This window comes from Arthrobacter luteolus NBRC 107841 (genome assembly GCF_001552075.1).
In the GTDB taxonomy this organism is placed as follows: domain Bacteria; phylum Actinomycetota; class Actinomycetes; order Actinomycetales; family Micrococcaceae; genus Arthrobacter_B; species Arthrobacter_B luteolus.
In genome coordinates, this window is record NZ_BCQM01000013.1 from 1 (window position 1) to 56,425 (window position 56,425).

The window sequence follows — 56,425 nt, forward strand, 5'->3', positions numbered from 1 at the left end:
CCCAGATGAGGCTGGCTTCCAGCTTCGAAAGGCCGCCTCGGATATGTCCGGGGCGGCCTTTCTACGTATTCATACTTCTGCCCGCAGCGCCGGGCAGTCCCCCGGTACCGGATGGCACCCGCCCCGGACGGGATTACCTGAGGAGGCACCGTCGTGGAACGCAGGCTTTTTGACGAGGACCACGAGCTGTTCCGTGACCTGGCCCGCGAGTTCAACGTCCGCGAGATCGCTCCGGACTACGCCGTCTGGGATGCCAGCCACATGATGCCGCGCAGGATGTGGAAGGCAGCGGGCGAGCAGGGCCTGCTGGGCCTTGCGGTGCCGGAAGAGTTCGGCGGCGCGGGAACGCCCGATTACCGGTACCGGGTGGTCCTGGACGAGGAGTTTGCCCGGGCGAACCATCTGGCCGTCGCGCTGGCCTTCCACCTCCATGACGACCTTGTGCTCCCGCACCTGCTGGCCTACGGCTCCGAGGACCTCAAGGAACGCTGGCTGCCGCAGATGGTCAGCGGGGACAAGGTCACTTCCGTGGCGTGGACTGAGCCGGGGGCGGGCAGCGACCTGCGCGGCATCCGCACCAAGGCGGTCCGGACGTCCGACGGCGACTGGCTGCTCAGCGGCCAGAAGACCTTCATCGGCAACGGCATCAGCGGCGACGCTGCCCTGGTGCTGGCCCGCACCGACGGCAGCACCGGCCGGGGCGGGCGCCGGTCTTTCAGCATGTTTATGGTCGAGAAGACCGAGGGTTACACCACCGGCCGCCAGCTGGACAAGATGGGCGTGAAGGCCTCCGATACCGCGGAGCTTTACTTCGACAGCGTCCGCGTCCCTGCCGGGAACCTCGTTGGTGAAGAAGGCAAGGGACTGGAGTACGCCGCCGGCCAGCTCCCCCAGGGCCGCCTGGCCATCGCCGTCGCGTCCTCCGCAGTGGCCCGGACCGTTTATGAAGCAACGTTGCAGTACACGGCAGAGCGCAGCGCCTTTGGGGAACGGATTGCCGACTTCCAGAACAGCCGGTTTGTCCTGGCCGACATCCTGACCGAGGTGGAGGTGACCGAAGCCTATGTGGACTCAGCGGTCCGGGCGTTCAACGAGGGCACGCTGGACGCGGTTTCGGCCGCCAAGGCCAAACTTTGGGCCAGCGAACGGGCCAAGTCCATCACCGACCGCTGCCTGCAGCTGCACGGCGGCTACGGTTACATCATGGAGTACCCGGTGGCCCAGGCTTTCCTCGCTGCCCGCCTGCTGACCATTTTTGGCGGTACCTCAGAAATCATGCGCGAAGTCATCGGCCGCAGCGTCACTGCCTGACGCACCCGCCCGCCCTCGTAGATCCCTCGCAGAAAGAGCCCGAAAACCAATGACCGTCCGTCCGATCGTTATTCACGGAGAACCGGTGCTGCACCGCAGGGCCGCCGAAGTCCAGGACTTCAACGAGGAGCTGCGCACCCTGGTGGCAGACATGTACGAAACCATGGATGCGTCCAACGGTGTCGGCCTCGCGGCCCCGCAGGTGGGTGTTGGCCTGCGCCTTTTTACCTATGACTACCCGAACGACGACGACGCCCCGGACCGAGGGGTCATCATCAATCCGGTGCTGGTCACGTCCAAGGTTCCGGGATCCGCTCCGGACCCGGAGGAGGATGTCGAGGGCTGCCTGTCCGTTCCGGGCGAGAATTTCCCCCTGCAGCGCGCTGACTGGGTGCGGATAAGCGGCATGGACGAAAACGGAAGCCCGCTGCAGTTTGAGGCAACCGAGTGGTTTGCCCGGGTCCTGCAGCACGAGTACGACCATCTGGACGGAAAGCTCTACGTGGACCGGCTTAACGAGCGGTGGGGGCGTAAAGCCCGCAAGGTGCTCAAAGCGAACGGCTGGGGTGTTCCGGGTCTGTCCTGGATGCCAGGGGTAGATCCGGACCCGTTCGGCCACTGATCCATCCCGCTTCAGCTGCTTTCCGCTGAAACCGGATTAAACCGCACTGCCCGCCCCGGTTTCGGGGCGGGCAGTGCGGTTTATGCGTGAAGTTCCTAGACCGTGGCGACCAGTTCCTCGGCGCGGGGGAAAGCCGGCGGGTTCACATGCGCCATTTCTTCCAGCACACGGATGACCTGGCAGCTGTAGCCGTATTCGTTGTCGTACCAGACATACAGGATGGCGTTTTTACCGTTGGAGATGGTGGCAAGCCCGTCGACGATACCGGCACGCTTGGAACCGACGAAGTCGCTGGAAACGACCTCGGGAGAGTCGATGTAGTCGATCTGCTTGTGCAGCTCCGAATTCAGCGACGTCTCGCGCAGGAAGGTGTTCAGCTCGTCCTTGGTGGTCTCGGTGTCCATATTGACGTTCAGGATCGCCATGGAAACATTCGGGGTGGGCACCCGGATGGCGTTGCCGCTGAGCTTGCCGGCGAGCTCGGGCAGGGCCTTGGCAACTGCCTTGGCTGCGCCGGTTTCGGTGATGACCATATTCAGGGCGGCGGAACGTCCGCGCCGGTCACCCTTGTGGAAGTTGTCGATCAGGTTCTGGTCATTGGTGAACGAGTGCACCGTTTCCACGTGCCCGTTCACAATCCCGTACTTGTCGTTGAGCACCTTCAGCACCGGGGTGATGGCGTTGGTGGTGCAGGACGCTGCGGAGAGAATCGTGTCCTCATCGGTGATGCCCTGGTGGTTGATGCCATGAACGATGTTCTTCAGGTCGCCCTTGCCCGGGGCAGTCAGCAGGACCCGTGCAGCGCCCGTGGCGGCCAGGTGCTGGGCCAGGCCTTCTTCGTCGCGCCAGCGGCCGGTGTTGTCGACCACAATGGCGTTGTTGATCCCGTAGGCCGTGTAATCCACGGTGGCTGGATCGTTGGAGTAGATGACCTGGATCAGGGTGCCGTTGGCGAGGATGGTGTTGTTTTCCTCGTCAACCGTGATGGTGCCGGGGAAGGCCCCGTGCACGGAGTCACGGCGCAGCAGGCTCGCCCGCTTGACCAGGTCGTTTTCGGCACCCTTGCGGACCACGATGGCCCGCAGCCGCAGGCCCTGTCCCCCGCCTTCGTGGTCGATCAGGATACGGGCCAGGAGGCGTCCGATGCGTCCGAAGCCATAGAGGACGACGTCGGTGCTGGTCCGCTCGTCGGCGCCGCGCTTGCCGGCAACATCCGCAAGCTCCGAGCGCAGGAAGTCCAGCAGGGAGCCACCGTTTACTTCGCGCTGATATTTTGCGTTCATCCTGGCCAGGTCCACGGAGGCTGCACCCAGTTCCAGTTCCGTCAGTGCCTGCAGGATCGGCAGGGTCTCGGCAATGGGCAGCTCAGCGTCGTCGATCTGCCGGGCGAAGCGGTGCGCCTTCAGAATGTCGATAACGGAGCGGTTGACCAGCGGGCGGCCGTGGACCGAGGTAACAACGCTGTTCTCCCGGTAGAGCCGGCCAATGAGAGGGATCATGGCTTCTGCCATCGCCTCCCTGTCCATCCACGCATCCAGGCAGGTATCGGACTTCTGGCTCACAGATCTTCACATCCTTTGTCTCAGCCGGCACTGCTTTGTACCGGTTGGTAAGGCCGGCAGCGCACGCGCCGCCGGCAAGCCCCTTGCAGGGCCGGGTCTACGTAGTTCGCCGCGGTGAAACAGGCGGCAGACAATAACTAAGTGTATTAGGCCACAGCGGGGCTTCCTGAACGCGGCAGGAGATGTTTATCACAAGCGGACAGCTGGGGAGGCATCACGTTCCGGCAGGACTGCTGCCGGTGCCGGAGGCTGCCCGGGCTATTGTTCCAGCAGCGCTTCGGTGCCCTTGGTTCGGTCCGTGTCATGTCCCACCGGCTGCGGACCGGCGGGAAGTGCTTCCGGACGGGCAGTTTGACCCGCCCCCTCCGGTGCGGCTGGGGTTGGTTCCGGTCCGGGATCCAGGTCCTCCAGATGCCGGACTCCCCGCAGGGGGCCGGCCGCAGCGACGAGCGGCGCCACGAGTGCGATGGCAATTCCTGTCATGATGCCGCCCCGTACTCCCACCGTGCTGGCCAGCACTCCGGCTACCAGCGATGCCACGGCAAGCATCCCCCAGCTCACCATGCGGGTGGCCGATCCGAGCCGTCCCATCATGTCCGGCGGGCAGACACGCTGCCGGAAGCTTGTGGAGACCACGATGTTCATGGAGATGGCCAGTCCCGTCAGGAACAGCCCAAAGAAGCCAGGCAGCATCCCCCACCCCGGCGTCATCAGCAGCAGCGAGGCATACCCGGCCACAGCGGGAAACATGGAATAGCGCCAGACGACGCCTGAGCCGAAGCGGTCCGTCAGCCACTTCACGGTTAGCCCGCCCAGCGTTCCGCCGAGAGCGGTGGCAGCCATGAGGAACCCCAGCCAAGTCCCGTTCTGGCCCAGTGTGCGGACGACCAAAAGGACCAGAAGCGAGACAACGATATTGCCGCCGAGATTCCACAGGGCAGCCACCAGCAGGAGGACACGCAGGGGCGTGGTGCTCAACGTGTAGCGCAGGCCTGAGCCCATCTCCCGCCAGATGCGCCGTTTCCCGAAGGCAGCCGGGGGTTTCTGCTCGTCCACCTTCAGGCGCAGGATCGCCGCGAACGAAGCGACCGAGGCGGCAACCTGCACCAGGAGCGAATTGGACGCGCCGACGGCGGTGGTCAGCCAGCCACCAAGCCCGCGTCCTACGGCGTCGGCTGAGGCCCCGGAACCCGTCATCAGGCCGTTTCCCTCAATCAGTTCATCCCGGTCCACCGCCCGCGGGATAAGCGCAGCCTCAGCAAGCGTGAAGTACACCGCTGCCAGCCCGGTCAGGAAGGAGACCACAAACAGCTGGGGCGTAGACAGCACTCCCAGCCAGTAGGTCACCGGAAGGGTAGCCAGCAGCAGGACGCGGAGCACCAGCGAGATGAGGATAACGGGGCGCCGGCGGTGCCTGTCCACGATCACGCCAACGGGCAGCCCGAACAACAGCCAGGGCAGGAACACCATGCCGGAGAGGGCCGCTACGGCAAAGTCACTGGCCCCCAGTTCGACAGCGGCAATGATAGGAAGGGCGATCGCCGTGACGGATCCCCCGAGGATTCCCACGGTGGAGGAAAGCCACAGGGCCCGGAAATTAGCGTTGCGGAGCACCAGATGCTTTCTCGGTGCCGGGTTCGAGACCATTGCCACAGAATAGCCGAGGCCCATGCCAATGCATGACGCGGCATGCCCGTGTGGAAAAGTCAGCCAAAATACCGGCGAAACAGGCAACCTGGGTTGTGCGCGGAGCCCGCCGGGCTAAATAATTATCGGCCGGCGATTCACGCGGTACAGATTGTGCAGTCCTGCTGGCCGGTGGGGACGGGCTGGCCGATAAGCCGGGTTTTGTGCCTGCCAGCTGTTTCCAGCCGGAAGGTGGCAATCATCCATCTGGGGGCACCGTTGCCGGTACCCTCTAGCGGCCTACCCGGATACTCAGGCGGGCAGCCCTCAAACGCATCCTGTATGGCCTTGCTCCGGGTGGGGTTTACCTAGCTGTCCCGGTCACCCGGGACACTGGTGGTCTCTTACACCACCGTTTCACCCTTACCCGCGGATCAACGCGGGCGGTCTCTTCTCTGTGGCACTTGCCTGCGGGTTTCCCCGAGTGGGCGTTACCCACCACCCTGCCGTGCGGAGCCCGGACTTTCCTCGCCAGGTCCGGCAGCACCGTCCTGACGCGATTGCCTGGCCAACCCGTCCTTCGGTCAATGGTACCCGGCGGCGGAACGTACGATTAATCAGTGCTGATTCTGCTGCCGCCCTCTGAAGGCAAAACACGCCCCGCCGACGGCCCCGTCCTGGACCCCGGGCTGCTCCGCTTTCCGGAGCTCACCGATGCCAGGAAGCTCACACTCTCCGCCCTGATGGAGACCAGTGCCTCCCCCCAGGCGCTGCAGGTGCTGGGGGTCGGCGCTACCCTGGGCGCGGAAGTGGAGCGGAACGCCGCCCTCGACAGCGAGCCCTGCGCTCCGGCCCACCAGGTCTATTCCGGTGTCCTCTACGACGCGCTCGGGTACGGTTCGTTGAAGGACAGCCAGCGCGGACGCGCGGATGACGCCGTTTTGGTGATGTCAGCGCTGTGGGGCGCCATCGGTTTCTCCGATCCGATTCCGGCCTACCGGCTGTCCATGGGAACAAATCTGCCAGGCGTCGGACGGCTGGCTGCCTTCTGGAAAGCAGTGCAGACGGAACCGCTGGATGAGTACGCAGCCGGACGCCTGATCGTGGACTGCCGCTCCAGCACCTACGCCGCGGCGTGGCGGCCGGACCCGGCCATCACAGCGGCTGTCAACGTCTTCCAGATCCGCGGCGGTGAACGGAAAGTAGTGTCCCATTTTGCCAAGCACACGCGCGGGGAAATTGCCCGGCACCTGCTGACGCGCGGCGAAGCAGCGCCGGCCACCGTTGGGGAACTGCGTGAGGCGGCCGCCGAGAAGTGGGAAACCGAGCTGGTCCCGGCCTCCGGCCGCAAACCGCATCAGCTGAACCTGATCCTCCCCGAAGGCCACTGAGGTCTAGGGGCGGTCCGCCACCAGCTCCACTTCGAAGCCGGCGGCGTTTTCGAGGTACGCCGCATAGTGGTCCGGTCCCCCGGCGTGTGGATGCGTGTCGCTGAACAGCAGCTTCCAGCCGTGGCTTGCCGCCCGCCGGGCCAGCAGATCGACGTCGGCCGGTGAGCCCGCGCCGAAAGCCAGGTGATTCAGCCCAGGCCGGCGCCGTTCATGGTCTGCCGGGAGGACGTCAGGGCCCGCCTCGATCACGATGTAGCCGCTGATACCCTGCCAGCTGGCCCCGGTGGCCCACGAATCGCGCCGGACGAACCCCAGCCGCTCCAGCAGCCAGCCCAGGCTCGTTTCAGCCTGGGGGAAGTCCCTGACCCAGATCTCCGTGTGGTGCAGCCGGCCGGTTGCCTTGGCCGGAGCAGCCGGCTCCTGGCCGGCAGCCGTCTCTTCTGCGGCAGCAGCACCGGTCACTGCAGCAGCGGAAGCCCCCTTGGATGGAGCCTTCCCTTTGAGCTCCCGCTGTTTCCAGGGAACCCCCGCCATGCCGGCATCCATTGCTTCATTGGAAAGCCTGTCGGCGTCCTTGTTAATCTCGCGCGGGATCCACTGGTACTTGACCCTTCGGGGGTCAACGGTCGACCGGGCCTGCGCCGCGAGCCGCTGCATGTCCTCGTGCTTGATCTTCCAGCGGCCGCTCATCTGCTCGACGACGAGCTTTGAGTCCATTTTCGCCAGAATCCAGGCGTCCGGATCAATTTCGTGCGCCAGTTCCAGGGCAGCGATCAGCCCTGAATACTCTGCGACGTTGTTCGAGACGATGCCCAGATACTGGGCCTTTTCCGCGAGGATCTCGCCGGTCTCGGGATCCCGGACCAGCGCCCCGTAGCCCGCGTGGCCCGGATTGCCGCGGGAACCGCCGTCTGCCTCCACAATCAGGGTTCGCCGCGCGGCCGCCGGCGTGTCGTGGACAGGGGTGTCCGAAGGATCAAACAGGGTCACGGATCAGCTGCCCCACTCGGCCGAACGGACCAGGATGCACCCCGAGTCCGGGCAGAACACCACATCGTCCTCAGCAGCCTTGCGGATGTCCGCGAGGTCACCCGGGCTCAGCTGCATGCCGGAACCTTCGGAGGTTCCGTGGAACAGCCTGGCCGCGCCGATGCCGTGGCGGGAAAGGGTTCGTTCGTAAACAGCCAGAAGGTCAGGAGCAAACCGTCCTGCGAGCTCCGTGCGCTGGCGCTGCGTCTCGGCGCGTTCGGCGCTGATTTCGGCCAGCTCGGTGTCCCGTTTCGCTTCGAGGGCAGCCAGTTCTGCTTCGGCGGCACCCGCTTCGGCGCGGCGCTCCGCCTCGACACCCTTGACCGCTTCCAGGCGCTCCATGATTTCCAGCTCGGTGTCTTCAAGGTCAGACCGGCGGCGGGACAGCGACTCGATCTCGCTCTGCAGCGCGGTCAGTTCCTTGGAGCCGCCCGAGCCGCTGTCGAGATGCTTCTGGTCGCGTTCCAGCCGGGCCGTCACCGAAGCCACATCAGCCTCTGCGCGGGTGAGCTCACGCTCGATGTCCGCACTTTCCGTGGCTGCGGCACCCAGGGCTGTCCGGGCAGCAGCTGCCTTCGCAGCGAGGGCCGCGAGGTCCGGGTTCTCACGTACTGAGCGGGCGCGGGTGTCCAGCTGCTTCATCCTGCTGTCCAATGCCTGCAGGTCCAGCAGCCTCAACTGCTCCGCCGGTGATGCTTTTGCCACCAAATACCTCCACTTAATCCGCTTGCCTGACTGGTGCGGCTCTCCTAGCCTATGCCACCGGCGGCCCGGTTCCTCAGCCGGGGGTCAGCACAAAGTCCCACGGGTCGGTGTTCCGGGAGCTCACCCGGATCTCTACCTCGAATCCCTGGTCCGTGAGGACGTTTTCCAGCGCGGACGCGGCCGGAGTGAGCCACAGCCACTCGCTGCCGAAATGGGACACATCAATGAGGTAGGGCCGGCCGTTGACGGCGGCTTCCCGGGCCTCGGAAGCGGGATGATGACGCAGGTCAGCCGTTACATACACATCCGCGTGCTGGGCCCGGACAGCGTCGAAGAGGCTGTCGCCGGCACCGCCGCAGACCGCTACCCGGTGGACAAGCCCCTGGGGATCGCCGGCAACCCGGACGCCGCCGGCGACAGCGGGCATAATGCTGAAGACCAGCTCGGCGAAATCAGCGAGCTTCATCACCTCCGGCAGGTTGCCAACCCGTCCGATGCCTTCTTCGGGAAGCCCGTTGGCAGCCGGCGCCAGGGGAACCGTGTCCTGGAGGCCAAAGGCATCGGCCAGCACATCCGACACTCCCCCGACGGCGCTGTCTCCGTTGGTATGGGCTGTCACCAGGGCGCAGCCGCTTTCGATCAGGCGGTGCACGGCCTCGCCCTTAAAGCTGGTGCCTGCCACCGAATTGACCGGTTTCAGCAGCAGGGGGTGGTGGGTCACCAGGAGGTCCGCACCCCATTCCAGGGCCTCGTCGATCACCTCATGGGTCGGGTCGACGGCGAAGAGTATCCGCTGCACCGTCCGGGAAGGACGGCCCAGGACCATACCGACGGCGTCCCAGTCCTCGGCGAGGGATTCCGGCCACAGTTCCTCCACAGCCACCAGCACGTCACCGACTGTGGGCTGCGCGAGGCCGCCGCTCTCCAGACTGCCCTGGCCCTCTGAACTGTCGTGTCCGTCCTGGTCCGCCGGGATTTCCGGGTTGTCCGTCTGCGGATCGCTGTTGCCGTCGTGCTCGCCGTCGCGTGGGATTTCCATAGGTATAAGTTCTACCCCACCAGCGGTGCATCCACGCAGAGGAAACCGGCCCCGGGAAGTGCCGGGTTCTAAGAAGAACGCCCCCGGTTTACTCAGACGGGAATCTTTGGCATCCCCGTCGTCTTATATAAAGGCATGAAGACGTATGTTCTAGGCGGAGGCTGCTTTTGGTGCCTCGACGCCATTTATCAGAAGACCCGCGGCGTGGAGAGCGTCGTTTCGGGCTACACCGGCGGTTTTACCGCCCACCCCGATTATGAGAGCGTCTGTTCCGGCATGACGGGGCACGCCGAAGTCGTGGCCGTGACCTTCGACGAGGAAATTGTTCCCGCTGAAGTGATCCTCGACATGTTCTTCATTTCCCACGATCCGACCACCCTGAACCGCCAGGGATACGACGTCGGCACCCAGTACCGCTCGTCGATGTTCTACCGGACAGAGGAAGAGCGGGAGGAGATGGAGAAGGCCCTGCAGCGGGCACAGGCGAACTGGAGCGATCCGATTGTCACGGAAATCACGCGGCTTCCCACCTTCCACCGGGCTGAGGAAACCCACCAGAACTTCTACGCCAAGCATCCTGAGCAGGGGTACTGCCAGGTGATCATCAATCCGAAGCTGGCAAAGGCCCGGAAATATTACGCCGAATGGCTTGACAACTAATCATGATGATGCGTGGCGATACGCTGGAAGAAACACAGTTCCGCAACCGGTTCACAGGCCTTACGAACAGAGGAAAAGTCACATGGCACGAATCTACGATGATGTAACCCAGCTGGTCGGCGGGACTCCCCTGGTCCGCCTGAACCGCCTCGCCGAGGGCCTCCCCGGTGACGTTGCGGTCAAGCTTGAGTTCTACAACCCCGCCAATTCCGTCAAGGACCGGATTGGCGTGGCGATTGTCGACGCCGCCGAAAAGGCCGGCGCGCTGCGTCCGGGCGGCACCATCGTGGAGGGCACCTCCGGCAACACCGGAATCGCCCTGGCCATGGTCGGCGCCGCACGCGGCTACAAGGTCATCCTGACCATGCCTGAGACCATGTCGACGGAACGCCGGGTCATGCTGCGTGCCTATGGTGCGGAGATCGTCCTCACACCGGGTGCAGACGGCATGCGCGGCGCCGTGGATAAAGCCAAGGAAATCGTGGCCACCACAGACAACGCGATCTGGGCGCAGCAGTTCGCCAACCCGGCCAACGTGGAGATCCACCGGGCCACCACCGCCGAGGAGATCTGGGAAGACACCGATGGCAAGGTGGACATTTTCGTGGCGGGAGTCGGCACCGGCGGTACTGTCACCGGCGTTGGCCAGGTCTTGAAGAAGCGGAAGCCGGAAGTGCAGATCGTCGCGGTTGAGCCGAAGGACTCCGCCATCCTCAACGGCGGTTCGCCCGGTCCGCACAAGATCCAGGGCATCGGCGCCAACTTCGTGCCTGAAATCCTGGACACCGAGATTTATGACGAGGTCTTCGATGCCTCCATCGAGGACTCCGTGGCGACCGCCCGGGCGCTGGGAACCCAGGAGGGTATTCTGGGCGGCATCTCCTCCGGCGCGATCGTCTGGGCAGCACTTGAGCTGGCCAAGCGGCCGGAGAACGCCGGTAAGCTGATCGTGGCTGTTGTCTGTGACTTCGGCGAACGCTACATCTCCACGGTTCTCTACGACGATATCCGCGGCTAGCCAGCCCGCCCCCCGGGCGGAAAATCCAAGCAGAAAGTCCCACGTGAGCCTCCTGTCACGACTGCGTGAAGACCTCGACGCCGCCGCGTCCCACGACCCGGCGGCGCGGGGTCCGCTCGAGAACATCGTTGTCTATTCCGGACTGCATGCCATCTGGATGCACCGGCTGACCCACAAGATGTGGGCAAACCCCGCTCTCCGCTTCCCTGCGCGGGCACTCTCCCAGATCACCCGCTTTGCCACCGGCATCGAAATCCATCCGGGGGCGACCATCGGCAGGCGTTTCTTCATCGATCACGGCATGGGCGTCGTTATTGGCGAGACCGCTGAGATCGGTGACGACGTGATGCTCTATCACGGGGTAACCCTGGGCGGGCGTTCACTGGCAAAGGTCAAGCGGCATCCCACGCTGTGCAACGGGGTGGTGGTGGGCGCCGGGGCAAAGGTCCTGGGCCCGGTCACCATCGGCGCCAACAGTGCTGTGGGGGCCAACGCCGTCGTCGTCAAGGACGCCCCGGCGGATTCGATCATCACGGGCATCCCGGCCACCTGGCGCCACCGCGATGCCAAGATGACCCAGCCGGCCGTGGATCCCGCCGAGTACGTCGACCCGGCTATCTATATCTAGCCGGATCCAGCAGCAGCCCAGTCAGACAAAAGGCCGGCCGCCCCTTTCGGGGCGGCCGGCCTTTTGTCTGCATGAATTATCTAGTGAGTGTCCACCGCTTCGATTTCTGAGTGGTCACCGCTCCACAGCGTGTGGAACGTGCCCTCGGCGTCGACCCGGTTGTAGGTGTGCGCGCCGAAGAGGTCGCGCAGGCCCTGGGTCAGGGCAGCGGGCAGGCGCTTGCGGCGCAGGCCGTCATAGTAGGCCAGCGACGAGGAGAAGACCGGAACCGGAATCCCCAGCTGCACTGCAACCGAGACCACCCGGCGCCAGGCCGGAAGGGCTGCTGCGATGGACTCGGCGAAGGCCGGGGCCAGCAGCAGGTTGGCAGGTGCCTGGTTACCCGCGTACGCCTTCATAATGTCGTCCAGCAGCTCCGCACGGATGATGCAGCCCGCGCGCCACAGGGAGGCGATCTCGTCCAGCTTCAGATCCCAGCCGTACGTCTTGGCAGCACCGGTGAGCATGTCCAGACCCTGGGCGTAGCTGACCAGCTTGGATGCGTACAGCGCCTGGCGCACGTCTTCGACAAAGGTTTCCGGCAGCTCGACGGCCTGTTCCTCGCCGGCGAGGATGCCCTGAGCCTCTTCGCGCTGGCTGCGCTGGGACGAAAGGGCGCGGGCGAACACGGATTCGGCGATCGCCGACACCGGGGAGCCGAGATCCAGACCGGAGACGACGGTCCAGCGGCCGGTGCCCTTCTGTCCCGCGGAGTCCACCACAACGTCAACGAACGGCTTGCCGGTCTTGGCATCCGTATGGGCCAGGACTTCGGCGGTGATCTCGATGAGGAAGGAGCTCAGCTGGCCCTTGTTCCATTCGGTGAAGATCTCTGCCTGCTCGGCCGGTTCGATGCCCGCAGCGGAGCGCAGCAGGTCATAGGCTTCGCCAATAACCTGCATGTCGGCGTATTCGATGCCGTTGTGGACCATCTTCACGAAGTGGCCCGCCCCATCGGTACCGACCCAGGTGCAGCACGGTTCACCGTTGTACTTGGCGGAGATTTTCTCCAGCATGGGACCGAGGGAATCGTAGGATTCACGCGAGCCGCCGGGCATGATCGAGGGGCCGAGCAGCGCCCCTTCCTCGCCGCCGGAAACGCCGACGCCCACGAAGTGAAGGTCCTTTTCCGCCAGGGCGGCTTCGCGGCGGCGCGTGTCCTCGTAGTGCGAGTTGCCGGCGTCAATGACGATGTCGCCTGCTTCCAGGAGCGGGACCAGCTGGTCGATGACCGAGTCAACAGGCGCTCCGGCCTTCACCATGATCAGCACGCGGCGCGGCTTCTCCAGCGAATCGACGAGTTCCTGCAGCGTCTCCGTGCGGATAAAGTCGCCTTCATCGCCGTGCGCGGAGAGCAGGGCATCCGTCTTTTCCACTGACCGGTTGTGCAGGGCCACCGTGTAGCCGTTGCGGGCCAGGTTGCGGGCGAGGTTGGCCCCCATAACGGCCAGGCCGGTCACACCTATCTGTGCGCTCAAAGTTCACTCCAAGGATTCTTTAGGTGCCGCTTGCCGCAGCACGGTGTCGGCGCACCGATCGCGCCGTCTTCAGGCTCCAGCCTATTCTCCCGGAGGCTGCCCCCGCCACACGGGGGTGTGCGACGCGCGACACGTCCGCCGTCAGCCGCAGCTTTCCGGTCCCGGCCGCCAGTGGCTAGACCCCTTCGACCACCGGCAGGCGACCGGAACGCACCGCCTTCGCGAAGGCCTGGTAGTCGGCTTCATTTTGATCGGCGTACCGTTCACAGAAGTCCGTGACGGCGTTGTCGAACTTCTCGCTCTTGCCAAGGTAGGCAGCGATTGCGATCGGATCCCCCGCCCTGGCATGGGCCCTGGCCAAAGTCCAGCCACAGATGCGGGCGTAAAACTCCATCCCGAGGGGTTTCATCGCCTCCACGACGACGGCGCCCTTCATATCCCTGAGCTGACGCCAGTACAGGTACCGGTTGTCCTGCACTCCTTTTGTCCAGCCCAGGAAAATATCGCTGGCGGCCTGCATCCGCCGCTGGCCCTGCACCACCCGCTCACCCGGCTGGCGGTATTTGCTTTTCGGCAGGTGGTCCTCGAGGACGGAGCGCGTCGCTTCCTTCACTTGGAGGAACAACGGGTCCTCCGAATCGCGGCCCTGAAGCAAGACGATGAAGGCCCGGGTGCCGACGCTGCCGACACCCACCACCTTGCGGGCGACGTCTACCGTTTCGAAGCGCTCGAGGAGCAGCCGCCTGTCGTCCGGCAGGCTGGCCCGGTAGGACCGGAGCTGCTCCCGGGCCGCCTCCTGCATCTCCTCCGGGGACAAGCCCAGGGAATCGCCAAGCTCGCGGACGGGGATCAGGATCGGCGGCTGGCTGGCGATCCTGTATTTACCGTCCACCCGCTCGGCCAGCTTGGACAGCGCCTGCAGGCTGTCCCGGGAACGTGCCTTCCGGGCGGCCTTCTCTGCGTTCTTTTCCGCTCGTTTCGCAGCTTTTTTCTCTGCCTTGCCCTTGCTGGTCTCCCCCGCCAGCTGGATAGCCGACAGAACATCCGCCTCCGCCAGACGCGCGTACCAGACGTCCATAACGCCCATCTGGGCGAAGCCGTGCATCGCTTCGCGGTAAGCCTGCGCCGCCGCAAGGGTGACCGTGTGTGCTGCCTCGCTCGTGAAGGCGTTGTTCCTGGCCGCGATGGTGAAACTCGCTGACATCCGCAGCAGGTCGTACTCGAAGGGTCCAGGGAGTGTCTCGTCAAAGTCGTTGAGGTCGAAAACCAGGATCCGCTCCGGCGAACCGAACACTCCGAAGTTGGACAGGTGGGCGTCGCCGCACAGCTGGGTGGTCAGGCCGGCCCTCGGCACGTCTTTGAGGTCAGCGGCCATGATCTTGGCCGCTCCGCGGTAGAAAGTAAACGGAGAGGCAAGCATCCTGCCGTGGCGCACCGGCACGAGGTCCGGCTCGCGGGTGCGGTTCTGCTCCTCGATGAGCGAGACGGGGTCCGGGCGCCCGGGCGCGGGGGCCCATCCCCTGAGGGCGGAGAGCGGTGCCGCGTTCCGGCAGTCCTTGCCGGCTGCCACCCGTTCCGTGACGCTTGGGTGCTTGACCTTGGTTCTGACCATGATCGGCGACCTCTCCATGTCAGCTTGCTGCACCACCGGGCCCGTGCGTTCCAGGGGGGGCAGTGCCCGGCCCTCGAGGTCTAAAGAATATCGGATCGACTTCCCCGGACGGGATGGTCTGTGCCGCTTTGGCCTTCCCTGAACCCGTTCCCGCCCCTCATCTTCCTGGCCGCACCGCCTGCCCGGAGCCGCACTATCGACGGCTCCTGCACGGTCTCGTAGGTTGAAACCGGACGGGGAGGAACAGATGATCGCGTTACTGCTCGCAGCCATAGTACTGATAACGGTCAGTGCTTTCTCGGGGCCGCTTGCCCGGCGCGGCGTGACCTCTGCCATGGCTTTCCTGCTGGCTGGACTGATCCTCGGTGCGGCATTGGACGGCTCGCTCGGGTTAGGCCTGGAAAACGCCGCAGTTCTGGGGGTAGCTGAGCTGGCCCTGGTCTTCCTCCTCTTTACCGACGCTGCCCGTGTTGACCTTGGATTACTCCGCCGGAGCATCGGATGGCCGGGACGGTTGCTGACGATTGGGCTCCCGTTGACCCTCCTCCTCGGATTCGGTGCCGGGCTGCTGATTTTTCCCGGCCTCCCCCTGGCCAGTGCCTTCCTGCTCTCCGCCATGCTCTGCGCAACTGACGCTGCGCTCGGTCACCGGGTTGTCGAAGACCCCGCGGTACCAGGAAAGGTGCGCCAGGCGCTGAATGTGGAAAGCGGGCTGAACGATGGAATCGCGGTCCCGTTCTTCCTGGTATCCCTCGACATCTCGATGTCCGCATTGGAGGGGGGCGTGCGGTCGGCTGTGGTGGTTGCCATCACGGAGCAGATCGGCTGGGGAATGCTGGCCGGCGTCGTGATGGGGGGAGCAGGCGGATATATATTGCGGGTAGCCTCCAGTCGAGCGTGGTTCCAGCAGGAGTGGCGCCAGCCGGGAACACTGGCGGTTGCTGTGGGCGCCTATGCGGCGGCGGTTTCGCTGGGAGGCAGCGCATTCCTCGCCGCCTTCGTGGCAGGCCTGGCCTATCGCCTGGTCAAGGGCTCCGCGAACGTTGACACGAGTTACTTCACGGGCGAGGTAGGCAGCACATTGGCCGCGGCGACCTGGATGATTTTCGGCGCGGTGGCGGTCCTGACCGCACTCCCGCACATCACCTGGCAAGTCCTTGCCTACGCCCTGCTAAGCCTGACGGTCGTGCGGATGCTGCCGGTCGCCGTCGCTATGATCGGCAGCGGCGCACAGTGGCAGACCAAGGCGTTCATGGGGTGGTTCGGGCCCCGCGGACTGGCCTCCGTGGTGTTTGCCCTGCTGGCCTTCGAGCGGGGACCTCCAGCGGCCACCACGCTGCTCACGACGGTGGTCGTGACTGTCGGGCTGAGTGTGTTCGCACATGGACTGTCGGCAAAACCGCTGATTGCTGCCTACCAGCGCTGGGCTGCGGCGAGCCCCGGAAAATAGTGCCCGCTCCGGAGAATAGGCCCGCACCCGGTGCACCTTTCCCGCCGCCACTTGGGTTAGCCGGAGCTTTCCAGTTCCCACCGGTTGACGATCGCGGCGGCGCCTTCAAGGACCGAGATGCCTTCGTCGAGGGTTTCCGTGCCGGCGGTCAGCACGACGATGCTGTACTCCGTGGTGCCACCGACCACGAAACCTGAGCTGCCCACGTTCCAGTCAAGGAAGTCATCCTGCAGCCAGCCGTTCTTCAACCCCACTTCGGCCGTGGGATTGAGGATGCCTGCGGTAATTCCCCAAGCCTGTTCCGGCGAGACGTTTTCCAGGAGGCTGGCTGCGTAATCCTGCAGGTCGGGGCGGATCCAGTCGACGCCGAGAGCCACCGCCGTGGCTATGCGCAGCTGGTCTTCGGCGGTCGTTTCGTTCGCACCCCAGATGTCTGTCGCTTCCGTCCCGGTGACCCCCAGCAGCCCGTACGTCCGCTGGAGTTCCTCCGCCCCGCCGATACCGGAGTAGAGCTCGTCGGTGGCAGCGTTATCACTCTGGCCGATCATCAGTTCTGCCAGCAACTGCTCCGTCTCGGTCAGGCCGCGTTCCTCTTCCGTGGCCTGCCGCAGGAGGGTCAGCAGGATCGGCACTTTAACCAGGCTGGCCTCGAGGTACCGGCCCTCGGCGTTGTAGGACCAGGCGTGGCCGGAATCGTACTCGTAGATGGCAACGGAGATGGCGATACCGGTCTCCGCGGCATAGCTGTCGAGCTCGGCCCGCAGCGCCAGCTCCGGTTCCTCGGTGGCCGACGGCGTTTCAGTGCTGCCGGGCAGCGTCACCGTCTGCGCTTCGGGTTCGCCGGTGCATCCGGAGACGGCCGTGACCAGCATTCCTGCTGCCAGCAGGAATGCCAGAAAAGGCTTCAGGAAGGCAGTGCGCAAAATGATTGTTTCTTTCAGGTTCCAGTGGGACGGCGATGCACAAAGTGCACCTGTTCCTTGGTAGCAGTGGAGTCTTTGAGTTGGATGTGCGCCCTCTGTCCGGCTGCTCAGAATCGTTGGTGCCCCCGGGGCCGGGCACGAAAAAACCCGCCTGCAGTTGTTACCGCAGGCGGGTTTAGCCGGTGGGTCCTACCGGGATCGAACCGATGACATCCACGGTGTAAACGTGGCGCTCTACCAGCTGAGCTAAAGACCCGACGTGACCCGTTATGCCAGCTGGGAAAACCCGGCCAGCGCCGCATCACGAGGAATTACATTACCGGAAAGCTGCACCAAACGCCTAATCCGAGTGGCGCCCGGGGTGGTGCGGCGCGTCGGAGCCTGCATCCGGCAGGGTGCGGGCAAGGTACTGGAGTGCGGTACCGACCCCCATGTCGATTTTCAGGTCCGCCAGTGCATCTCCGCGGGTCTGTCCGCGGTTGATGATTACCACCGGTTTGCCTTCCTTGGCTGCGTGCCGGACAAACCGAAGCCCGCTCATCACTGTCAGGGAGGACCCGGCAACCAGCAGCGCGCCGGCGTCGTCCACTGCAGCGTAGGCGAGCCGGACACGCTCCTTGGGCACGTTTTCGCCGAAGTACACGAAATCGGGTTTGAGCATGCCGTCGCAGACCGGGCAGTCCGCGACCGTGAAGTCTCCGGTGTCGGAGATTTCCGCGTCGGCGTCCGGAGCGATTTCACCTTCCCCGGCAACCCGGTCCAGGTACCCGGGGTTCAGCCGTTCCAGCAGCCTGGCTATCCCCTCCCGCGTGTAAACGGATCCGCAGGACAGGCACAGCACCCGGTCGTACCGGCCGTGCAGGTCAATGACGCGGACACTTCCAGCGTCGCTGTGGAGCCGGTCCACGTTCTGAGTGATCACCCCGGTCAGCAGGCCGCGCTCTTCCAGATGCACCACCGCTTCGTGGCCGGCGTTGGGCACGGCATGCCGCAGGTGGTGCCAGCCGATGTGGTTGCGGGCCCAGTAACGCTGGCGCAGCACGGGGTCACCAACGAACTGCTGGTACGTCATGGGGTTGCGCGGCGGCGCGTCTGGACCGCGGTAGTCCGGGATACCCGAGTCAGTGCTCAGGCCGGCTCCGGTTAGCAGCGCCATCCGGCGTCCGGCCAGGAGTTCGACGGCGGCGTCCAGCTCCCGGCGCTCGGCTTCCGTTGGTTCCGCCGAGGCTTCAGCTGCCTCCCGGGCCGCGAATCCGGTCAGGCCGGTACCGGGGTCCGTCGGCGGTGTCGGGGGTTCAGTCATTCCGGGATCCACCGGCCACTGACATGCCTTCGAGTGCCAGAAGGTAGTCATCCGGGTCACGGGGAGTATTGATCGAGGAGCGCAGAATGTGCTGGACCGCCCCCTCCGGGCCGATAAAGAAACTGGACCTCGTTGCCAGCCCGCGGCGTTCGTCAAATACCCCGTACCGGCGGGCCACCGCCCCGTGCGGCCAGAAGTCCGAAAGCAGGTCGAAGGACCAGCCCTGTTCCATGGCCCAGGCGCGCAGGGAGTACTTGGCATCGCAGGAGACTGCCAGCAGAGCAGCTCCAGCATCCGCAAAAGCGGGTTGAAGCTTCGCGAGGCTGGACAGCTCGCCGGAGCAGACCCGGGAAAACGCGAACGGGTAGAAAACGAGGACGACGGAACGTTCCGCTAACCCGTCGAGGCTGATCTGCTCCCCATATTGGTTGGGAAGGTCAAAGCCCGGGGCAGGGTCCCCGATGCCGGGGCCCCCAACCGTTTCGGGTGCCAATGCGGGTCTATTTCTTCCTGCGGCTCACCAGGCGGGTGGCCGCCCAGTCCTGGCAGACCCCCGGAGAGGTTGTCACGTGCAGCCCGGCGGTGGGTGCTGCCTCTTCGATATCCGCCGGGGGAACGTACCCGTTCCGGCCCGACTTCGGTGTCAGGACCCAGACGACACCGCCGTCATCGAGCGTGGTCAGCGAATCGACCAGCGCATCGACCAGATCCCCGTCATCGGCACGCCACCACAGAATCACGCCGTCGACCACGTCGTGGTCCTCTTCTGTGAGGAGTTCTCCGCCGACTAAGTCCTCGAGGTCCTCCCGCAGATCAAAGTCGACGTCGTCGTCGTAGCCGAATTCCTGAATCAGGTCACCGTCTTTAAAACCCATTCTCTCCGCCACGTTGCTCTCCGTGACGGCATCGGCCTCGCTCACTTCACTCCTCCTGGTTGACTGCATAAATACAAGGGAATCACATCTTCGCTCGAACTGCCCTTTCCCTGACATAAGGGAACACCTTTTAACCGGAAGCTTCAAGGGCCGCCGGCGATGCGCGGAGCGGAATCCAGCGGGCCGAAAGCGGCCCCCGCAGATGCGTTTGCGCCGCGGACGGCCGGCTGGACCGCACCGGAGACGAGGATCACCCGGAAGGCTACGCAAGGGTTCCGCGCCGGTCTACAGTGAAGAAGAGGACCAAGGACGGGCCCCGGAGCCGTCCACCGCAGCACAGCACCAATGTCCAGACGTAATCTGTGCATAGGAGAGTTTCGTGGCCGCAGACGATAAATCGGACATCCTCAGCGGGCTCACCGGCCAGCTGCCGGACAGTGATCCCGAAGAAACCGCGGAATGGATCGAGTCCCTCGACGACCTGGTCCGCAGCGAAGGCACCGAGCGGGCGCAGTTCATCATGCGTTCCCTGCTCCAGCGGGCCGGTGCGCACTCCATCGGTGTTCCCATGGTGACCACCACCGACTACGTCAACACGATCCCGGTGGACCAGGAACCCGAGTTCCCAGGCGACGAGGACATCGAGCGGCGGTTTCGGGCGTGGATGCGCTGGAACGCGGCAGTCATGGTGCACCGGGCGCAGCGCCCCGGAGTCGGCGTCGGCGGCCACATCTCCACGTTCGCCGGTGCCGCGACCCTGTATGAGGTGGGCATGAACCACTTCTTCCGCGGCAAGGACCATCCGGGCCGGGGAGACCAGGTCTACTTCCAGGGCCACGCTGCCCCTGGCATGTATGCCCGGGCGTTCCTCGAGGGCCGGCTGTCCGAAGAGGATTTGGACGGGTTCCGGCAGGAGAAGTCCCGCGAGGGACACGCCCTGTCCTCCTACCCGCACCCGCGGTCCATGCCGGACTTCTGGGAGTTCCCCACCGTGTCCATGGGCATCGGCCCGATGAACGCCATCTATCAGGCCCAGCTGAACCGGTATCTGGACAACCGCGGCATGAAGGACACCTCGGACCAGCATGTCTGGGCGTTCCTGGGCGACGGCGAAATGGACGAGCCCGAATCCCGGGGGCTGCTGCACGTGGCCGCGAACGACAAGCTGGACAACCTCACGTTCGTGGTGAACTGCAACCTGCAGCGCCTCGATGGCCCGGTGCGCGGCAACGGCAAAATCATGCAGGAACTTGAAGCGTTCTTCCGCGGCGCGGGCTGGAACGTGGTGAAGGTTGTCTGGGGCCGCGAGTGGGATCCGCTGCTCGAGCAGGACACCGACGGCGCCCTGGTGGACATCATGAACTCCACCCTCGACGGCGACTACCAGACCTACAAGGCAGAGTCCGGCGGATTTATCCGTGACCACTTTTTTGGCAAGTCCCCCCAGACCAAGGCGATGGTTTCAGGACTGTCCGACGACGAGATCTGGAACCTCAAGCGCGGCGGGCACGACTACCGGAAGGTCTACGCCGCCTATCAGGCGGCCATGGACTTCAAGGGGAAGCCCACGGTGATCCTGGCCCACACGGTGAAGGGTTACGGCCTCGGCCCGCACTTCGAAGCCCGCAACGCGACCCACCAGATGAAGAAGCTGACCCTGGATGACCTCAAGCTGTTCCGCGACTATCTGCGGATTCCCATCACGGATGATCAGCTGGAGGCCGACCCCTACCGGCCGCCGTATTACAACCCGGGCCCGCAGTCTCCGGAGATCCGGTACATGCTGGACCGCAGGCGGGAACTGGGCGGATTCCTGCCCGAGCGGCGAACGGACTATAAGCCCATCCACCTGCCCGGCGAAAAGTCCTACGAAGTGGCCAACCGCGGCTCGGGCAAACAGCTGGCGGCCACCACCATGGCCTTCGTCCGGCTGCTCAAGGACCTGATGCGGGACAAGGAATTCGGGATGCGTATTGTGCCGATCATCCCTGATGAGGCCCGGACCTTCGGTATGGACTCCTTCTTCCCGACCGCCAAAATCTACAATCCCCAGGGACAGAACTACCTCTCCGTGGACCGCGACCTGATGCTGGCCTACAAAGAGTCCCCGCAGGGCCAGATTGTGCACGTGGGCATCAACGAAGCCGGTTCCATTGCCGCGTTCACCGCTGCCGGCAGCGCGTACGCCACCCAGGGAGTTCCCCTCATCCCGGTGTACGTCTTCTATTCGATGTTCGGTTTCCAGCGCACCGGCGACTACCTCTGGGCTGCGGCTGACCAGATGGCCCGCGGCTTCCTGATCTCTGCCACGGCCGGCCGCACCACTCTGACCGGTGAGGGCCTGCAGCATGCCGACGGCCACTCGCCGATCCTGGCTTCCACCAACCCCGCGGTGAAGACCTACGATCCGGCCTACGGCTACGAGATCGGGCACATCGTGCGCCACGGCCTCGACGAAATGTACGGTCCTGACTCTGCGGATCCGAACGTGATTTACAACATCATGGCCTACAACGAACCGATCCTGCAGCCAAAAGCACCGGAAGAGCTCGACGTCGAAGGCGTCATCGGGGGGATCTATCTGCTCTCCCCCGCCGGCATTGACGGACCGCGCACACAGCTTCTGGCCTCCGGCGTCGCAGTTCCCTGGGCCATGGAGGCCCAGCAGCTGCTGGCGGATGACTGGGGTGTCTCCGCGGACGTCTGGTCCGTGACCTCATGGAACGAACTGCGCCGCGACGGGCTCGCAGCGGAGGAGGACGCCTTCCTGCATCCGGACGCCGAACCGAGGGTGCCGTTCGTAACGCAGCAGATGTCCGGGGCCACCGGGCCGATCGTGGCGTCCACGGACTATATGAAGGCCGTTCCGGACCAGATCCGCCAGTTCCTGCCGAACGAGTTCGCGGCCCTCGGAGCAGATGGCTTCGGCTTTGCCGACACCCGGGCCGCGGCCCGCCGGTACTTCAAGATCGACAGCCACTCCATGGTGGTCCGTGCCCTGGAGATGCTGGCCCGGCGCGGTGAGGTGGATTCCGCGGCACCGAAGCAGGCAATCGGCAGGTACCACCTGTACGACGTCACGAAGGGCACCAGCGGCAACGCCGGAGGCGACGCCTAGTTTCCTGCGCCACCGGGCACCGTCTGGCTCCTGTACTGCAGGCTGTGAGTTGTAGCCTTCACACAAAATGGAGGTTGACTGTCTGACGTCGTAAGCTCAAGACATGCCTGTTCCCCCCTCTGCACGCAATGCCTCCGCTGGGCCGGATGAGAGCGGCGCTGACCCGGTGGTCCTGGAACGGCTCAAGGCGAACATCGGCAAACTGTCCACTTCCACCATGAAGCAGCTCGATGTCTCCCTCCCGTGGTACCGGGGGCTGCGCCCGGATGAACGCTCGGCACTGGGCATGGTGGCCCAAAAAGGTATCGCGTCGTTCGTCAACTGGTATGAGCGTCCGGCCTCGCCGGCATGGGTCCTCAGCGACGTTTTCGGCACGGCACCCACCGAACTGACCCGGGCAATCAGCCTGCAGAAGGCCCTCGCCCTCATCCGCGTGGTTGTGCAGGTCGTCGAAGACCGGGTTCCGGAGCTGGCCGCGGGCTCGGCGCAGGGCCCGCTGCGTGAGGCCGTCCTGCGGTACTCCCGCGAAGTCGCCTTCGCGGCCGCCGATGTGTATGCCCGGGCCGCTGAAACCCGCGGCGCCTGGGACACCCGGCTTGAAGCCCTGGTGGTGGACGCCATCCTGCGCGGCGAAAGCTCCGATGCCCTGCGTTCCCGTATCGCGGCTGTGGGCTGGACGTCGACGGCGGGAGTCACCGTGATCGTCGGCAGTTCCCCTGCAGACCAGAACCCCACCTTCGTGAATGAACTGCGGCGCGTGGCCGGACGGCTCGCGGAAGACATCCTGGTTGGCATCCAAGGGGACAGGCTGATCCTGGTTTTAGGCGGACTGTCGGACAAATCCGGGTCCTACACCCGGCTGGCAGACCTTTTCGGGCCCGGACCTGTGGTCTACGGCCCGCCCGCAGACTCCCTGGTGGAGGCCGGACCTTCCGCCCAGGCAGCCTTCGCCGGCCTCACCGCCGCCCGCGCCTGGCCTGCCGCCCCCCGCCCGGTCTCGGCTGACGATCTCTGGCCCGAACGGGTGATGTCCGGCGACGAATCGGCGCGCAAAGCCTTGGTGCGCAGCATCTACCGCCCCCTGCTGGCGGCCTCGAACGGACTGGCCGAAACGCTGTCCGCCTACCTCTCCCTCGGCCATTCGCTCGAGGCCACGGCCCGGGAACTCTTCGTCCACGCGAATACCGTCCGCTACCGTCTGCGGCGCGTCTGCGACATCACCGGCTGGGACCCGATGCTGCCCAGGGAAGCATTCGTCCTGCAGACCGCGTTGGTGGTCGGGCGGCTTTCGCCGACCGGAAAGGCGGCCCCTGAGCGGCCGTCACCACGCAGTTGACCAGGCTTGCCAGCACCGGCTGCCCTTGTAGACTTCCTACAATGCCCTTCGGTGAGCTTGGTTCACCTAAACACCCGGGAAATCCGGCCGACTTTGGAAAGCTTGATACGTGCTAGCAATCGTCTGCCCCGGCCAGGGGTCACAAACGCCAGGCTTCCTTTCTCCGTGGCTTGAACTGCCAGGAGTCCGGGAGCACCTTGAAGCCCTCTCCGCCGTAGCCGGACTGGATCTCATTGCCCATGGCACCGTTTCCGACGAGGAGACCATCAAGGACACCGCCGTTGCCCAGCCCCTGATCGTGGCTGCCGGCCTGGTGGCGGCACGCCAGCTCCTGGACACGGAGGCACTCACCGCGGCCACCGTCGTCGCCGGCCATTCCGTCGGCGAGATCACGGCAGCAGCCGTCTCCGGCGCACTGCCGGAAGACGATGCCATTGTTTTTGTCCGTGAACGGGCCAACGCCATGGCCAGGGCCGCAGCCGCCCAGCCCACCGGAATGAGCGCTGTCCTCGGCGGCGACCCCGAAGAAGTGGCCCGTGTCCTGGCCGAAGCCGGCCTTACAGCTGCCAACGCCAATGGCGGCGGCCAGATCGTTGCCGCCGGAACACTGGAACAGCTGCAGGCGCTGGCTGAGAATCCGCCGGCTAAGGCCCGGGTTATTCCGCTCAAGGTGGCCGGAGCCTTCCACACCTCGCATATGGAACCGGCTGTGAGCGTGCTCGAAGCACTGCGTCCGTCCCTCTCGCCGGCCGACCCGCGCCCCACGCTTCTTTCGAATTACGACGGCGCCGCCGTTGTGGGCGGCGGTTCCAACCTTGACAGCCTCATCGCGCAGGTGTCCCGTCCGGTGCGCTGGGATCTGTGCATGGAAACCATGACCTCCGCCGGAGTCACCGGCATCCTGGAGCTGCCGCCGGCCGGTACCCTGACCGGACTGGCCAAGCGGGGCATGCGCGGGGTTCCGTCGCTTGCCCTGAAAACCCCCGAAGATCTCGCCGCAGCCCGGGAATTCGTGGCTGAGCACTCCGGCGCCGCAGCAGTTACGACACAAGAAGGTAATGCGTGAGCACGCCCACCCTGAAGCAGTCCCCCGTTCACGAGTTCAGCCGTATCCACGGGATCGGTGCTTTCCGGCCCGATGTGATCGTCAGCAACGACGACGTCTGCCAGTGGATTGACTCCTCCGATGAGTGGATCCGGCAGCGCACTGGAATTGTCACCCGGCACCGGGCGGACAAGGGAACCTCCGTGGTGGACATGGCAGAGTTCGCCGGGCGTGAAGCCCTGGAGAAGGCCGGCATCGATGGTTCGGCCCTGGGCGCGGTCATCGTCTCCACCGTGACCCACCCCTTCGCCACCCCCTCCGCCGCCGCACAGGTCGCCGATAGGCTCGGAGCCACCCCGGCCCCGGCCTACGACGTCTCCGCAGCCTGCGCCGGCTACTGCTACGGCATTGCCCAGGCAGACGCCCTCGTCCGCTCCGGCGCCGCCGAGTACGTCCTGGTGGTCGGCGTGGAGAAGTTGTCGGACTTCATCGACAACACCGAGCGCACCATTTCCTTCCTGCTCGGCGACGGCGCGGGAGCCGTCGTCGTGGGTCCCTCCGACACTCCGGGCATTGGCCCTTCGGTCTGGGGATCGGACGGAAGCAAGTCCGGCGCCATCGGCATGACCCATTCCATGCTGGAAGTCCGTGAACTGTCCCTGGCTGCGGAATCCGATGGAACGCTTCCCGCCTCCGTCCTCGCCGAGCGCGAAACCAAGCTTTGGCCCACCCTGCGCCAGGACGGCCAGACCGTCTTCCGCTGGGCTGTCTGGGAAATGGCAAAGGCCGCCCAGCAGGCCCTGGACGCCGCCGGCATCACTGCAGCCGACCTTTCCGCGTTTGTCCCGCACCAGGCGAACATGCGGATCATCGATGAAATGGCCAAGCAGCTCAAGCTCCCCGAATCCGTGGTCATCGCCCGGGATATTGCCGATGCAGGGAACACCTCAGCGGCATCCATCCCCCTGGCGACGCACCGCCTGCTCACTGAACACCCCGAGCTCAGCGGAAAACTGTCCCTGCAGATTGGCTTCGGCGCCGGGCTGGTCTTCGGCGCACAGGTAGTAGTCCTCCCCTAGTTTCCAAGCCACACCGCCCCTGGCGGTTGGAAAACCCAGACCGGTCCAGCACCGGCATCACAGAAAAAAGGAGCCCCCATGGCTAGCAACGAAGAAATCCTGGCCGGTCTCGCCGAGATCGTCAACGAGGAAACCGGCCTGGCCCCCGAGGCCGTCGAGCTCGACAAGTCCTTCACGGATGACCTGGACATCGACTCCATCTCGATGATGACCATCGTGGTCAACGCCGAGGAAAAGTTCGGCGTGCGTATCCCCGACGAAGAGGTCAAGAACCTCAAGACCGTTGGCGACGCCGTCGACTTCATCTCCAACGCCCAGGCGTAGTTCGTGGAGGGCGGCCGCTGCCGGTGCGGCGGCCGCCCTTTGCAGCAACCCGCCGCCGCGCCCAGGCGGGCGCACCACCAATTTTCCGAGAGAGTGAATCATGGCCCGCAAAGTAGTCATTACCGGCCTCGGCGCAACAACGCCGATCGGCGGAGATGTCCCGACCATGTGGAAGAACGCCCTGAAGGGTGTCTCCGGTGCCCGCACACTGGAAGACGACTGGGTCGAGCAGTACAGCCTGCCCGTCACCTTCGCAGCGCGCGTGTCCACCCCGGCCACTGAGGTCCTCTCCCGGGTTGAAGCAAAGCGGATGGACCCCTCGACGCAGTTTGCCGTCGTCGCCTCCCGTGAGGCGTGGGCCGACTCCGGCCTGGCGGAATCCGACGTCGACCACGACCGGCTTGCCGTGTCCTTCGCCACCGGGATCGGCGGCGTCTGGACCCTGCTCGATGCCTGGGACACCCTGCGGGAAAAGGGACCCCGGCGCGTGCTGCCGATGACGGTCCCCATGCTGATGCCCAATGGCCCGGCCGCTGCCGTCAGCCTTGACCTGGGTGCCCGTGCCGGTGCCCATACCCCCGTTTCTGCCTGCGCCTCCGGCACCGAGTCCCTGCATCAGGGCCTTGAACTGATCCGGTCCGGCAAGGCCGACATCGTTGTCTGCGGCGGTGCCGAAGCGGCCATCCACCCGATGCCGCTGGCTTCCTTCGCCTCCATGCAGGCACTCTCCAAGCGCAATGACGACCCCGAGCGCGCTTCCCGCCCCTACGACAAAGACCGCGACGGCTTTGTCATGGGCGAAGGCGCCGGTGCCCTGGTGCTTGAGGCCGAGGAACACGCTCTGGCCCGCGGCGCGCGGATTTACGCTGAACTGGCTGGAACCGCAGTTACCGCCGATGCTTACCACATCACGGCCCCGGACCCCGAGGGCCTGGGCGCCACGCGTGCGCTCAAAGCAGCGCTCTTTGATGCCCGTGCCCATGCCGAAGACGTGGTGCACGTCAACGCCCATGCAACGTCGACGCCCGTCGGAGACAAGCCCGAGTACACGGCACTGAAGAGTGCCCTGGGCGCGCACGTGGACAACGTAGCGGTCTCTGCGACCAAGTCCCAGACCGGGCATCTGCTGGGAGCTTCCGGCGCCGTCGAAGCAGTGATGACAGCAATGGCGGTTTACACCCGGCAGGCCCCGGCCACCATCAACCTCGACAACCAGGATCCGGAGATCCCGCTCGACGTTGTCACGTCAGCCCGCAACCTGCCCACAGGCGACATCGTGGTGCTGAACAACTCCTTCGGCTTCGGCGGGCACAACGCCGTCGTTGCCCTACGGAACCACTAAGTACCTGACCGCAGCAAGCTAAAGGCCGGGCCCCCGAACGGGGTCCGTCCTTTAGCTTTAAGCGCAGACCGTGCCGCGGTTTCGTCAGGGGCAGCGGCCTGGCCGCCTACTGTCCGGCTGTGCCGGCGATCTGTTGAAGTGCCCGCACATGCGCTTCAAAGGCAGACCGCCCTGCCCGGGAGAGCGAGAGCCACATGACCCGGCGGGCATCTCCCCGGTCCGCTTTCGCTGCTTTGTCGGCCAGGACATAGCCGGACTCCGCCAGGGTTTTCACATGCTTGGACAGGGTGGCATCCGAAACGTCCAGGGCAGTTCGCAGCACACCAAAGTCGAGCCGGTCGACAGGATGGAGGAGCCCGCAGATCCGCAGCCGCAGCGGTGCGTGGATGACCTCGTCGAAGCGCGGCTCATCCATGGCGCAGTTTCGCGGCTGCGGACCGGTAGGCGACTGCAGCCAGCCAGGTTGTGAGGCAAAACGCGGCGGCGCTGGTGAAGAGGACCGCCCAGGGCAGGCCCAGGGACACCAATCCCAGGGAGGTGCTGAAGAGAATGAGGCAGACGGCGGCGATTCCGGCCACGGCCAACGCTGCATGGAATCCCATGCTCCGGAAGCGGATCCCCGTATTCCGCTGGACCAGGTACATAAGGACCAGGACTATGGCCAGGATCATCACCCCGGATGACGGCGGTTCGTAGCCCTGGCCGGGAGATGCCGTGGCAGCCGCTCCAACCCACCACGCAGCAACGGCTCCAAAACCGGCCAGGAGCGGCCAGGGAACGCGAATGCTCTCTGCCAGCCGTTCCCGGTCCGCTCCCAGTTCGGTCAGGGCACTGGCTGCTTCGGCGCGTGTCGGCCGCTGAAATTCACTTTCCATGTTGGAAAGACTAAGCAACACTTTCCGATACGGCAAGTCATTTCCGGAATGTTGCGTCAGCTCGATCCGCCGGGCAGGCGGCAGCACGTCCGGTCAATGACCTCTAACGGAGGCCGTTCCGCGGCGTCGGCCTGCTGGGGACGGTGGTCAGCCGACCTGGTGCAGCCAGCGGACAGGAGCTCCGTCGGCAGCATGGCGGAACGGTTCAAGTTCATCGTCCCAGGCCTCGCCCAGTGCGAGGGAAAGCTCGTGGTAAACGGCGGCGGGATCGCCTGCACCGTTTTCATAGGCGTACCGGATGCGGTCTTCGGAAACCATGATGTTCCCGTGCACATCCGTGGTGGCGTGGAAGATTCCCAGCTCAGGAGTGTGGGACCAGCGGCTGCCGTCGGCGCCCGCGCTGGCTTCTTCTGTGACCTCATAGCGGAGGTGTGCCCAGCCACGCAGCGCGGAGGCCAGCAGCGATCCGGTCCCCTGCGGACCGGACCAGGCAAGTTCTGCGCGGACCATCCCGGGTGCGGCGGGCTGCGGAGCCCACTCAAAGTCCGTCCGCTTCTCAACGACGGAACCGATGGCCCACTCGATATGAGGGCACAACGCAGAAGGGGCTGAGTGCACGAACAATACGCCGTGCGCCATCACAACAGTCATTCCATCCTCCGTAGCTGTAGGTGCGTCTTCCCCAACGACCTGCATAGCGGGACGGAATCCTGCCTGTGTGCCCTGAAACTTTCGCAGTCCTGTGGCATCGCCGGACTACTCGGTGTGAGACCTAGCATCATTGTGCCGTATGTTACGCAATTACGCCAATGAAACTACTTGGTTGTTAGTCGCAATTTGCTGCACTGCCCAGATTTCCACTTCGCCGCTCCACCGCGCTGCCGAGCTCATGCGCGTGGGTGGGCCTGCTGGTAGCTCCGCCGGAGCCGGTCAACGGACACATGGGTGTAGAGCTGGGTCGTGGCGAGACTGCTGTGCCCCAGGATCTCCTGGACGCTGCGCAGATCGGCCCCGCCATCCAGGAGGTGTGTCGCGGCGCTGTGCCGCAGGGCATGGGGGCCACTGGCCGAAGTGTCTCCGAGGGACTCGAACAGCGCGGAGGTGACGGCCCGCACCTGGCGTGGATCGATCCGGCGTCCGCGCTGGCCCAGGAACAATGCCGGCCCGCTGTCCGGCCCGGCGAAGTCGGACCGCCCCCGGCGGAGCCAGTCGTCCACTGCCAGCGCGGCTGGGAGCCCGTAGGGGACGGTGCGTTCCTTGTTTCCTTTGCCCAGGACCCTGAGGGTGCGCCGGTCCAGATCGAGGTCGTCTACGTCGAGCCCGGCAAGTTCCCCCACCCGGATTCCTGTGGCATAAAGCAGTTCCACCAGCGCCCTGTCACGGAGGGCCAGGCCTCCGCCTTCCGCGGCCGCCGCCGCGAGTGCTTCAAAGAGGATCTCCAGCTGCGCCGGACGCAGCACCCCGGGAAGGGTTTTGGTCCGCTTCGGAGCCTTGAGCCGAAGCGCGGGATCCGCCTCGATCTTCTCTTCCCTCAGGGCCCACCCGGTGAAGGACCGTGCGGTCGCGGCCCGGCGCGCCAGGGTGGCCCGTGCGAGCCCGGCTTCGTTGAGCGTGCCCAGCCAGCCGCGCAGCAGGTGCAGGTTTATTTCGGCCAGCGTGGTGACGCCCAGCCCGGCCGCATAGTCCAGGAGTCCGGCGATGTCGCCCTCGTACGCGCGGACCGTGTGTTCGGAGCGGGCCCGTTCGGCGGAGAGATAGCTGCAGAAGGACTCCAGGGCCTGGCTGAATTCGGCAGGCCTGGCCGCCGCGGACCGGCTGGCTGTGGATCGGGCCCGGCCGGGGTCCGCCGCGTTGCTGGAAACCTTGCCCTGGATTCCTGCGGCAGCTTTGACTGCTCCCCCAGTACGTGGTGCTGCTCCGGTGTTACTCACCGTCCCACCTTCCCCGCTTTACCGGCCAGCTTCAAGCAGGCACACCGGCTCCCGCACACTGCTGGCGGAGGGCTTCATTTCCGGGGCTTGCCTCCAGTGCGAGGAGGACACGTTTGGCGTCCACCCCGCCGGAGTATCCCGTCAGGGCTCCGCGGGTGCCGACCACCCTGTGGGTGGGCACCAGGATGTTCAGGGCGTTGCGGGACAGCGCGGCGCCGACGCTGCGTGCCTTGGCAGCATCTCCGAGTTCCAGGGCCAGCTGCTTGTAGCTGCGGGTCTGACCGTAGGGGATGGAGCTGACCGCCGCCCACACCTGCTGCTGGAAGGGCGTCCCGGGCTGGCTGGCCGGCAGGTCCAGGCAGCACCGCCTGCCTTCGAAGTACTCCTCGAGCTGACGTTCAACCGCTTCGAAACCGTTCTCGGCCGATAGCCCGTAGCGGGCGGCTCCCGGCGCGGCAGGATCAGGAGCCGCCGGCTCCACTGCGGTAAGCACGGCGTCTTCGGCCACGAGGGTGAGGATGCCCAGGGGCGAGGTGATGACTTTATGGGTCCGCATGATGCTGTCCTTTGGTTGTTCGAGAAATGACCTGTCGTTGGATCAGTTGGTGCTGCGCTTGGCGCGTTGCCATAAGCCGCTGCCCGAGCGCCGGGCCAGGCCTTCGAGTTCAAGGCGGCCCAGGCCTGCCCGCACCGCCGGGAGCCCGAGGCCAGCGACCGTAGCCAGCTTCTCCACCGCCGAGCCGGTTCGCAGCGGCAAGGCGTCCAGGAGCAGGATGTCCTCGGCTGCCAGGCCGTCGTGGTCGGCCCGTTCAGAAGTGCCGGATGTGGACCAAGCTTCACCGGGCTGTGCTTTTCCGGGCCGTGTTTCACCGTGACCCGCTGGCTCCGGGGACGGCAGACCGAAGGGATCGGAGAGTTCCGCTATCTCGGCGGCGTCGGTCACGCAGACAGCGCTGCCGTCGCGCAGCAGCCGATGACAGCCCGCGGAATTGGCGGAATACACCGATCCCGGAACAGCCCCAACACCCCGCCCCAGGCCGGCTGCATGGTGGGCAGTATTCAGAGCCCCTGAACGCCAGCGGGCTTCCACCACGACGGTTGATGCGCTGAGAGCCGCGATGAGCCGGTTCCGCTGCAGGAATCTCCAGCGCGTGGGCGCGGATCCAGGTGGAACTTCACTGAGGACAAGCCCCCGGTCCGCCACAGCCCGGAGCAGGTCCTCGTTGCCCGCCGGGTAGAAGCGGTCTATCCCGCCGGCCAGCACGGCGATGGTCGGAATCCAGGACTGCTCCCCTGGCGACGGCCCGCCTCCGCCGGCCACGGCGAGCGCGGACCGATGGGCCTGCGCATCGATCCCGTAGGCGCCCCCGGAGATCACTGTCCGGCCGCGCTGCACCAGTCCGGCGGACAGGTCTCCGGTGATGGACAGCCCGTACGCCGTGGCGTCCCGGGAACCAACCACGGCGACGCACCGGGCTGACGGCGGGACGGCGGCGCTGCCCCTCACCCAGAGGCAGAACGGCATCCCGAGTCCCAGCTCGTACAGCGACTCCGGCCAGCGCTGATCCTCCGGCACCAGCAAGGCTCCGCCGAACCGGGAGACCGTGCTCAGATCGCGTTCCGGCGCCAGGTCAGCTACCCGCGGACGCCAGCGTTCCAGTGCCTCGTTCAGCGTCAGTTCCGAACCGCGGATGCCGTTCTCCTCCAGGATGGCGCTGATCCCCCGGCGGTCTGCGGCACCGGGCTTTTGCCGGCCGGACGCGATCCGCACTGCGGCTTCGGGCCCCGCAGCCATCACAAGCGCCTGGCCAACGGTGTCGGACGGTTCGATGAGGCGGGACAGGGCCGCCCGTGCCAGGAGAATCCCGGGCCCAGGCCGGCTCATGCTGCCACCGCCTGCTGCCGGAAGCTCAGCGCCTGACCAATGTCGTCGGCGTCAGGCGCATCATGTCCGGACAGATCGGCAATGGACCAGGCCACCCGCAGGACCCGGTCGTATCCGCGGGCGGTAAGGGACTGCCGGTCCATGGCGCGGTCAAGCGCCTTGGTGGCGGTGTCCAGCGGCTTCAGCGCACCACGCAGCACCGGACCGGGGACTTCCGCATTGGTCGCGCAGCCCCACGGGCTGAGCCGCTCCCGCTGGCGTTGCCTTGCCCGGACCACCCGCCGGGCGACGTCTGCCGTTGTCTCCGCGCTCCCCGCGGCGGCGAACTCAGGCAGCGAAACGCGGCGGATCTCGAGCTGCAGGTCTACCCGGTCCAGCAGCGGACCGGAGAGCCGGCCGAAGTAGCGGCGCCGCTGCTGGGCGCTGCAGGTACAGTCGATGCCCTTTCCGCTGGCCAGGCCGCAGGGGCAGGGGTTGGCAGCCAGGACCAGCTGGAAGCGTGCGGGGTACACCGCTGTACCCGCGGCCCGGTGCAGTACCAGCGTGCCGCTTTCCAGCGGCTGGCGCAGGGCGTCCAGGACCCGTGCCTCGTATTCGGGTGCTTCGTCCAGGAAAAGGACACCCCGGTGGGCGCGGGAGGCGGCTCCGGGACGCGGGATGCCGGCCCCTCCCCCGATCACCGCTGCGGCGGTGGCAGTATGGTGCGGATTCTCGAAAGGCGGGCGGCGGATCAGCCCGGTGCAGGGTCCGCCCCGGACATCGAGTGAATGAATGGCCGTGACCTCCATGGCCGCCGTGTCACCCAAATCCGGGAGCAGGCCGGGCAGCCGTTCGGCCAGCATGGTCTTTCCGGCTCCGGGCGGACCGGTCATCAGCAGGTGATGCGCCCCGGCCGCGGCAACTTCCAGGGCGAACCGGGCCTCGGACTGGCCGGCGATGTCCGCCAGGTCGGGGACGCTTTGTCCGGCTGCGGCCGTATTCTCCTGCTGACCTGGCTTTGCCGCGGGAGTGACGGGAGGAAAAACGAGATGTTCAGGATCGGCTCCGAACCGCTGGGCGACAGCGGCCAGGGACGCGAAACCGCCCACCCGGGCAGACGGAACCAGCGACGCTTCAGCAGCATTGGCTTCCGCCACCACTATGTCCTGGAACCCGGCCTCGACCGCCGCCATCACCGAGGGCAGGATGCCGCGCAGCGGACGCAGTCTCCCATCCAGTCCCAGTTCGGCCAGGAACACGGTCCTGCCGGTGCTCCGCACGTCGCCTGCTGCGGCCAACGCCGCCATAACGATCGCCAGGTCGAAGCCGGAGCCGCGCTTGTGGACATCTGCCGGCATGAGATTCACCGTGATCTTGCGCCGGCTCAACGGAAGCCCGGAGTTTTTTGCTGCGGACTTCACCCGGTCGCGTGACTCATTCAGGGACGCGTCGGGAAGACCCAGCAGAATAAAGGCGGGCAGGTTCTGGCCTATGTCGGCCTCCACCTCGACGATTCTCCCCTCCAAGCCCGTCAGGCCTACCCCATAAGTGCGGCCCAGCCCCATCAGCCGATTCCCTTCAGGTGTTCGATGACGGGGTCTGCACTGCCTGCCGGGCCGCCGGAGGCCGGCAGCAGTACGGAGACGGCATCCACCCGCCATTCTTTGGCCGCGGCCGGGTGGGCCCGGGCCCAGGCAGCCGCAAGCACATACAGCCGGGCCAGTTTCGCGGAGCTGACCGCTTCGAACGGGTGCCCATAGTTCAGGGAGGACCGGGTCTTGACCTCCACCACAACCAGCGTGGCGCCGTCCCTCACCACGAGATCGATTTCCCCCTGCGGACAGCGCCAGTTCCGTTCGACAATGTCGTATCCGGCGGCGGCCAGATGGTCCGCAGCAAGGCCTTCACCGGTCCGGCCCACAATGTCTTTGGCTCTCATGCGCCCAGCCTGCACCGGGATCAGCGCCGGCCGGCGGGATGCGGCGCGGATGTGGACGGGCGCGCGCCGCCGGCACGGGTGTGCAGGATGAGTCCGGACTGGTCAGGGAAAGTAATGGCGCCGGACACGCAAAGGGCGGGCACTGCGTGCCGCAGCGCCCGCCCTTTGCGGTATGTCCATCCTGGTTCGGACCAGGTTTGTGGGGCCTAGGCCCAGAGGAAGGGAACCACGAGGACTCCGAGAGTGAGGACCGGCCCAATGATGACCATCGACAGACCCCAGATGGTCAGGTGCTTGTTCACCGTGGAGCGGTGTTCCTCCACCGTCGAGGCAACAATCGTCGCGCCGGTTGTTCCAAACGGAGCACAGTCCACCAGCGACGCCGAGATGGCCAGCGCATAGATGAAACCGGTCATCTCCAGGCCGCCGCCGGGAATCAGCAGCGGAACCGCGAGCGGGATCAGCGCACCGATGATGCCGATGGTGGAAGCGAAGGCCGACACCAGGGCTGCGATGACGCAGATGACGAACGCCGCGAGCAGCGGCTGGCTCACCGAGCGGGCTGCCTCGCCGAGCTGGTCGATGGCGCCGAGGCGGGTCAGGACCGCCACGTAGGTGATGATGCCGCCGAGCAGCAGGGTGGTGCTCCAGTCGATGCGGGCGATGGCCTTGCGGCCTACGCCCGGATCCACCAGGGAGAGGATGACGGCGATCGTCAGCGCCACCACACCGAGGTTCACGTCGACGTCGAGCTGGTTGAGGGTGAAGAAACCGCCCACCAGGACGAAGATGGAGGCGATGACAAGCATCTGCATGGGTTCCAGTTTCGGACGCGCTGCAGCCTTGACCTTGGCATCGGCCCGGTTGAGCACCAGGGTGCCTCCGCCGGAGCTGCGGGTGCCGCCCGAGGACGGGACTTCGCCGGTGCCGCCGCTGCGGCCGGCCGAGCCGGCGCGGGTGCGGGCAATGAGTTCGCGTCCGCCGAACATAAAGAAGGCCACCAGGACAACGAGGGCGTTCACGCCGATGGAGAGGCCGAACATCAGCGCAGCGTTGTAGGGGACGTTGGCTTCGGAAGCCACGGTCTGCACGGTGATGCCGACGATGCTGGTGGGTGCCAGCGCGCCGCCGACAATCGCCGAGCTCATGGCGATGCCCATCATGGTGGAGTTGATCCTGTGGCTGTGCGCCAGGGTCATCGCAATGGGAACGACGGCGAAGGCGGCGTGGGAGGTTCCCATGCAGGCTACCGCCGTTGCAATGGCCCACAGACCCCAGGGCAGCAGGGCCACGCGGTCCCCGATGAGATCCAGGGAACGGTCCACCAGCCACTTGATGGTGCCGGTTTCATGCGCCAGCCCGAAGAGATAGGTGATGCCCACCAGGATGATCAGGGCGTCCACGGGGAAGCCGCCGAGGACGTCCTTCAGGCTCTCGCCGACGACGCCGATGCCAATAATGAACGCAGCCACCAGGGCCAGCGCACCCATGTGCACGTTGCGGACAGAGGAGATGGTGAAAACTGCCGCGAGCCCGATGAGGGCAATAATCTCGGGGCTCATGCCGCGCGCTCCAAGGAGACGAGCCCTCGGCAGGGGGCGGGGGAAGTAAAGAACGTCATTGATTTACTCCGATCGATTGGTTCGTCCGCGGGAAGCCCCCGCGAGGTACAGGGTCAGGGCTCCGGAGTCCACGCCTTCGACGTCGGCAAAGCCGATCAGGCTGCCCTGGGCAACCGGGCGGATCAGCCGGGCGCCGTCGAGCAGGTAGAACGGGGAGGCGGCGGGGTCGGAAGCGATCATCACGGGTGCAACCGAGTCAATTTCGTGGTGGTGTCCGGCTACGGCCAGATCGGTTCCGGCCGGCAGGTCGCACAGGGCGCGGCCGGCGAGGATCATGCCCGGCACTGCCGGAGGAGCCTCCACCAGTTCGACGGCGGCATGCACCGTGAGCGGTGTCTCCACACCCATGTAGTGGTACGGCCAGTAAATGCAGGCGTACCTGCCGTCGCGGCTGACGACGTGGCCCTTGCCCCGGAGGATTTCCCAGGTGACAGGATCGCCGGTGCGGACGATGGCGAAGACGCCGCCGGCGAAGCTCGCCTCACCCGGCAGCCGGAGGGCGGAGAAAACGTCCACCACGCCGTCGTTCGCCAGGATGCCGCCGTCTTCGCGTGCGGCGTAGATGTCGGCAAGTTCATTAATCCGGGCCACGGGGTAATGCATGGCCTCCACATCGGCCATCATGCCGGTGCGCATGGCGACAACCGTCATTTCGCACGAATCGGCAGCTGCTGCCCGCTTGAGCGGGCTGACTGCTTCGGCCCGCTGGTCCAGGGTGTCGGTAATACTACTGCCAAGTTCCAGCAGCCCGGTCAGCTGCGGGGCGTCGATGCTTTCGCCTGCCTGGCTCACCCGGCCGGTCGCGGGGTCGAACTGCAGGTCGTACTCCCCCGCCTTGCCGATGGCCACGATGTCCAGTCCGACGGCGCTGACCCAGTCCACCAGGCGCAGCAGGTTGGCCGGCTGGTCACCGTCGCCCGGGAGATAGCTGAGTCCCTTCTCCGCTGCGCGCGCGCTGAGCTCGACGCCGACAACGGTGTCCACCTCTTTGCTGACCATCACCACATGGGTGTTGTTCTCCAGTGCTGCCTCGGCATAGGCGGCGCCGGCGCCCACCCGGCCGCAGGCCTCAACCAGGACGTCGATGCCTGCCCAGTCGAGGGCGTCAACGGACCCGATCAGCGCAATGCGGCCGCTGGCAATAATTTCCGCGGTCTGTGCCGGGCCGCTGGACGCGGCGGCACGGGAGGCGGGGATGCCCAGTTCTTCGAGCATGGCCAGCACACCGGCGGCATCCGGATCCACCAGGACCGCAGGCAGGATTTCGGGGGTGCAGGCAAGCTGGGCAAGGAACGTACGCCCGTAGCCGCCGTTTGCCCCGGTGAGGGCTACGCGGATGGGAGCTCGTCGTCGAGCGCGGTGAGGGAGAATCACGGTGGCGTCCAAATCTTCGTGAGCACCGCTCGACCTTCGAACGTGCCGGGAATCACTGTGACACACATTTCTAATTTCGTACAACAAATTACCAACGCTTAACAACCGTTCACAGTGCGGTGTTACAGTCGAGTCCGATAACTGCCGCCTCACCGGCTGGTTCGGAAAGGATCACAAAAGTGCTTGGAATCATCGCTGACGACTTCACTGGCGCCACGGATATAGCCACCATGCTCCGGCGCTCGGGCCACCGGGTGGCCGTCGTCATCGAGGACGGAACGCCCGCCGCCGGGGAGCTGGCCGGCCTCGACGCCGTCGTTATTGCCTTGAAGAGCCGGTCCGAGCCGAAGGAGGCCGCGGTGGCCGCCTCGCTGGACGCGCTCCGCCGGCTGCGCGCCTGGGGTGCTGCCCGCTTCTATGTGAAGTACTGCTCCACCTTTGATTCCACCCCCGGGGGAAACATCGGGCCGGTGCTCGACGCCGTCGCGGATGAACTCGGCGCGCCGCGGTGCGTTGTGGTGCCGTCGCTTCCGGCCAACGGACGCACTGTCTACAACGGTCACCTCTTTGTGAACGGCGTACTCCTCGAGAACTCCTCCATGCGGCACCATCCCCTGACGCCCATGACCCGCTCGCGCCTGACCGAGCTGCTGGGTCCGCAGACCCCGCACACGGTCAGCGAAGTTGCCCGGCCGGTGGTCCGGAGCGGGCCCGCGGAACTCCGCGCAGCGATCGATGCCGCCGAGGGCCGCTACGTGGTGGTTGACGCCATTGATGATGAGGATCTGGGCATCATTGCCGCCGCGGTTTCGGAGCATGTGCTGGTCTCCGGCGGTTCCGGACTGGCTCTGGGCATGACCGGCCCCGGCGCGGCCGGTGCGTCCTGGGCCCCGCCGCGCCGGGGGCGGGGAGGCATCCTGTGCGGGAGCGTCTCCAGCACCACCCTGGCCCAGGTTGCACACGCCGCACGCACTCAGCCGGTGCGGCAGATCGATATCCGCACCGCCATCGCCGATCCCGGGGCGGCGGCCGCCGACCTGGCCGCCTGGTTCCTGGCGCAGGCACCGGATTCCACCCCCGTGGTGTGCGCAGCCCGGAGCCGTGAAGACGTCCACACCCTGGTAGACGGAGTGGAGAGCGCACCTGTCATCGAGCACGTGCTGACTCAGGTTGCCGTTCACCTCACGGCCGACCCAGCCGTTTCTGCGCTCATCGTCGCGGGCGGCGAAACCAGCGGAGCCGTCGTGCGCGGATTGGGCATCCAGTCCCTGCAGATCGGCCCCGAGCTCGCGCCGGGGGTGTGCTGGTCCACGGCGGAGGCCGGCGGACGCCCGTTTGCCCTGGCTCTCAAGAGCGGCAACTTCGGCGGACATGACCTTTTCGTTTCAGCCTGGGAGCGCCTGGCATGAGTATCCATCACCAGCTCATCACCGCCGGACGTCGGCTCGTCGACATGGGGCTGAGCCCGGGCGCCACCGGCAACCTGAGCCTGCGGGACGGAGACAGTTTCCTCATCACCGGTACCGGCGCCTCCCTGGGGCACCTGACCGAAGCTGATCTGGCCAGGGTCTCGCTCACCGGCGTCCACCTCGGCGGCGCCCCCGCTTCAAAGGAAACGCCGCTGCACGCCGGTTTCTACCAGCGGGGCGAAGAACACCAGGCGATTGTCCACCTGCACTCTCCGCAGGCTGTCGCCCTCTCCTGCCGGACCCCATGGTCTGATCTGAACGCCGTTCCGCCGCTCACTCCGTACTTCGTGATGCGGGTGGGACAGAGCCCCCTGCTGCCCTACCGGCATCCCGGCGATGCGGCGCTCGGCGAAGACATCCGGTGCGCACGTGGCCCCTTCCGTGCAGCCCTGCTGGCCAACCACGGATCCGTGGTCTCAGGCAGGGACCTGGACGACGCCGTCGAGCGGGCCGCCGAACTGGAGGAAGCGTGCCGGATCGCCCTCCTAACCGAGAACTCCCCGCGCCGCGAACTCACGCCGGTCCAGATCCGCGAGCTCGCTGAGCGGTGGAACAGTCCCTGGACGCATTCTCCGGTAGATTGAACCGGGAGGCACCAATGGCAAAGTCGATATCCCTGATTCCGGAGCAGCGCAGGCAGCAGATTCTCCAGCACCTGCGCGCCCAAAGAGTGCTCAGCTACCGGGAAATCACCGAGTTGCTCGGCGTCAGCCACATGACGGCCCGCCGCGACGTCGCCGCTCTCGCCGAGGCGGGAGACGTTGAAGTGACGCAGGGCGGCGTCCTCGCCGTCAGCAGGCTTCTGGAGGAACCGAGCCGTTCCGTGAAGGAAGCGGCCGATCTGCCGGCTAAGGCCGCGATAGCCAGCCATGCTGCGGAGCTGGTGGCCGATTCCATGACTGTCTATCTGGACGCCGGGACCACTGTCCAGGCCATGTGCCCGTACCTGCAGGACCGCCGGAACCTCACCGTCGTGTCCAATGACCTGGCCACGGCGGCAGCCTTCCTCGAGTTTCCGGGCGTTGAGCTCATCTGTGTCGGCGGGCGGGTGGACCGGGACAACAAGTCGATGATCGGCCGCCTTGCCACCCTGACGCTGGCCGAGCTGTCCCTGGACATCGCGTTTCTATCCTCCAGTTCCTGGGACGTCCAGCACGGGATCACGACGCCGGTGGAGGCCAAGGTGGATCCGAAGCGCGCCGCCATGGCATCCGCCGAAAAGACGGTGCTGCTGGCGGACAGCAGCAAGTTCGGGCGCTACGCAAAATACCGGGTCCTGGCCCTGGAAGAACTTGACCTCATCATCAGCGACTCCGGTCTCAGCGAAAGCGCCGCATGCCAGATCCAGGAGCGCGGCGTCGAGGTCGTGCGGGAAAGCCTCCTGCCCGCCGCAGCCCTCCGCTAGGCGACGCCCCGCTCCGGGTCAGCTCCGGTACAGCACCGGCGTCGCCCGCAGCCGGACAGGTTCCAGGTTCAGCAGCGGCGGCGGCCCGCTGAAGCCGTGGAACCCGTGCAGCAAGCTGATATGCGGATGCAGCCGCGCCGCGAACGCCAGGGCCGGATCGCCCGCAGCGTAGCCTGCCGGGTCCGGAACCGCGCACTCGGCAAGGAACTCCAGCAGCAGCGAATAGAGCACGGCGTGGAGAGTTCGGAGCCCGGCCGACGCAGCGTACTCCACCGCCAGGGTGGACCCGTCCCGCCCGAAGCCCGCCAGCCCGCGGGGCTCAAGGACAAATTCATCCTCCGGCAGGGCATCAGCAGTGACCTTCAGATACCGGGCCAGTGCCCGGGCATAAGCGTCCGGTTCGACGCCGGTGGCTGTGGTGAGACGGGAGAAGGCGTCGTCAGCCCGTCCGAAATGGATCAGGGTCAGGTGCAGCCGGTCCGCGGAGACCCGCCGGGTCCCCGGCGCGACTTGCCGGACCGCTGACTGCAGCCGGCGCAGTTCCGCCAGCCCGGCGCCGTCGGGCTTCAGCTGCGCATAGATGCGCACGCCGGAGAGCGCGTCAGGAAGTGCCGGAGCTCCAGGCTCTGGATCGGGCAGTGAAGAAGCCACGAACGCAGTCTATGATGCCGCCGGCGCCCGCGGGCGCGGTACCTTGGAAAAATGGTGCTGGAAATCCCGCGGCTGCAGGACGAATCGCTTCTGCTGCGGCCCCATGTGGAGGCGGATGCTGACGCTGTGCTGCAGCGGTCCAGGGATCCCCTGACTGTCGAATGGACCACGGTGCCGCTGGATTACAGCCGGGAGATGGCGCTGAACTATGTCTTCGCCGTCGGGGTGCCGCAGGAGGACAAGATTGCCTGGGCCCTGGAGCAGGACGGCAGGTACGCGGGCAGCATCGACCTGCGCTGGCAGGGTGCAGGGACCGGGGGCCTGGGGTTCGTGACGGCACCGGAGTTCCGCGGCCAGGGGCTGATGAGCCGGGCGGTGCGGCTGGCCGTCGCCTATGCCTTCGATTCCCTCGGGTGGGAGCGGGTCAACTGGACGTCCAACGTCGGGAACATCGGCAGCTACAAGCCTGTCTGGCGCAGCGGTTTCCCGCTGCCGGTGACGGTCCCCCGGATGCTCGCCCACCGCGGGGAGATGGTCGATGCCTGGTTTTCCGAGCTGGACGCGGCCGCGCCGCGGACACCCAGGATCCTGTGGTCTGACTGCCTCCGGCTGCTTCCGGTGGTTCCCCAGGCCACGCCACCAGACGGTGCGTCCCGGCAGCCCTAGTTCAGGTCGTCCGGTTTGGGCAGCGTGAGGTCGTCGTTGCGGGTCAGTTCCTCAACGTTGACGTCCTTGAACGTAATCACCCGCACGCTTTTGACGAACCGTGCCGAGCGGTAAACATCCCACACCCACGCGTCCTGCAGTGTGAGGTCGAAGTAGATTTCGCCATCGGCCGAGCGTGCCTGCAGATCCACATGGTTCGCCAGGTAGAAGCGCCGTTCGGTCTCGACGACGTAGCTGAACAGCCCCACGACATCACGGTATTCGCGGTAGAGCTGCAGCTCCATATCCGTCTCGTAGTTCTCAAGATCCTCTGCGCTCATGCCACCATCATCCCCCAAGCGGGCCCGCAGCGGGCCCATCGTCATCGGATCGCGCCGAACCCAGCCGCCAGGAGAGGCGGTGCAGCGGTGAGGGACCGAGCAGGTCGATGGCCGCCCGGTGCGCCCCGGTGGCGTAACCCTTGTTGATCTCCCAGCCGTACTGCGGATGCAGTGCAGCGTATTCGGTCATGAGTGCATCGCGTTCCACCTTGGCCAGGACCGACGCGGCTGCCACGCTGAGACAGGTCATATCCGCTTTGATCCGGGTGTGGACAGGGGCCAGGCAGGCAGACTCATCTTCCTCCTCGACGTCGTCGAACAGGCTGGCCTGGACCGCCGGTGAAAGCCAGTTGTGATTGCCGTCCAGGAGGACGACGTCGGGAGTCAGCGTCCCGCGGACCTGGGTCCAGGCGCGCGTCCCGGCCAGGCGCAGCGCGCCCATCAGCCCGAGGAGATCGATTTCCGCGGCGCTGGCATGGCCGACGCCCCAGGCCGGACACCACTTCTTGATCAGCGGCACCAGGGTTTCGCGGTCGGCGGCGGACAGCAGTTTGCTGTCCTTCACACCCTTGAGCGAGCGGACGGAGTCCAGCTGCACCGCCACCAGGCCCACACTGACGGGCCCGGCCAGCGCACCGCGTCCCACCTCGTCGCATCCGGCGAGGACCCGGTGTCCCAGTGCGGCGAAGGTGCGCTCAAAACGGAGGGTCGGAGCTTTCGCTCCTGCGGTCTTTGGCCGCGCCGCACGAGGGGCACTTGGACCGGCAGCCGCCGTGGCGCCTGCCGGAGCACGCCGTTTTGCCTGGAGCTCAGCGGTCACGGTGCAACCGCGGCGCCGGCCGGATCGGGCACATTCTCAAAGACTTCGGGATAGCTGCCAATGAAGCCGGCCCGGCCCAGCGGCCAGGCGATGACGGATGCCTTGCCCTCAATGTCGGAGATGTTGATGAACCCGCCGTTTTCACCGTTCTGGTGTTCGCGGGAGTCGGCCGAGGCATTGCGGTGGTCACCCATGACCCACACCTTGCCGTCCGGAACCACCACGTCGAACGGAGTCTCGGAGGGAAGTGCTCCGGGGTACAGGTACGGCTCGTCGATGGCCTCGCCGTTGATCGTGATTTTGCCGTCCGCGTTGCAGCACACCACGTGGTCGCCGGGCATGCCGATTACCCGCTTGACCAGGTGCTGTTCGGACTCGTCCGGGAGCAGGCCGACGAAGGTCAGGGCGTCCTGGATGAAGTTCCCGCCGCCGTTTTGTGTGGGCGGCAGCCACGCCTGGGTGTCCTTGAAGACAATAACGTCGCCGCGTTCCAGGTCAAAGGGCTCCGGGACCAGCAGGTTCACGAAGATCCTGTCGTCAATCTCCAGGGTTTCCTCCATTGATCCCGAAGGGATGAAGAACGCCCGGAAGAGGAAGGTCTTGATCAGGAAGGACAGCAGCAACGCGATGACAATGATCGTGGCAACCTCGCGCAGCCACGCGCCGAAGCCCCGGTTCTTGCTGCCTTTGCCGTCCTGCCCGGCAGAATGGGCGGCGTGGGAGCGCGCTTCGCCGGAGGCCGCGTTCCCGTCCTGGGGATCGTCCGGGAAGTCCTGCGCCATGTGCTGTCCTCTTATTCCGCTGAATTCCATACAGAATCCAACTCTAGCCGTTGAATCTCTGTGCTTCTTTCGAATGGCCATAGGATTTGCTGGGCGCGGCCAATCACCCGTTCCTCCGGGATGAGTCCGCCGCCGGGCGCCCCCAGCAGGGACCGGGAGTCCGCTGACTCCGACCGGTGGTCCCCCATAAGCCACAGCCTGCCTTCGGGCACCACCACATCGAACGCCTGTTCGCTGGCAGCATCCCCCGGGTAGAGATACGGCTCGTCCACCGGTTGGCCGTTCACCGTGATCCGGGAATCCCCGTCGGTGCAGCAGGCAATCCGGTCCCCGGCGACGCCGATGACCCGCTTGACGTAGACGGTGTCGCTGCCGGTGAGCCCCAGCCACTGCCCGGCCTGCTTCACGGCCTGCGTCAGGGCCGGATCTGAACTGTGCAGGGGCGCCAGCGAACCGCGGCCGTCAAAAACGACGATGTCTCCGCGCTGGATTTCGCCGGTGCGGTACTCGGTGCGGGAGACCAGGACCCGGTCCCCCGGTTCCAGCAGCGGCTCCATGGAGCCCGAGGGAATGTAGTAGACGTCAACAACGAAAGCGCGGACCAGCCCGCCCAGCACGACGGCGGCGGCAAGGGCACAGAGCACGAAACGCCAGCCCGCAATGGACCGGCGTTTCGTGTGCTTCCGGGGCGTGGCCCCGTCTGCGGATGTGTCAGACAAGAAAATTACTTGGCGGGACGGAAGTCGCGCTTTTCCTTGATCTTGGCAGCCTTGCCGCGCAGGTCGCGCATGTAGTACAGCTTGGCACGGCGGACGTCACCGCGGGTGACAATCTCTACCTTGTCGAGGACCGGGGAGTGCACCGGGAAGGTACGCTCCACGCCGACACCGAAGCTGACCTTGCGGACCGTGAAGGTCTCGCGGAGGCCGTCGCCCTGGCGCTTCATAACGAAGCCCTGGAAGACCTGAACACGGGTGTTCTTGCCTTCAACGATGTTTACGTGAACCTTGACCGTGTCACCGGCGCGGAACTCGGGGATGTCTGAACGCAGCGAAGCTGCATCAACAGAATCTAGGATGTGCATTGTTTATCACTCCTGGTGAACGCCACAGGTCATCCACTTTGGTCACGGCGGCAAGGATGTGCCCGTAAGCACACAAATACCGCCGAAGCTAAAGAAACCGGCTGTCCGGGAATCGGCTGCCGGTGTGTCTTGCTGTTAGCCTCGCTCCCCCTGTGGCAGGTGCGGACCCAGATGACACAACTATCCATTCTGCCACACCCCGGCAGAGCCGACCAACCACTGGACTACCGGGGCAGCACAGCCTCCGCCGTCACGGTCCAGCCCAGTGCCGCCAGTGCCGCGCGGTCTGCCTTGTCCAGCGTGGCCGGGTCCAGCTTCGCAATCAGGTCCGGCCGGCGTTCGGAGGTGCGCCGCAGCTGCTCGTCGCGCCGGAACCGGGCGATCTTCGCGTGGTTGCCACTGAGCAGGACTTCCGGGATAGGCCGGTCCCGCCACAGGGAGGGCTTGGTGTAGACCGGATACTCGAGCAGACCGTCGGAGTGCGATTCCTCCACCAGCGACTCCGGATTGCCGACGACGCCGGGCACCAGGCGGCCGATGGCCTCCACCATGGCCAGCACGGCAACCTCTCCCCCGTTCAGCACGTAGTCGCCCAGGCTCATGGGGCGGACGTCGAAATGTTCCCCGGCCCATTCCAGGACCCGTTCGTCGATGCCCTCGTACCGGCCGCAGGCGAAGACTAGCTGCTGCTTCTCTGCCAGCTCGTAGGCAGTGGCCTGGGTAAACACTTCCCCTGCAGGTGAGGGAACGATCAGTGTGGGCCGTCCCCCGCCGCCTGCCAGCCCGCCGCCCGGCTCTCCTGCCGGGCCACCGCTGAGGGCCGTGGACAGCGCCTCGGCCCACGGTTCGGGCTTCATGACCATCCCGGCCCCGCCGCCGTAGGGGGTGTCGTCCACGGTGCGGTGCCGGTCGGTGGTGAAACCGCGCAGGTCCTGGACCCGCACATCGAGCAGCCCGTCCTGCCGCGCCTTCCCGATCAGGGACAGGTCCAGTGCGGCGAGGTACTCCGGGAAAATCGAGAAGACGTCAATACGCACTTAGCGCCCAGCCCCGCCCTTGTCTGCCTCCGGCAGGTTCAGCTCAAACAGGCCGGCCGGCGGTGTCAGCAGCACATAACCGTCTTCGGTGTTCACTTCCGGGACGATGGCTTCCACGAACGGAACCAGGACCTCACGCCCCGCAGTGTCCTCAATGATCAGCAGGTCCTGCACCGTCAGGGTGCGCAGCGCGGTGACGGTACCAACGACGTCGTTTCCCACCTTTGCCTTCAGACCCACCAGTTCGTGCTCGTACCAGCCCTCGCCTTCGTCGTCGGCGTCGGCTTCATCCGTGTCGATGAACAGCTTCACGCCGCGCAGCTCCTCGGCTCCGTTGCGGTCTTCAACCTCTTCGAAGCCCAACAGCAGGATGTCCTTGTTCCAGCGTGCGCTGATCACCGTCAGCGGCCCCTTGGCCGCCGGTTCAACGGTGAGGACAGCACCGGGGACAAACCGGTCCTCAGGTGCATCGGTCAGCACCTGGACGGTCACTTCACCCCGAATGCCGTGAGGCTTGCCGATTCGTGCCACCTGCAACTGCATGGATTCTCCTTGGATCGAAAGGCCCGGCCAAAAGGGGCCGGTGCCGAAAAAACATCCGGCCCCTTCACCATTATCTGGTGCCGGGGCCGGATGCTAAGAACTGCTTGAATTGCTGGTGCGTCAGCGGCGGCGGTCTGTGTCGACGACGTCGACACGGACCTGGTCGCTGCCGGCCAGAGCGGACATCACCGTGCGCAGAGCGCGGGCGGTTCGGCCCTGGCGGCCGATGACCCGGCCGAGATCTTCCTGGTGAACACGGACCTCGAGGGTTTCCCCGCGGCGGTTGTTCTTGGCGGAAACCTTGACGTCCTCAGGGGAGTCAACGATTCCACGGACGAGGTGCTCCAGCGCTTCAGCCAGCAATCTACTCAGCCTCAGCCTCAGTGGAAGCGGCTGCAGCCTCTTCCTTCTTGGCCTTCGGGGTGATTGCCTCGGGGACGATCACTGACTTCTTTTCGGGAGCCACGAAGGCTTCCTTCGGGGCCTTGGTACGCAGGGTACCTTCCTGGCCTTCGATGTTCTTGAACTTCTGCCAGTCACCGGTGATCTTCAGCAGTGCTGCAACCTGCTCGGTCGGCTGCGCGCCGACGCCGAGCCAGTACTGCGCACGGTCGGACTTGATGTCGATGTACGACGGTTCCTCGGTCGGACGGTACAGTCCGATTTCCTCGATGGCACGGCCATCGCGCTTGGCACGGGAATCCATGACAACAACGCGGTAGTGTGCTGAGAACTTCTTGCCAAGGCGCTTAAGGCGAATCTTTACGGCCACTTTTGTGGTCACTCCTGATCTGAAATGGGGCGAACCCGTACTTCTGCTCCCGTGGGGCGGGCCATAACGTTGGGGTTCAAAAGGACAAGATACTGCACGGAGAGAGGGGCCGCGCAGATCGAGTACCTGTCCATTGTGCCAGACGGGACCATCTTTCGCGACTCGCGAGACCGCCGGGCCCGCCTGGCGCCCGGTTAGGCCGCCGCAATCCGGATGCGGTTGCGCCAGGGATCCTCGAAGCGCAGTTCGGCGCCGGTGTGGTGGCTGCCGATTCCGGCGGATTTCAGCCGGTCTGCGAGGGCCCCGACGGCGTCCTGGCCGGGCACGGTGATGAGCACCTCGCCAAGTCCCAGGGTGTCGCGCCGGGGTCCGGCACCCCGGCTGTTCCAGACGTTCATGGCCATGTGGTGGTGGTATCCGCCGGCCGAGACAAAAAGTGCCTGGCCGTGGAAATCTGCGGTCCGCTCGAATCCGAGGGTGTCGACATAGAACGCGGCGGCAGTGGCGGTGTCGCCTACCTGGAGGTGCACGTGGCCGACGCCGGCTCCGGCCTCCGACACTCCGTCGACCGCCGCCTGGGAGAGATGCTTCCGGAAGTAGTCCTGGGGCGGCAGCGCCAGGGAGGCCATCCTGACGGTCCTGCCGTTCACATCCTGGTCCCAGTCCCAGCTTTCACGCGGACGGTCCCAGTAGAGCTCAATGCCGTTCCCTTCCGGGTCGGTGAAGTAGAAGGCTTCACTGACCAGATGGTCAGCGCTGCCAACGTAGGCTGCCGGGTCGTACTGCGCGGCCAGTGCCACAGTCGCGGCGAGGTCCGCCTGGGTTTCAAAAAGGACCGCGGTGTGGAACAGGCCCGCTTCCCCGCGCGCCGCGACCTGCAGCCCCGCCGCCGGAGCCAGATGCACCACGGGAACCGTGCCGCGACCGAGGAAAAGTCCGCCGTCGGCTTCTGCGACCACCTCAAGCCCGAGAGCCCCCTGATAGTAGGCGGCCATGGTGGGCAGATCCCCCACCTTGAGCATGACCGTCCCCATGGACAGGTCAGCCGGCAAAAGGTCCGCAGAATTTACTTGAAGGTTCATGCAATCAATATTACTTGAAGCTTCAGGTAATTCCAAGTGGCCGGACCTTTCCGAAGTCAGAAGCGGACACGCATGGCTACCCGGCGCCCGGCCTCGTCCAATCCCAGCTCCGCCTCGTGCCGGCGCAGCTGGGCGAGCTCCCCCAGCGGTTCAATGACGTCAAATCCACAGCTGCGGTAGAACGGCGCGTTAAAGGGCACCTCCGCAAAGGTGCACAGGGTCATTCCCGGATAGCCATGGGTCCGCGCCCAGGCAAGGGCAGCGTTGACCAGCAGCCGTCCAAGCCCCGCGCCGGCAGCGTCGGGGTGGACGGACAGCTGCTCCAGATGGGCGAACCCTTCCACCTCCTCGATCCTGGCGAATCCCGCTATCGGTTCGCCGATGACCAGGAGCTGCCGGGCGGCCGCGAGTTCCGCGATACCAGCCGGTGGAGGCAGCCTGTGCAGCTCGCTGCCGCGGACGCCGGGCGCTGAGGCAAGCAGGGTATCCGAGGCTGCCTCAAGCGCGGGAAGCAGGGCAAGGTCGGCCTCCGTTGCCGTTCTGGGCACGGGCATCAGCCGGCCGCCGTGGCTGGCTGATTGCGGCGGAGGAATCCAGTGATGGCGTCCTGTCCCGGTTCGGTGTCCTGCGGCCTGTGGTTGCCTCCGACCACCCGGTGTTCGGCACCGGTGGATGCAAGGAAACCCGCAACTTCTTCATACAACGGTTCCCACTCTCCGGTCAGGACGAGGGTTGGGACGCCCGGAACTATCTCCAGCGGCGCTTCCCAGGGCGGTGACTGCATCCGCTGCCGTGCTGCAGCATACGGATCTCCCCCGGGGGCCCGGGCAGCTTCAGCGGAAAACACCAGGCGGCGGTATTCGGCAGCATAGTCGCCGTCGCTCAGGTGCCGGGCGTTGCCGAAAAGCGCTGCCAGATGGCTCCGGTGTGCCGAAGTGGCCGGAAGATCGCGGGTCAGGGAAAAAACGGCAGGCTCACACAGGGTGAGGGACCAGACGCGGTCCGGGGCCTCAACCGCAGCCATCATGGCGGAAATAGCGCCTTCGGCATGCGCGACGACATGGCCGCCGGCGCCGAGCGCGGCCAGGACGGCACCGGCGTCGGCCCGGTGATCGGTGGGGGCCGGAGGCAGGTCCGGCCGGTAGCCGTGACGGCGCAGGAACAGGCAGTCATACCTTCCGGCCAGGGCATGCTGCCGGGGCCAGGCCGCGGCGCCAACGCGGCCGGCACCATGCACGAAGACAACGCGTTGCTGAGCCATCCAAACAGCGTATCGCCGCAGGGGCGACGCGGCTTAACCCAGCAGGTGGGACACTTCCGGCAGGCGCGGCATCATAGCCGGCGCTTCCGCCCGGTGGGAGATTGCCGCAGTGACCGGCTGCCCGTCCACCAGTTCTGCCACGTCCTGCAGTTCCAAGGCGCTCAGCCCGGCAGCCAGACGGGCCACCTCCGGCGGTTCGAGCAGGATCACGCAGTCGGCGACGGAAAGAAACCGGGCCTGCACGGAGCCGCCCGCGGCACGGAACTCACGGGTGGCAGCAGCGACCGAGCCGCCGTCATAGACAAACGCCAGCGCTCCGTCAGCAGGTGCCGGTGCCACGGAACAGTCGAAAACAAGCATCCGTCCGGACGTGACCCGGTCTCCGAGGACCGCCGATGCCTTCCGGGCCGCAGCGGACCTCGGGTCCTCGCCGGCTTTGACCACCCCGCCGGGCAGTGCCCAGGGGCCCTCGCCGTCCCGCACCACCAGAACAGCGCCGGAACCGTCGCGGATCAGGACCGAGCTGTCTATCCTGCGGCGGAAGACGCTGCCGTAGAAGCGTGTGAGTCCCTGTCCTGCCAAGCTGGCCTCCGCACCGGATAGTTACCGCGTGAATTCGCAGAAGCCTATCCGGTGCCGGGTCAATTGCCAGCGCCTCTGCAGGCAGCTGCCGGGTGTTTTACTTCCCGAGGAACTTCTCGAAGCCCTTGGGCAGGTTCAGCGACGAGGGATCGAAGTCGTCGCCCTGCTGGCCGAAGGCCGCACCGGACGGCAGCGATTTGCGGGCACCGGCACGCCGGGCCTCCGCCTCGGCGAGTTCCTGGGCGGCCTTGGCCGGGTTGCCCGAGCGGGCCTTTTTCTTACCCTTGGCGGCCTGCTGCTTTTTGCGTCCACCGCTGAAACCACCCGGGCCGGCCACACCGGGCATACCGGGGATGCCTCCGCCGGCAGCCATCTTCTTCATCATCTTCTGGGCCTGGGCGAAGCGTTCCAGCAGGCCGTTGACCTCGGAGACGTGGACACCGGAACCACGGGCAATCCGGGCGCGCCGGGAGCCATTAATGATCTTCGGGGCGACCCGCTCATGCGGGGTCATGGAGCGGACGATTGCTTCCACCCGGTCGATTTCGCGCTCGTCGAAGTTCTCCAGCTGCTCACGCATGCCGGCTGCGCCGGGCATCATCATCAGCATCTTCTTCATCGAGCCCATGTTGCGCAGCTGCTGCATCTGGGCCAGGAAGTCGTCGAGGGTGAAGTCCTCCTGATCGGCGAATTTCTTCGCCATACGGGCGGCTTCGTCCTTGTCCCAGGACTTCTCCGCCTGCTCGATGAGCGTCAGGATGTCGCCCATGTCCAGGATGCGGCTGGCCATGCGGTCCGGGTGGAAGACCTCGAAGTCCTTCAGGCCTTCACCGGTGGACGCGAACATCACGGGTTTGCCGGTAATCGAGGCCACGGACAGCGCGGCACCGCCGCGGGCATCGCCGTCGAGCTTTGTCAGGACCACGCCGGTGAAGTTCACACCCTCGTTGAACGCCTGCGCGGTGGCGACGGCGTCCTGCCCGATCATCGCGTCAATGACAAAGAGGACTTCGTCCGGAGTGATCGCCGCGCGGATGTCTGCTGCCTGCTGCATCAGTTCCGCGTCAACGCCCAGGCGTCCGGCGGTGTCCACAATAACGATGTCGTGCAGCTTGGTCCGGGCTTCTTCGACACCCTGGCGGGCGACGGCGACCGGATCCCCGGTTGCTGCCTCAAACTCGGAGCTCACGCCGGGGTGCGGTGCGTAGACCGGAACGCCGGCGCGTTCTCCGTTGACCTGCAGCTGCTTCACTGCGTTGGGACGCTGGAGGTCGGCGGCGACCAGCAGCGGGCTGTGGCCCTGGTCCTTGAGGTAGCGGGACAGCTTGCCGGCCAGCGTCGTCTTACCGGCGCCCTGGAGGCCCGCGAGCATGATGACGGTTGGGGGGTTCTTCGCGAAGGTGAGGCGGCGGGTCTGTCCGCCCAGGATGCCAACAAGTTCCTCGTTGACGATCTTGACGACCTGCTGGCCCGGGTTCAGGGCCTGGGACACCTCGGAGCCGAGGGCACGTTCCTTGACCGAAGCGGTGAAACTGCGGACCACGGGGACGGCGACGTCGGCGTCCAGGAGCGCACGGCGGATTTCCCGCACTGTGGCATCAACGTCGGCCTCGCTCAGCCTCCCCTTGCCACGCAGGTTCTTGAACGTGGAAGTCAACCGGTCAGACAGTGAATTGAACACGCGCTGCGCACTTCTTTCATCGGGTAGTTCGCCATGTTTGCCAGGCCCAGCTGTTAAGGGTACCAAGCGCCGGTGGGTATTTGCCGCTGGGTTCCCATCTGGCCCCCCGGCCGCAGGAAGGGTTCCGGCACACCGCGGCCCTTCACGGTCATCTCCCTGCAAATGCAGGAACCGCCCGGCTGGATGGCAGCCGGGCGGTTCCTTTCCTGAGATGCCCTGGGGTGGAAACTACAGCGCGGAGTCGCCCCGCTCACCGGTGCGGACGCGCAGCGCCTCCTCGACGTTGGTGACCCACACCTTGCCGTCACCGGCACGGCCGGTGTTGGCGGTGGAAACCAGGACGTCCACGATGTCATTGACCCATTCGTTGGCGGCCAGGACCTCAACCCGGATCTTGGGCAGCAGGTCCACGGTGTATTCAGCGCCGCGGTAGACCTCGGTGTGGCCCCGCTGCCGGCCGTAGCCGTTGGCCTGGCTGACCGTCAGTCCCTGGACGCCGTAGCTTTCCAGGGCGCCGCGGATTGAGTCGAACTTCTCCGGCCGGACGATTGCGGTTACGAGTTTCATGAGTTGACGCTCTCCTTGGTGGCTGCGGGTGCGGTTTCGGCGACCGGGCGGAACGAGCCGCCTACGCCTACTCCGCCGAGTTCATAGGCGGTCTCAGCGTGTTCGCTGAGGTCGACGCCGTTGAGTTCCTGCTCCTCGGAGACCCGGAAGCCGATGGTCTTGTGGATCGCCAGGCCGATGATCAGGGTCATCACGGCCGAGAAGATGATTGCCACCACTGTCGCCACGATCTGGGCGCCGAGCTGGGCCAATCCGCCGCCGTAGAACAGGCCGCCGCCAACGCCGTCGACCGGCAGGGCGATGAAGCCCAGGGCCACGGTTCCGATCAGTCCGGCGACCAGATGCACACCCACAACATCCAGGGAATCGTCATAGCCGAGCTTGTACTTCAGTCCGACGGCGAGCGCCGAGACGATGCCGGCCACCAGGCCGAGCCCGAGTGCGCCGACCGGGCTGACGCTGGCACAGGCGGGGGTGATGGCCACCAGGCCGGCCACGATGCCCGAGGCTGCGCCCAGGGAGGTGGGGCGGCCGTCGCGGATGCGTTCGGTGATCAGCCAGCCGACCATGGCGGCTGCAGGTGCTGCGAGCGTGTTGACCCAGATCAGGCCGGCTTCCTCCGCAGTCCCGGCGGCACCGCCGTTGAAACCGAACCAGCCGAACCACAGCAGGGCAGCGCCGAGCATCACAAACGGAATATTGTGCGGGCGGTGGCTGGGATCGGTTCCAAAGCCGCGGCGCTTGCCGATGATCAGGGCCAGGACCAGGGCCGCGACACCGGCGTTGATGTGCACGACCGTGCCGCCGGCGAAGTCAATGGCTTCCCCGACCACCGAGCCGATGGCGCCCTCGGCCCCGAGCAGGCCGCCGCCCCAGACCATAAAGGCCAGCGGGCAGTAGACAAGGGTGACCCAGACCGGAACGAAGACGGCCCAGGCGCTGAACTTCGCGCGGTCTGCGATGGCACCGCTGATCAGGGCGACGGTGATGATGGCGAACGTTGCCCCGAACCCGGCGCTGATCATGTCCTCGGTGCCAATCAGGTCCTCAAGGCCGAAGGACGCGAAGGGGCTGCCGAAGAGGCCCGCGACGCCCTCGCCGCCCGTCATCGAGAACCCCCAGAGCACCCAGACGACGCCGACCAGCCCGATCGATACGAAGCTCATCATCATCATGTTCAGTGCCGCTTTGGCGCGGGTCATGCCGCCGTAAAAGAATGCCACTCCGGGGGTCATGAGCAGCACCAGGGCCGCCGATACCATCACCCAGACGTGACCTGCTGACAGATCCATCTCCACGTCCTTCCACGTTCCGCGGGCATCTCCCGCACAGAGAACTCTGCCGGGGCGAGGTTTCGGCATTCGGCCGGATCTATTACCGGCAGATTACAAAGCGGGCTGCCGGGTAAAAGGGCAGTGACGGACAGGTTTCCGGGAGATTTCCCGACGCCGGATCCGGGCCGGTGCGGCGTCCCGGGGCTTGTGTGCAGGCCACGGCTAGGATGTTCCCTGAGTCTCACTACCCCCGGAGGAATATCCCCCATGCCTGACAACCCGCCCTTGCCCGGACGGACTTCGACCCCTGGAGAAGACAACCAGGACCTGCCCAGCCGCCGGCACCAAAGGCCAGCCCGCCCAAGCAGGGGGAAGTGGATAGCCGCCGGAACCGCGGCGGTCCTCCTGGCCGCAGCAGGAATCAGCATTCCGCTGCTCCTCAATGATTCGCCGGCACCGGCCCTGGTGGAGCCGGAGGCCACAGCCGTGGCCGAGGAAACCCCGCTCCCGCCGGAACCCGCGTTCGCCTACTACAGCCAGATCGGGCCACCCGAGGGATCTCCCCTGACTGCAGTGGAGCCGCTGGCCCTGACTGTGGGCGAAACCACGACCGGCACATCGCTGCCCGCCGGGCTTGTTGGGCTCTCCCTGGAAGCCACGGACCTGGCCGATCCAGCCATGTCCGGGGACAACGCCGAGATGGTGCAGTCCCTCAGCGGGCTGGGTAATCCGCTGCTGCGGTTCGGCGGCAATGCCGTGGACAGGCGCTTCTTCTGGACCTCGGCCAACGAACCGGTCCCGGGCAACCTCACCGGGGACAAAGCCCATCCCGTCCGGGCTGTGACCCCCGCGGATCTGGAGCGGGTCAATACCCTTCTGGTTGCGCTGGATGCCACCATCAACCTGACCGTGGACCTGGGCAACTACGATCCAGCACGTGCTGCGGACATGACCGCCCATGCCTCCCGCATCTTCGGTGAGCGGCTCGTGGGCGTCACCGTTGGCAACGAGCCCAACGGGTACGCGAGCAACGGACTGCGTGAGCCCGACTGGACCGTCGAGGATTACCTCACAGAGCTGAAGGCCTACGCACAGGCAATGTACGACGCCGCACCGAACGTCAAGATTGTTGGCCCCGGCGTGTACTCCCAGTCATGGTGGGAGCCCTTCGCAAAGGTCGAACTGCCGCAGGAAAAGATCTTCTCCTTCCACCACTATCCGCTCTCCAGCTGTGATGCGGCGAAGGACCCGGGAGGGGCGCCCGTCCTGGCGAACCTGATGAGCCAGAACATCCATGACCATGCCGACCGGTACCGCGGCGCTGCCCTGGACCCTGCCAACGCAGCCGGCCTGGAAACCTGGATCACCGAGACCGGCGTTTCTGCGTGCCCCGGCTCGAATGAGACCACGAAGACCCACGCATCAGCGCTCTGGGCCGCCGACTACGCCATCAGCGGCGCCCAGCTGGGCGTCAGCCGCCTGAGCTTCCACAGCTCACTCATCACCTGCACAGGCGGACCGCCCATGTCCGCCATCTGCACCGGCGGGCAGTACCTGCAGCCGGACGGAACCGTGGACGAGCGGGCAAACTTCTTCGGCCTGTCAATGATCGCCGAGATGCAGCCCGGCGACTTCCTGAAGGTCGAGGAAGCCGGCGGCGGCATCAGCCACTCCTACGCCGTGCATCACGCCGACGGCAGTATCAGCGTGGTCCTGGTCAACGCCAATAATCCGGAAACCGATGCACAGATGAGCGTCAGCCTGAAGCTGCCCGCCCGTCCGCTCACCGCCGCGATGACCCAGCTGACGGGGTCTTCCTTCGCCGCCGAGGACAGCACCCTGATCGACGGCCAGCGCGCCGAGGCCGTCCCGGTCAGCGAGCGGCTCACCCTCCCTGGGTTTGCCTACGGTTCCGAAACCCAGGAATTCGTCCTGACCGCCGGCACGGTAACCATCCTGAACTTCACGTTCCAGCGGTAGTTCCACCAGGAGCCCGAACCCCGGCGCCCCTGGCACCAAAAAAGCTCCCCGCACCGATCCGGTGCGGGGAGCTTTTTACGTTGCGGGGCACTCAGGAGAGCAGCGCGTCCACGAACTCCTCGGCGTCGAACGGTGCCAGGTCATCCGGGCCTTCGCCCAGTCCCACCAGCTTGACCGGTACCCCGAGGGTGCGCTGGATGGCGACGACGATCCCGCCCTTGGCGGTTCCGTCCAGCTTGGTCAGCACAATGCCGGTGATGTTCACGACCTCGGCAAAGACCTTCGCCTGGGTCAGCCCGTTCTGGCCGGTGGTGGCGTCCAGGACCAGGAGGACCTCGTCCACCTCGGCCTGCTTTTCAATCACGCGCTTGACCTTGCCAAGCTCGTCCATCAGACCCACCTTGTTCTGCAGGCGCCCGGCGGTATCGATCAGGACGGTGTCCACTTCGCCGTCGATTCCGGCCTTCACGGCTTCAAAGGCAACGGACGCGGGATCGGCGCCGTCGACGTCGGAGCGCACGGTGGGCACGCCCACGCGCTGACCCCAGGTGGCCAGCTGTTCGGCCGCTGCGGCACGGAAGGTATCCGCAGCCCCCAGAATCACGTCCTTATCCTCGGCGACAAGCACACGGGCCAGCTTGCCGACCGTGGTGGTCTTGCCGACGCCGTTGACACCGACCACCATGACGATGGAGGGCTTGTCCGCATGCCGGTCCACGGCCAGGGAGCGGTCCATCGTGGGGTCCACCAGCTTGATCAGCTCTTCGCGCAGCATGGCACGGACCTCTTGGGGGTCACGGCTGCCGGAAATCCGGACGCGTTCGCGCAGGGCGTCCACCAGTTCCATGGTGGGTTCGGTACCGAGGTCTGCCAGCAGCAGGGTCTCCTCGATTTCCTCCCAGACGTCCTCGTCGATCTTGTCGCTGGAAAGCAGTGCCAGCAGGGCCTTGCCCAGGGCGTTGTTGGACTTTGAGAGCCGGGCCCGCAGCCGGGCCAGCCGGCCCTGAACGGGTTCGGGGGTCTCCAGCGCCGGGGCCTGGGGCTCGGCCGGAGCTTCCTCGAGGTCCCGCAGGTCGTCGGGGACGGTGACGGCGGTATCCGTCCCGGGCTCGGCCGTTCCGGGGCGGTCCAGGACGGCGGTGCTGCCGCCAGGCTGGTCGTCGGCGTCGCGGGTCGTGGGGTATGTGCCCTTGGGCATGCGGCGGGTGCGCACCAGCAGCGCCGCGACCGAGCCGATCACGGCAAGCCCGATGACCACATAGATCACTATCGAAAGAGTCTCATTCACGCTTTCCAGCATGTCATACGCCACAGCTGCGGGGCACCCGC

Annotated in this window: 57 protein-coding genes, 1 tRNA gene and 1 other RNA gene; 18 read left to right on the forward strand and 41 right to left on the reverse strand. The window is 65.9% G+C overall.

The window, feature by feature from the left end; genetic code table 11:
* The first annotated feature begins 153 nt into the window (after nt 1-153).
* Nucleotides 154-1,311: an acyl-CoA dehydrogenase family protein gene (locus AL3_RS16130; protein WP_066302971.1), complete on the forward strand. Its 1,158-nt coding sequence runs from the start codon at nt 154-156 to the stop codon at nt 1,309-1,311.
* Between the two features lie 49 nt (nt 1,312-1,360).
* Nucleotides 1,361-1,933 (forward strand): peptide deformylase, encoded by a 573-nt coding sequence (gene def / locus AL3_RS16135; RefSeq protein ID WP_066302974.1) that lies wholly within the window; start codon nt 1,361-1,363, stop codon nt 1,931-1,933.
* A 95-nt stretch (nt 1,934-2,028) separates the two neighbouring features.
* Here def and AL3_RS16140 read toward each other — a convergent pair whose 3' ends face one another.
* The 3 genes from AL3_RS16140 to rnpB form a co-directional block, all read right to left on the reverse strand.
* Complete coding sequence (locus AL3_RS16140; protein ID WP_066302976.1) at nt 2,029-3,495, reverse strand: glyceraldehyde-3-phosphate dehydrogenase; 1,467 nt, start codon at nt 3,493-3,495, stop codon at nt 2,029-2,031.
* Between the two features lie 258 nt (nt 3,496-3,753).
* Complete coding sequence (locus AL3_RS16145) at nt 3,754-5,109, reverse strand: MFS transporter (RefSeq protein ID WP_066302978.1); 1,356 nt, start codon at nt 5,107-5,109, stop codon at nt 3,754-3,756.
* A 207-nt stretch (nt 5,110-5,316) separates the two neighbouring features.
* Nucleotides 5,317-5,697, reverse strand: an RNA gene (gene rnpB, locus AL3_RS16150) — RNase P RNA component class A.
* A gap of 44 nt (nt 5,698-5,741) precedes the next feature.
* Here rnpB and AL3_RS16155 point away from each other — a divergent pair.
* Nucleotides 5,742-6,512 carry a YaaA family protein gene (locus tag AL3_RS16155; protein WP_066302982.1) on the forward strand — a complete coding sequence of 257 codons (771 nt, stop codon included), beginning with the start codon at nt 5,742-5,744 and terminating at the stop codon, nt 6,510-6,512.
* 3 nt (nt 6,513-6,515) lie between these two features.
* Here AL3_RS16155 and AL3_RS16160 read toward each other — a convergent pair whose 3' ends face one another.
* The 3 genes from AL3_RS16160 to AL3_RS16170 form a co-directional block, all read right to left on the reverse strand.
* Nucleotides 6,516-7,502 (reverse strand): reverse transcriptase-like protein, encoded by a 987-nt coding sequence (locus AL3_RS16160; protein WP_246168607.1) that lies wholly within the window; start codon nt 7,500-7,502, stop codon nt 6,516-6,518.
* Nucleotides 7,503-7,505: 3 nt separating this feature from the next.
* Entirely contained in the window at nt 7,506-8,246 is a 741-nt protein-coding gene (locus AL3_RS16165) for a zinc ribbon domain-containing protein (protein ID WP_066302984.1), read from the reverse strand.
* Nucleotides 8,247-8,319: 73 nt separating this feature from the next.
* Entirely contained in the window at nt 8,320-9,285 is a 966-nt protein-coding gene (locus tag AL3_RS16170; RefSeq protein WP_083521834.1) for a Nif3-like dinuclear metal center hexameric protein, read from the reverse strand.
* A gap of 135 nt (nt 9,286-9,420) precedes the next feature.
* On the opposite strand from AL3_RS16170, the gene msrA reads away from it, so the two are divergent.
* From msrA to epsC, 3 genes are all read left to right on the forward strand, one after another.
* Entirely contained in the window at nt 9,421-9,945 is a 525-nt protein-coding gene (gene msrA / locus AL3_RS16175) for a peptide-methionine (S)-S-oxide reductase MsrA (protein WP_066302986.1), read from the forward strand.
* An 82-nt stretch (nt 9,946-10,027) separates the two neighbouring features.
* Nucleotides 10,028-10,963 (forward strand): cysteine synthase A, encoded by a 936-nt coding sequence (cysK, locus tag AL3_RS16180; RefSeq protein ID WP_066302990.1) that lies wholly within the window; start codon nt 10,028-10,030, stop codon nt 10,961-10,963.
* 43 nt (nt 10,964-11,006) lie between these two features.
* Nucleotides 11,007-11,591: a serine O-acetyltransferase EpsC gene (epsC, locus tag AL3_RS16185; protein ID WP_066302992.1), complete on the forward strand. Its 585-nt coding sequence runs from the start codon at nt 11,007-11,009 to the stop codon at nt 11,589-11,591.
* A gap of 80 nt (nt 11,592-11,671) precedes the next feature.
* Here epsC and gnd read toward each other — a convergent pair whose 3' ends face one another.
* The gene (gene gnd / locus AL3_RS16190) at nt 11,672-13,108 is read right to left on the reverse strand and encodes an NADP-dependent phosphogluconate dehydrogenase (RefSeq protein ID WP_066302994.1); all 1,437 of its coding nucleotides are present in this window, start codon (nt 13,106-13,108) and stop codon (nt 11,672-11,674) included.
* A gap of 175 nt (nt 13,109-13,283) precedes the next feature.
* The gene (locus AL3_RS16195) at nt 13,284-14,720 is read right to left on the reverse strand and encodes a DUF2252 domain-containing protein (protein ID WP_066302996.1); all 1,437 of its coding nucleotides are present in this window, start codon (nt 14,718-14,720) and stop codon (nt 13,284-13,286) included.
* Nucleotides 14,721-14,967: 247 nt separating this feature from the next.
* Here AL3_RS16195 and AL3_RS16200 point away from each other — a divergent pair, with 247 nt between their 5' ends.
* Complete coding sequence (locus AL3_RS16200) at nt 14,968-16,170, forward strand: cation:proton antiporter domain-containing protein (RefSeq protein ID WP_066302997.1); 1,203 nt, start codon at nt 14,968-14,970, stop codon at nt 16,168-16,170.
* A 56-nt stretch (nt 16,171-16,226) separates the two neighbouring features.
* Here AL3_RS16200 and AL3_RS16205 read toward each other — a convergent pair whose 3' ends face one another.
* The 5 genes from AL3_RS16205 to AL3_RS16225 form a co-directional block, all read right to left on the reverse strand.
* Complete coding sequence (locus tag AL3_RS16205) at nt 16,227-17,093, reverse strand: serine hydrolase (RefSeq protein ID WP_066302998.1); 867 nt, start codon at nt 17,091-17,093, stop codon at nt 16,227-16,229.
* Nucleotides 17,094-17,276: 183 nt separating this feature from the next.
* Nucleotides 17,277-17,349: transfer RNA gene (locus tag AL3_RS16210), tRNA-Val, on the reverse strand.
* A gap of 84 nt (nt 17,350-17,433) precedes the next feature.
* Nucleotides 17,434-18,396 (reverse strand): NAD-dependent protein deacetylase, encoded by a 963-nt coding sequence (locus tag AL3_RS16215; RefSeq protein ID WP_066303003.1) that lies wholly within the window; start codon nt 18,394-18,396, stop codon nt 17,434-17,436.
* A complete protein-coding gene (locus tag AL3_RS16220) occupies nt 18,389-18,889 on the reverse strand; it encodes a peroxiredoxin (RefSeq protein WP_066303006.1) in 501 nt (166 codons plus the stop codon). The genes AL3_RS16215 and AL3_RS16220 overlap by 8 nt, the downstream gene beginning before the upstream one ends.
* Before the next feature lie 7 nt (nt 18,890-18,896).
* Entirely contained in the window at nt 18,897-19,316 is a 420-nt protein-coding gene (locus tag AL3_RS16225) for a DUF3052 domain-containing protein (protein WP_066303007.1), read from the reverse strand.
* 334 nt (nt 19,317-19,650) lie between these two features.
* Between AL3_RS16225 and aceE the strand changes: the two genes are divergently transcribed.
* From aceE to fabF, 6 genes are all read left to right on the forward strand, one after another.
* Complete coding sequence (gene aceE / locus AL3_RS16230; RefSeq protein WP_066303009.1) at nt 19,651-22,389, forward strand: pyruvate dehydrogenase (acetyl-transferring), homodimeric type; 2,739 nt, start codon at nt 19,651-19,653, stop codon at nt 22,387-22,389.
* A gap of 103 nt (nt 22,390-22,492) precedes the next feature.
* On the forward strand, nt 22,493-23,725 hold the full coding sequence (locus AL3_RS16235; RefSeq protein WP_066303013.1) for a PucR family transcriptional regulator: 1,233 nt from the start codon (nt 22,493-22,495) through the stop codon (nt 23,723-23,725).
* 109 nt (nt 23,726-23,834) lie between these two features.
* Nucleotides 23,835-24,791, forward strand: coding sequence for an ACP S-malonyltransferase (locus AL3_RS16240; protein WP_066303015.1), 957 nt, complete (start codon nt 23,835-23,837; stop codon nt 24,789-24,791).
* Complete coding sequence (locus AL3_RS16245; protein WP_066303017.1) at nt 24,788-25,849, forward strand: beta-ketoacyl-ACP synthase III; 1,062 nt, start codon at nt 24,788-24,790, stop codon at nt 25,847-25,849. The genes AL3_RS16240 and AL3_RS16245 overlap by 4 nt, the downstream gene beginning before the upstream one ends.
* A gap of 78 nt (nt 25,850-25,927) precedes the next feature.
* Nucleotides 25,928-26,173, forward strand: a complete 246-nt coding sequence (locus AL3_RS16250; RefSeq protein ID WP_055240832.1) for an acyl carrier protein — start codon at nt 25,928-25,930, stop codon at nt 26,171-26,173.
* Between the two features lie 100 nt (nt 26,174-26,273).
* Complete coding sequence (gene fabF, locus AL3_RS16255; RefSeq protein ID WP_066303019.1) at nt 26,274-27,515, forward strand: beta-ketoacyl-ACP synthase II; 1,242 nt, start codon at nt 26,274-26,276, stop codon at nt 27,513-27,515.
* Between the two features lie 106 nt (nt 27,516-27,621).
* Here fabF and AL3_RS16260 read toward each other — a convergent pair whose 3' ends face one another.
* The 10 genes from AL3_RS16260 to AL3_RS16305 all read right to left on the reverse strand — a co-directional run bounded on the left by AL3_RS16260 (nt 27,622) and on the right by AL3_RS16305 (nt 37,120).
* Nucleotides 27,622-27,930 (reverse strand): transcriptional regulator, encoded by a 309-nt coding sequence (locus AL3_RS16260; RefSeq protein ID WP_066303021.1) that lies wholly within the window; start codon nt 27,928-27,930, stop codon nt 27,622-27,624.
* Complete coding sequence (locus AL3_RS16265) at nt 27,923-28,390, reverse strand: hypothetical protein (RefSeq protein WP_066303022.1); 468 nt, start codon at nt 28,388-28,390, stop codon at nt 27,923-27,925. The genes AL3_RS16260 and AL3_RS16265 overlap by 8 nt, the downstream gene beginning before the upstream one ends.
* 147 nt (nt 28,391-28,537) lie before the next feature.
* Nucleotides 28,538-29,041, reverse strand: coding sequence for a DUF3145 domain-containing protein (locus AL3_RS16270; protein ID WP_066303027.1), 504 nt, complete (start codon nt 29,039-29,041; stop codon nt 28,538-28,540).
* Between the two features lie 236 nt (nt 29,042-29,277).
* Nucleotides 29,278-30,165, reverse strand: a complete 888-nt coding sequence (locus tag AL3_RS16275) for a tyrosine recombinase XerC (protein WP_066303085.1) — start codon at nt 30,163-30,165, stop codon at nt 29,278-29,280.
* Nucleotides 30,166-30,352: 187 nt separating this feature from the next.
* Nucleotides 30,353-30,877 carry a methylated-DNA--[protein]-cysteine S-methyltransferase gene (locus AL3_RS16280; protein ID WP_066303028.1) on the reverse strand — a complete coding sequence of 175 codons (525 nt, stop codon included), beginning with the start codon at nt 30,875-30,877 and terminating at the stop codon, nt 30,353-30,355.
* A gap of 42 nt (nt 30,878-30,919) precedes the next feature.
* A complete protein-coding gene (dprA, locus tag AL3_RS16285; RefSeq protein ID WP_066303029.1) occupies nt 30,920-32,206 on the reverse strand; it encodes a DNA-processing protein DprA in 1,287 nt (428 codons plus the stop codon).
* Complete coding sequence (locus AL3_RS16290; RefSeq protein ID WP_066303034.1) at nt 32,203-33,750, reverse strand: YifB family Mg chelatase-like AAA ATPase; 1,548 nt, start codon at nt 33,748-33,750, stop codon at nt 32,203-32,205. The genes dprA and AL3_RS16290 overlap by 4 nt, the downstream gene beginning before the upstream one ends.
* Complete coding sequence (locus tag AL3_RS16295) at nt 33,750-34,124, reverse strand: YraN family protein (RefSeq protein WP_066303035.1); 375 nt, start codon at nt 34,122-34,124, stop codon at nt 33,750-33,752. The genes AL3_RS16290 and AL3_RS16295 overlap by 1 nt, the downstream gene beginning before the upstream one ends.
* A 206-nt stretch (nt 34,125-34,330) precedes the next feature.
* Complete coding sequence (locus tag AL3_RS16300; RefSeq protein WP_066303037.1) at nt 34,331-35,686, reverse strand: SLC13 family permease; 1,356 nt, start codon at nt 35,684-35,686, stop codon at nt 34,331-34,333.
* A gap of 63 nt (nt 35,687-35,749) precedes the next feature.
* Nucleotides 35,750-37,120 carry a homoserine dehydrogenase gene (locus AL3_RS16305; protein WP_066303086.1) on the reverse strand — a complete coding sequence of 457 codons (1,371 nt, stop codon included), beginning with the start codon at nt 37,118-37,120 and terminating at the stop codon, nt 35,750-35,752.
* Nucleotides 37,121-37,299: 179 nt separating this feature from the next.
* Between AL3_RS16305 and otnK the strand changes: the two genes are divergently transcribed.
* From otnK to AL3_RS16320, 3 genes are read left to right on the forward strand one after another with little or no spacing between them, the layout of a single operon-like run.
* Complete coding sequence (gene otnK / locus AL3_RS16310) at nt 37,300-38,529, forward strand: 3-oxo-tetronate kinase (protein WP_083521835.1); 1,230 nt, start codon at nt 37,300-37,302, stop codon at nt 38,527-38,529.
* Nucleotides 38,526-39,173, forward strand: coding sequence for a class II aldolase/adducin family protein (locus AL3_RS16315; RefSeq protein WP_066303039.1), 648 nt, complete (start codon nt 38,526-38,528; stop codon nt 39,171-39,173). The genes otnK and AL3_RS16315 overlap by 4 nt, the downstream gene beginning before the upstream one ends.
* A gap of 14 nt (nt 39,174-39,187) precedes the next feature.
* Entirely contained in the window at nt 39,188-39,994 is an 807-nt protein-coding gene (locus AL3_RS16320; protein ID WP_066303041.1) for a DeoR/GlpR family DNA-binding transcription regulator, read from the forward strand.
* Between the two features lie 18 nt (nt 39,995-40,012).
* Here the strand turns inward: AL3_RS16320 and AL3_RS16325 are convergent, their stop codons facing one another.
* Complete coding sequence (locus AL3_RS16325) at nt 40,013-40,645, reverse strand: 2'-5' RNA ligase family protein (protein ID WP_151723972.1); 633 nt, start codon at nt 40,643-40,645, stop codon at nt 40,013-40,015.
* 51 nt (nt 40,646-40,696) lie between these two features.
* Between AL3_RS16325 and AL3_RS16330 the strand changes: the two genes are divergently transcribed.
* Complete coding sequence (locus tag AL3_RS16330) at nt 40,697-41,311, forward strand: GNAT family N-acetyltransferase (RefSeq protein WP_066303045.1); 615 nt, start codon at nt 40,697-40,699, stop codon at nt 41,309-41,311.
* On the opposite strand, the gene AL3_RS16335 is transcribed toward AL3_RS16330, so the two are convergent.
* From AL3_RS16335 to AL3_RS16410, 16 genes are all read right to left on the reverse strand, one after another.
* The gene (locus AL3_RS16335; RefSeq protein WP_066303048.1) at nt 41,308-41,631 is read right to left on the reverse strand and encodes a DUF2469 domain-containing protein; all 324 of its coding nucleotides are present in this window, start codon (nt 41,629-41,631) and stop codon (nt 41,308-41,310) included. The genes AL3_RS16330 and AL3_RS16335 overlap by 4 nt on opposite strands.
* A 7-nt stretch (nt 41,632-41,638) precedes the next feature.
* A complete protein-coding gene (gene rnhB, locus AL3_RS16340) occupies nt 41,639-42,451 on the reverse strand; it encodes a ribonuclease HII (RefSeq protein ID WP_083521836.1) in 813 nt (270 codons plus the stop codon).
* Nucleotides 42,448-43,233, reverse strand: coding sequence for a signal peptidase I (lepB, locus tag AL3_RS16345; protein ID WP_246168609.1), 786 nt, complete (start codon nt 43,231-43,233; stop codon nt 42,448-42,450). The genes rnhB and lepB (AL3_RS16345) overlap by 4 nt, the downstream gene beginning before the upstream one ends.
* A gap of 11 nt (nt 43,234-43,244) precedes the next feature.
* Nucleotides 43,245-43,895, reverse strand: a complete 651-nt coding sequence (gene lepB, locus AL3_RS16350) for a signal peptidase I (RefSeq protein WP_066303096.1) — start codon at nt 43,893-43,895, stop codon at nt 43,245-43,247.
* A gap of 62 nt (nt 43,896-43,957) precedes the next feature.
* Complete coding sequence (rplS, locus tag AL3_RS16355; RefSeq protein WP_066303052.1) at nt 43,958-44,317, reverse strand: 50S ribosomal protein L19; 360 nt, start codon at nt 44,315-44,317, stop codon at nt 43,958-43,960.
* Between the two features lie 224 nt (nt 44,318-44,541).
* The gene (gene trmD / locus AL3_RS16360; protein WP_066303054.1) at nt 44,542-45,354 is read right to left on the reverse strand and encodes a tRNA (guanosine(37)-N1)-methyltransferase TrmD; all 813 of its coding nucleotides are present in this window, start codon (nt 45,352-45,354) and stop codon (nt 44,542-44,544) included.
* Complete coding sequence (gene rimM, locus AL3_RS16365; protein WP_066303056.1) at nt 45,355-45,897, reverse strand: ribosome maturation factor RimM; 543 nt, start codon at nt 45,895-45,897, stop codon at nt 45,355-45,357.
* 120 nt (nt 45,898-46,017) lie between these two features.
* Nucleotides 46,018-46,260 (reverse strand): RNA-binding protein, encoded by a 243-nt coding sequence (locus AL3_RS16370; protein WP_066303058.1) that lies wholly within the window; start codon nt 46,258-46,260, stop codon nt 46,018-46,020.
* 1 nt (nt 46,261) lies between these two features.
* Nucleotides 46,262-46,669 (reverse strand): 30S ribosomal protein S16, encoded by a 408-nt coding sequence (gene rpsP, locus AL3_RS16375; protein ID WP_066303060.1) that lies wholly within the window; start codon nt 46,667-46,669, stop codon nt 46,262-46,264.
* 194 nt (nt 46,670-46,863) lie between these two features.
* Nucleotides 46,864-47,751, reverse strand: coding sequence for a VOC family protein (locus tag AL3_RS16380; RefSeq protein ID WP_066303063.1), 888 nt, complete (start codon nt 47,749-47,751; stop codon nt 46,864-46,866).
* Between the two features lie 56 nt (nt 47,752-47,807).
* The gene (locus AL3_RS16385) at nt 47,808-48,299 is read right to left on the reverse strand and encodes a GNAT family N-acetyltransferase (RefSeq protein WP_205054116.1); all 492 of its coding nucleotides are present in this window, start codon (nt 48,297-48,299) and stop codon (nt 47,808-47,810) included.
* 5 nt (nt 48,300-48,304) lie between these two features.
* The gene (locus AL3_RS16390) at nt 48,305-49,012 is read right to left on the reverse strand and encodes an alpha/beta fold hydrolase (protein ID WP_066303068.1); all 708 of its coding nucleotides are present in this window, start codon (nt 49,010-49,012) and stop codon (nt 48,305-48,307) included.
* Between the two features lie 33 nt (nt 49,013-49,045).
* Nucleotides 49,046-49,594, reverse strand: coding sequence for an NUDIX domain-containing protein (locus tag AL3_RS16395; RefSeq protein ID WP_066303070.1), 549 nt, complete (start codon nt 49,592-49,594; stop codon nt 49,046-49,048).
* 97 nt (nt 49,595-49,691) lie between these two features.
* Nucleotides 49,692-51,275: a signal recognition particle protein gene (ffh, locus tag AL3_RS16400; RefSeq protein WP_066303072.1), complete on the reverse strand. Its 1,584-nt coding sequence runs from the start codon at nt 51,273-51,275 to the stop codon at nt 49,692-49,694.
* 228 nt (nt 51,276-51,503) lie between these two features.
* Nucleotides 51,504-51,842 carry a P-II family nitrogen regulator gene (locus AL3_RS16405; protein ID WP_066303074.1) on the reverse strand — a complete coding sequence of 113 codons (339 nt, stop codon included), beginning with the start codon at nt 51,840-51,842 and terminating at the stop codon, nt 51,504-51,506.
* Nucleotides 51,839-53,134, reverse strand: coding sequence for an ammonium transporter (locus tag AL3_RS16410; protein ID WP_066303075.1), 1,296 nt, complete (start codon nt 53,132-53,134; stop codon nt 51,839-51,841). The genes AL3_RS16405 and AL3_RS16410 overlap by 4 nt, the downstream gene beginning before the upstream one ends.
* 249 nt (nt 53,135-53,383) lie before the next feature.
* Between AL3_RS16410 and AL3_RS16415 the strand changes: the two genes are divergently transcribed.
* The gene (locus tag AL3_RS16415) at nt 53,384-55,096 is read left to right on the forward strand and encodes a hypothetical protein (protein ID WP_083521839.1); all 1,713 of its coding nucleotides are present in this window, start codon (nt 53,384-53,386) and stop codon (nt 55,094-55,096) included.
* Nucleotides 55,097-55,187: 91 nt separating this feature from the next.
* Here the strand turns inward: AL3_RS16415 and ftsY are convergent, their stop codons facing one another.
* The gene (gene ftsY / locus AL3_RS16420; protein WP_066303100.1) at nt 55,188-56,384 is read right to left on the reverse strand and encodes a signal recognition particle-docking protein FtsY; all 1,197 of its coding nucleotides are present in this window, start codon (nt 56,382-56,384) and stop codon (nt 55,188-55,190) included.
* Between the last annotated feature and the right edge of the window lie 41 nt (nt 56,385-56,425).

Coding starts and splice junctions, on each gene's coding strand:
- AL3_RS16170 (WP_083521834.1), bottom strand. CDS start 9,285: ATGGAAATCCCACGCGACGGCGAGCACGACGGCAACAGCGATCCGCAG.
- AL3_RS16335 (WP_066303048.1), bottom strand. CDS start 41,631: ATGAGCGCAGAGGATCTTGAGAACTACGAGACGGATATGGAGCTGCAG.
- lepB (WP_246168609.1), bottom strand. CDS start 43,233: ATGGCGCAGGACTTCCCGGACGATCCCCAGGACGGGAACGCGGCCTCC.
- AL3_RS16390 (WP_066303068.1), bottom strand. CDS start 49,012: ATGGCTCAGCAACGCGTTGTCTTCGTGCATGGTGCCGGCCGCGTTGGC.
- AL3_RS16290 (WP_066303034.1), bottom strand. CDS start 33,750: ATGGGGCTGGGCCGCACTTATGGGGTAGGCCTGACGGGCTTGGAGGGG.
- AL3_RS16250 (WP_055240832.1), top strand. CDS start 25,928: ATGGCTAGCAACGAAGAAATCCTGGCCGGTCTCGCCGAGATCGTCAAC.
- AL3_RS16265 (WP_066303022.1), bottom strand. CDS start 28,390: ATGGAAAGTGAATTTCAGCGGCCGACACGCGCCGAAGCAGCCAGTGCC.
- rplS (WP_066303052.1), bottom strand. CDS start 44,317: ATGCACATCCTAGATTCTGTTGATGCAGCTTCGCTGCGTTCAGACATC.
- fabF (WP_066303019.1), top strand. CDS start 26,274: ATGGCCCGCAAAGTAGTCATTACCGGCCTCGGCGCAACAACGCCGATC.
- rimM (WP_066303056.1), bottom strand. CDS start 45,897: ATGCAGTTGCAGGTGGCACGAATCGGCAAGCCTCACGGCATTCGGGGT.
- AL3_RS16300 (WP_066303037.1), bottom strand. CDS start 35,686: ATGAGCCCCGAGATTATTGCCCTCATCGGGCTCGCGGCAGTTTTCACC.
- msrA (WP_066302986.1), top strand. CDS start 9,421: ATGAAGACGTATGTTCTAGGCGGAGGCTGCTTTTGGTGCCTCGACGCC.
- AL3_RS16200 (WP_066302997.1), top strand. CDS start 14,968: ATGATCGCGTTACTGCTCGCAGCCATAGTACTGATAACGGTCAGTGCT.
- AL3_RS16215 (WP_066303003.1), bottom strand. CDS start 18,396: ATGACTGAACCCCCGACACCGCCGACGGACCCCGGTACCGGCCTGACC.
- AL3_RS16235 (WP_066303013.1), top strand. CDS start 22,493: ATGCCTGTTCCCCCCTCTGCACGCAATGCCTCCGCTGGGCCGGATGAG.
- AL3_RS16280 (WP_066303028.1), bottom strand. CDS start 30,877: ATGCGGACCCATAAAGTCATCACCTCGCCCCTGGGCATCCTCACCCTC.
- cysK (WP_066302990.1), top strand. CDS start 10,028: ATGGCACGAATCTACGATGATGTAACCCAGCTGGTCGGCGGGACTCCC.
- AL3_RS16195 (WP_066302996.1), bottom strand. CDS start 14,720: ATGGTCAGAACCAAGGTCAAGCACCCAAGCGTCACGGAACGGGTGGCA.
- AL3_RS16410 (WP_066303075.1), bottom strand. CDS start 53,134: ATGGATCTGTCAGCAGGTCACGTCTGGGTGATGGTATCGGCGGCCCTG.
- AL3_RS16330 (WP_066303045.1), top strand. CDS start 40,697: ATGGTGCTGGAAATCCCGCGGCTGCAGGACGAATCGCTTCTGCTGCGG.
- AL3_RS16315 (WP_066303039.1), top strand. CDS start 38,526: ATGAGTATCCATCACCAGCTCATCACCGCCGGACGTCGGCTCGTCGAC.
- AL3_RS16295 (WP_066303035.1), bottom strand. CDS start 34,124: ATGAGAGCCAAAGACATTGTGGGCCGGACCGGTGAAGGCCTTGCTGCG.
- AL3_RS16260 (WP_066303021.1), bottom strand. CDS start 27,930: ATGGATGAGCCGCGCTTCGACGAGGTCATCCACGCACCGCTGCGGCTG.
- AL3_RS16320 (WP_066303041.1), top strand. CDS start 39,188: ATGGCAAAGTCGATATCCCTGATTCCGGAGCAGCGCAGGCAGCAGATT.
- def (WP_066302974.1), top strand. CDS start 1,361: ATGACCGTCCGTCCGATCGTTATTCACGGAGAACCGGTGCTGCACCGC.
- AL3_RS16405 (WP_066303074.1), bottom strand. CDS start 51,842: ATGAAACTCGTAACCGCAATCGTCCGGCCGGAGAAGTTCGACTCAATC.
- AL3_RS16415 (WP_083521839.1), top strand. CDS start 53,384: ATGCCTGACAACCCGCCCTTGCCCGGACGGACTTCGACCCCTGGAGAA.
- dprA (WP_066303029.1), bottom strand. CDS start 32,206: ATGAGCCGGCCTGGGCCCGGGATTCTCCTGGCACGGGCGGCCCTGTCC.
- AL3_RS16380 (WP_066303063.1), bottom strand. CDS start 47,751: ATGAACCTTCAAGTAAATTCTGCGGACCTTTTGCCGGCTGACCTGTCC.
- AL3_RS16270 (WP_066303027.1), bottom strand. CDS start 29,041: ATGACTGTTGTGATGGCGCACGGCGTATTGTTCGTGCACTCAGCCCCT.